Here is a 54,519-nt window from a genome sequence, read left to right on the forward strand (position 1 = left end):
CCCACCTCCACTTCGAGATCCGCACCACCCCCAACTACGGCTCCGCCATCAACCCGGCGACCTTCCTGCGCGCCAACGGCGTCAACCTCTGACCCACGCCCGGCGCAGGCCACCCCGCAGAACCCCGAGAACAGCCCGCGGCTGCCCTCGGGGTTCTGGCGTGTTCAAGCGGTATCCCGCGCCGCGGGATCCGTATGCGGACCCTGATGGGACCGGGAGCGCTCGACGACCCCACGCCCCTGGCGTATCCCCCGGTGGGCGCCGACGGCCCCGACGCGGAGGACGGTCTCCCCACCGAGATCGAACGGAAGATCCTCAAGTCCCTGTACGCGGCCGACAAGGACGAGAGCGGCGCCCGTGACCTGGGCATGACCCAGGCCCAGCTCGCTACACGCGCGGGAATGTCCCAGGCCGCCGTCTCACGCCTGGAGCACGGAGGTTCCACCCCGACCATCGCCCTGCTCGAACGCCTGGCCACGGCACTGGACTCCACTCTGCATCTGGACATCGCCCCCGACAGCGACCTCTCGGTGACCTTCACGTCCCAGGCCGCGTGATGCCGAGAACGAAGCCCAGGGTCACCCTTCGGACGCGTACGGGACGAAACGCGCCCACGTGTCGGGGGTGAAGGTGAGACGGGGGCCTGCGGTGTCCTTGGAGTCGCGGACGTGGACGGTGCCGGGGGTGAGGGCGAGTTCGACGCAGGACTCGCCGTTGGTGCCACTGCTGTGACTGCTCTTGAACCACGTCGGTTCAGGGGCAACTACAGCGGCGTTCCTGCGGCTCATGAGCCCGAGGTGAACGTGACAAAGTGCGTCCAAGCCACGGTGGTGAGGGCGAGCCTCGGTCCTTCGAGGGTCTTGGAGTCGCGGACGTGGACGGTGCCGGGGGTGAGGGCGAGTTCGACGCAGGAGTTGCCGTCATTGCCACCGCTGTAGCTGCTCTTGAACCAAGCCAGCTCAGAGGCGTCCCCGGCGGTGGTCTTGCGGATCATGTTTCTCCCAGCAGTTGTTCGATGAAGGCCAGTGACTCGCGTGGAGGAAGAGCCTGAGCCCGGATCGTGCCATACCGCAGCTCAAGAATGCGCAGTTGCCTCGGATCGGAGGTCGGCCGACCGTTGAACGCACCGTCAGAACGGCCCACCGCCGTACCGTCCGCGAACTTCAACAGCTCAATCTTGCCGTCCAGGCCGGAGTGGATGTCACAGTTCATCGGCATCACCTGAAGCACGACGTTGTGCAACCGCCCCACCTCCAACAAACGCTCAAGCTGCTGACGCCACACCATTTTCCCCCCGATGGGGCGGCGCAGAACCCCCTCCTCCAGGACGAAGCTGAGTGCCGGAGCGGGGTCGCGCTCGAAGACCGCCTGCCGATCCAGGCGAGCGGACACCATGCGTTCCACGTCATGCGGCGAGTACGGAGGTTGTGCTGCTCCGATCACCGCACGTGCGTGTTCTGGTGTCTGCAACAACCCGGCGACAATGTTGCACTCGTACACCCCGATCTCGACCGCCTTCGCTTCCAGCTTCCCCAGCGCTCGAACGGTCTTCGGATACCGGACCTTCTTCACGTCCTCCCAGGCCGCCGCGATGAGCCCGCCCGCTTCCAGGACCTCGTCCGCCTTGTCCAGGAACTCCTGCCGGGGGATCCGTTTGCCGCCCTCGATCTTGTAAACCATGTCCTCGCCGTAGCCGACGATCCTGCCGAACTCGGCGGCCCGCATTCCCGTCGCCTCGCGGCGCAGCTTCAGTTGGCGTCCGACGGTCGTGATGACCGCGACGCCCCACTCGTCGTCCGGGTCGACTTCCCAACCGGGCTCGTCCGCCTCGGTCTTGAGTCGCTCCGTCTCCGTCTCCGCTTCCGTCTCGACCGCCGTCATACCGCACCTCTCCTTCGCCCTGTTCCGTGACGCACTCGGCGTCCTGCCCGTATCAACCGTCGGAACAGCCATGACAGCACCGGACAACCACCGGACAGTGACCGTACGCATGCGCTAAGTCACCCCTCACGGTACGCAGATCCGGCCATGTTGAGTGATGTGAATCAGCAAACTGCCGAACCCGCCGCCCCCGTCCGCAACTTCAGCGTGCTTCTCTCCCCCACGCTCCGCGGGGCCCACCAAGCCCGGCGACTGGGAGCGGGCCAACTGCGTTCCTGGGGGCTGTCCGTGGACCCGGCCCGCCAGATCATCGCGGAGCTGGCCGTCAACGCGGCGACCCATGGTCGCGTCGCCGGCCGGGACTTCCGGCTCACGCTCTACGTGATCGCCGACACCCTCCGTATCGAGGTCACCGACACCCGCGGTGAACACCTTCCCGAGGTCCGACCCGCCTCCCCCGACGCCGAATCCGGCCGGGGGCTGCTGCTGGTCGAGGCGTTGGCCGACCGCTGGGGCGTATCCGAGGGGCGCTTCCCGCGCAAGACCGTCTGGGCCGAACTGCGGATTACGGCACCGGAACCCGAGTTCCGAAGCTCCGGTGCCGTCGGTGCCTTCCAGGACGAGAAACCGGGGTGAAAGAACCCCACCGAGCCCCACCCCTCCCGCCCGAGGCGCGTCATCACTCGGGCGGGTGAACATCACCGGCTCGGCTGGATTTTCGGCCCCTCGACGCCCTTACGCTCAGCGCACACACCCCGAAAAGACTTCGGCCCCCGCCGGGACTGGCATCCCGGTGCGAGGGCCTGACCACCAAGGAACTGAGGCTTCCCGATGGGTACCCAAAACCCTAGCGTCCCCGTGCTCGCCCGGTCAGCCCTTGTCGGCGATCCGGCTCGATCGCGTCGCCACACCGGCGGCGTCATCCACGACAACACCCGCCACACCAGCCGCTTCGTGGTGATCGGCAACCACCTCACCCAGCACAGCGAACTGTCGCTGGTCGCCATCGGCCTCGGCTGCCACATCCAGTCGCTGCCCACCGGCACCCCCGTGGACATCAAGTCGCTCGCCGCTCGCTTCAAAGAAGGCACCAAACGCATCAGCGACGGCCTGCGCGAGCTGGAGGCGCACGGCTACCTCCGCCGTGAACGCGTCCGCACCGCCACCGGCCGCATCGTCACCCGCACCACCTCCTGCAACCAGCCGGGACACCGACGGGAATCAGCCCCCGCCGACTGCCCCGCCCCGCGCCCCCGGCCGGCGACCGAACGCCCACGCAAGGCCCTCCCCGCCGTCCCCCGGCCCGGCTGCACCGCCCCGGAGCTCCTTCAGCAGGCCGTCGACCTCCTCGCCGGCCTGCGCCGCCACGACCCCCGCCTCCTGCTCTCCGCCACCGACACCGAGCACCTCGCCCCCGGAGTCGCCGCCTGGCTGGAACGCGAGGTCGGCCCCACCGCCGTACGCCACGCCCTGACCAGCGACCTGCCGGACGACCCCCTGCGCCGCCCAGCGGCCCTCCTCGCCCACCGCCTCACCGACCGGCTCCCACCCCTGCCCCCGTACCACGCACCGGCCGCACCCGCGCCCGTACGCCACGCCCTGCGCAACTGCGAGGGCTGCGACCACGCCTTCCGGGCCCCCGAGACCGAAACCCTCTGCCGCGACTGCCGCACGGCCGCCTCACCGACGCGCTGAGCCACCCAGTCCGGTGCACGCCCGGGAGGACTCCATGAGCACGCGGGCCGCACACGGACACGAGCTGGTGCCCCGCCCCGAGCAGACACCCGACGCCCTGCGGGCCGCACTCGCCGTCGCCGATCCCGGGCGCCTGCCCGAGATGCAGCGGACGAAGGACGAGGCCTTCGCCCTGGCCCTCGAGTGGCAGTCCCTCAGCCCGGTACGGAGCTGAGTACTGGTCTGGGCACGGGACATCGAGATCGCCCGCAAAGCCCTGCGGGAGCTGAGCGCCGTCCTGGACGAAGCCCTGACGGCGGTTCACGCGTGAGGGGCTGACCGCCCACCCGCTACGAGTGCCCCAGCTCCGCCGACGACGCGTCCTCCGTCTCCGGGACCGAGCCGGAGTCGGGGGACGGGCGGAGGGGGAAGGGGTCCACGCGGGTCTCGTCGATGACCGGCGGGGCCGGCTGCGGGGGCTTCGGGACGACCGCTGCCTCGGAGTGGCCGCCGCAGCCGAACCCCAGGGAGACGACGTGGCCGTCCGCCGGGGAGAACTCGTTGGCGCACACGCCGAAGGCCTGGCCCAGGGAGCCGCCGATGGGGGTGAGGAAACCGCAGGACATGCAGGAGGCCGGGGCCGCCTGGGCCATGGCGGTCTTCGGGCCGTACGACTCCTCCCAGCGGTCGGCGGCGGCGTGCAGGCCGTAGCGGGACAGGACCCGGGCGCGGCGCATGCCGAGTTCCTCGGCGACCGCGGCGATCGAGCCGCGGGAGGGGGTGACGGGCAGCTCGGCGGGGCTGCCCTCGGTCACCTCGGCGTCCTCGGCGTCCGCGAGGTCGGCCAGCTCGCCGGAGAGCAGGGAGTTCGGCGGCGGCTCCTCCTCGCCGGAGAAGCCCGGCTCCAGGCGGAGGTCCTCGGCGTCGGTGGGGAGGAGGTCGCCGGGTCCCATGTCACCGGGGCGCAGCCGCTCGCTCCACGGCACCCACTCCGGTGCGAGGATCGCGTCGGGGCCGGGCAGCAGGACCGCCTCGTCAACCGTGACGATCTTGGCGCGGGAGGCGCGGGCGACGGTGACGGCCCAGCGCCAGCCGCGGTAGCCGGGCTCGCGGCAGCCGAAGAAGTGCGTGACGACGCGGTCGCCCTCGGAGACGAGCCCCTCGTGCTCGCCGACGACCCCGGGCGCGGCGGCCTCCTCGGCTGCGGCGCGGGCGAGGTCGACGGCCTCGGCGCACAGGCGGTCGGGGGTGCGGCTTCGCGTTGTCGCTGCGCTCACAGGTATCGCTTCTCTCCTACGCCGTCTCACGAGTGCGCCACTCCCAGCGCGGGGGGCGGACGGAGCGGACAGGGGGACCGCGTCGACGTCCGCGCCGCAACGTGCTCGGGCGCGCCTCCATCCATTCTGCGGGATGGCTGAGATACGCACGCTACCTGTTCGCGTGCGCTGGGCCTACACCGACGGTTGTTACGGAGTCCCGCGCGCCGGTTTCCGCGGGGCCGGGGCGCCTGCCGACGGCGTGCCTTCCCGGCGGAAAGACGGCCCACGGCACGACGAACGGCGACACGCCGCCCCGCGGCACGGCGAGCGGCGGGCAGGACGAGCGGCGGCACGGCACCCCGCAGCGCAGCAGTTCCCGGGCGCTCCGGCCCACGGCAGGCACACCCCCGGGCGGCGGCCGCCGCCGGGCCGTTCCGCCGTACGCCGCACCCCGCGTGCCGTCCGTGGCGGATACGGCACTATGTACCGGCTTCTCGGGGCACTATGAACGTCGTGGCTACCGCGAGGACACCCCAGGGCGCCACCGGGACCGGTGGGCCCAAAGGGGTCAAGGGGAGCGGCCGACGCCTCGGTACGGGCCGGGCGGGCGGCCGTCTGCGTGCGTGCGGGCGCGTGCTGCGCTTCCCGGTGACCAAGACCGCCCGGGGCATCCGCCGGGCGACCCACGCGCACGGCGCCGGGGAGTCCGGGCTCGGCAAACTGATCGAACTGCACGGCGTGAACGGCGCCGGCGACGTCATGATCACGGTCGCGCTGGCGTCCACCGTCTTCTTCTCCGTCCCCACGGACGAGGCGCGCGGGCGCGTCGCCCTCTACCTCGCCATCACCATGGCGCCGTTCACCCTCCTCGCCCCCGTGGTCGGCCCGCTCCTGGACCGGCTCCCGCACGGCCGCCGCGCCGCCATGGCCGGCGCGATGCTCGCCCGGGCGCTCCTCGCGCTGGTCCTGTCCGGCGCGGTCGTCACCGGCGGGCTGGAGCTGTATCCGGCCGCGCTGGGCGTCCTGGTCGCCTCGAAGGCGTACGGCGTGGTCAGGAGCGCGGTCGTGCCGCGGCTGCTGCCACCGGCCTTCTCCCTGGTGAAGGCGAACTCCCGGGTCACCCTCGGCGGGCTGCTGGCGACCGGGATCGCCGCGCCGATCGGGGCCGGCCTCCACCAGATCGGGCCGCGCTGGCCGCTGTACGGGGCGTTCGCGCTGTTCGTGGCGGGGATGTTCCTGTCCTTCCGGCTGCCGCCGAAGGTGGACTCCGCCAAGGGGGAGGCGGTCGCGCTGCTCGCCGCCGACGAGCGGCATCTGCACGGCCCGCGCCGCAAGGCGGACAAGCGCCCCGGGCTGCGCACGGTCGGCCCGGCCGTCACCCACGCGCTGGCCGCCAACGCCTCCATCCGCTGCCTCACCGGCTTCCTGATCTTCTTCCTGGCGTTCCTGCTGCGGGAGCACCCGATGTCCGGTCAGAGCGCGGCCGTGTCGCTCGGGATAGTGGGGGTGGCGGCCGGTGCGGGCAACGCGCTCGGTACGGCGGTCGGGGCGGGGCTCAGATCACGCGCCCCGGAGATCATCATCGTGACGGTGGTCGCGTGCGTGCTGAGCGCGGCGATCGTCGCGGCGGCGTTCTTCGGCGCGGTCCTGGTGGCGTGTCTCGCCGCGATCGCCGGGTTCGCGCAGGCGCTGGCCAAGCTGTCGCTGGACGCGCTGATCCAGCGGGACGTGCCCGAACTGGTGCGGACCTCGGCGTTCGCCCGGTCGGAGACGCTGCTGCAGATGTCGTGGGTGCTGGGCGGCGCGATCGGCATCGCGATGCCGCTGATCGGGCCGCTGGGGCTGGCCGTGGGCGCGGCGATCGTCGGCACGGGCTGGCTGAGCACCGTACGGGGGCTGATCCGCTCGGCCCGGCAGGGGCACGCGGGGCGTCCGCGAGTGGCGTAACGCTGCGGCCACGCCGTACCCCACGTGGGGAGCGGGGCCGACGCGCCCGATAGCCTTCGCCCATGACATCGCTGCAATCCGCTGTGCGACGCCGCCGCGCCGTCGCCGCCGCCGGCGCCGTATCCGCCGGACTGCTCGTCCTGGCCGCCTGTGACAAGCCGACGCCGATGGCCACCATCACGGTGGGCAGCGACTCGGTGAGTTCCGAGGCGACCTGCGGCGGCGAGGGCGAGGCCATCAAGGCCGCCGACCTGAACAAGTGCCTCCAGGACAAGGGTATCGACGAGATCTCCGTCGACCCGGACGAGACCGTGCGCTTCGGTGTCGACCCGGAGGTCGCCGACGAGGGCTGGACCATCCTGATGAACGGTCAGCCGCTGACCGACTCCAGCACCAAGACCTACCGCACCATCCCGGGCAGCGTGTTCTTCAACGCCCAGTACGGCGCCCAGGGCGACTCGACCCTGGTGTCGATCAAGGAAGGCGAGGAGGAGACCACCGCTCTGTGGTCCTTCCGCCTGAAGAAGGACGCCTGATCACCTCGCCCTCACGCGTACTCGTGGCCACCGCGGTCCCCGTCGAGCGGGACGCGGTGGCCCGGGCGTTCCCGGGTCCGGTGGCGGAGCTGACGCTGCCCGGAGCGGCCGTGCACCGGGTCACCGGCGGGCCCGACCTCCTCGCCGCCGGGGTCGGCCCGGCGCTCGCCGCCGCGTCCACGGCCGCCGCGCTCACCGCCGCCGCCCTCGACGGCCTGCCCTACGGCCTGGTCGTCTCCGCCGGGATCGGCGGCGGTTTCCCGCCGCACGCGCCCCTCGGCTCGCTCGTCGTCGCCGACGAGATCACCGCGGCCGATCTGGGCGCGGAGACGGCCGACGGTTTCCTGCCGGTCACCGACCTCGGCTTCGGCACCGTCACCCACCGGCCCCCCGCCGCCCTCGCCCTAGAGGCCGCCGCCGCGGCCGGCGCGCTCACCGGGACCGTGCTCACCGTGTCGACGGTGACCGGGACCGCCGCCCGCGCCGACGCGCTCCGCGCCCGTCACCCGCGGGCCCTCGCCGAGGCCATGGAGGGCTTCGGGGTCGCCGAGGCCGCCGCCGCGCACGGCGTGCCCGTGCTGGAGGTACGGGCGGTCTCGAACCTCGTCGGCCCGCGCGACCGCGCCGCCTGGCGCATCGGCGACGCCCTGACCGCCCTCACCGAGGGCTTCGGGAAGCTCGCGCCCGTCCTGGAGAGTTGGATTCAGCATGACCACCAGTGAGCAGCAGGTGCGGATCGCCTACTCCCCCTGCCCGAACGACACCTTCGTCTTCGACGCCCTCGCCCACGGCCGCGTCCCCGGCGCGCCCGCCGTCGACGTCACCTTCGCCGACATCGACGTCACCAACGGCATGGCCGAGCGCGGCGAGCTGGACGTGCTGAAGGTGTCGTACGCGGTGCTGCCGTACGTCCTCGGCGAGTACGCCCTGCTGCCCTGCGGGGGCGCGCTGGGGCGGGGCTGCGGGCCGCTGGTGCTCACCCGGGAGGCGGGGGTGGACCTGACCGGCCGTACGGTCGCCGTGCCGAGCGAGCGGTCGACGGCGTACCTGCTGTTCCGGCTGTGGGCGGCGGACGTGGTGCCGGGCGGGGTGGGCGAGATCGTGGTGATGCCGTTCCACGAGATCATGCCCGCCGTGCGGGACGGGAAGGTCGACGCGGGACTCGTCATCCACGAGGCGCGCTTCACGTACCGGAACTACGGGCTGCACAAGCTCGCCGACATGGGCGAGCACTGGGAGCGGACCACGGGGCTGCCGATCCCGCTGGGCGCGATCATCGCCCGGCGGTCGCTGGGCGAGGAGACGCTGACGCGGCTCGCCGCCTCGATCCGTGCCTCCGTACGGGCCGCCTGGGACGACCCCGAGGCATCACGGCCGTACGTCATGGAGCACGCGCAGGAGATGGACCCGGCCGTCGCCGACCAGCACATCGGGCTGTACGTCAACGAGTTCACGGCCGACCTCGGCGAGGACGGCTACGCGGCCGTGCGCGGGCTGCTCACCCGCGCGGCGGCCGAGGGACTGGTACCGCCCCTCGGCCCGGACGCGCTGCGGTTCCCCTGAGCGGGTTACGGCCGCGGAGCTAGACGTCGAGCTGGTCGGCGACCGCGCGGAGCAGTCCGGCGATCTTCTTGCCGGCCGCGCGCTCGGGGTAGCGGCCCCGCTCCAGCGACGGGGTGATGCTCTCCAGCAGGGTCGTGAGGTCCTGCACGATGGAGGCCAGCTCGTCCGGCTTCTTGCGCTGGGCCGCCGCGACCGACGGGGTCGGGTCGAGAATGGTCAGGGAGAGGGCCTGGTCGCCGCGCTGTCCGGCGACCACGCCGAACTCCACGCGCTGGCCCGGCTTGAGGGCCTCGACTCCGGCGGGGAGGACCGAGGAATGCACGAAGACGTCGCCGCCGTCGTCACGGGAGAGAAAGCCGAAGCCCTTCTCACTGTTGAACCACTTGACCTTGCCGGTGGGCACGTCTGTCCTCGTCCTCGTACTCGTCGGGAAAGCTTCTGAAAACGGCTCGTGATAGCACTCGGGCGGGCCCGATGACCCGCCGGTACCAAGGCTAATGGTCTTCAGGCCGGTGACAAGACGTCACCCGGTTGTTCCTCCTGCGCTGGGAACTACCCTGGTGGGGTGCGTGACAAAACCCAAGCGAATTCCGCAGCGCCCGGCGACGGTCTGGTTCGTGCCGGTGCCGTTGTCTTCATCATCGGTGCCGTGGCCACTTTGGTCACGGTGGCCCCGCTGTTTCTCGGTACGACGCCCTTTCCGACGTACATGTTCGTCCTGAGCATGCTGATGGGGGTCGGATTCCTGATGGCCGGGGCGGGTGTGCTGCGCTCGGTCGCGGCGGGGCGGCGCACGGCGCGGGCCGGTCAGTTGTCGGGGCGGTAGTCGGGGCGGTAGTCGGGGCGGTAGTCGGGGCAGGGGTTCGTGCGGGGGTCCGTGCGGGGGTCCGTGCGATAGTCCGAAAACCATCGCGGGAATGCGGTCAGGGCGGTGAGGACCACGTCCGCGCCGGCCTCGCGCAGCTCCGTGGCGTCGCACGGGCCGGAGGCGACCGCGACGGACAGCGCCCCGGCGGTCCGCGCGCCGCGCACGTCGCCCACGTGGTCGCCGACGTAGACGGCGGCCTCGTGCTCGCGCAGCGCCAGCGCCTTCTGCTCGGCCCACAGCCCGCCGATCACGGCGTCCGGTTCGATGCCGAGGTGCGCCAGGTGCAGCTTGGCGTTCGGCTCGTACTTCGCCGTGACGACGATCGCGCGCCCGCCGGCCTCCCGTACGGCCGCTATCGCCTCCCGGGCGCCGGGCAGGGCGGGGGTGGGGGCGATCGCGTACACCGGGTACATCTCCCGGTACAGGTCCGCCGCCTCCTCGACCCGCTCGGCCGGGAACCAGTTGATCAGCTCGTCCCCCAGCGGCGGCCCGAGCCGGCTCACCGCGAGGTCGGCGTCGATGTACGTGCCCGTCCGCTCGGCGAGCGCCAGGTAGCAGGCGCGGATGCCGGGGCGGGAGTCGATGAGGGTCATGTCGAGGTCGAAGCCGACGGTGGGCGGGGGCGTGGGCGTGGGCGGGGTCGTGAAGGCCATGTGGGTCATTGTGGTGGATCGCCCCCGCCGCCCCTTCCCGTCCCGTCCCCGGGGGCGCTGCCCCCGGACCCCCGCTCCTCAAACGCCGGAGGGGCTGAGAGGTACCGGAGGCGCAGAGTGTGCCGAGCCGGCCGAGGGCAGCCGGACGGCTGAGCGTGCCGAGCCGGCCGAGAGGAGCCGGACGGCTGAGCGTGCCGAGCCGGCCGAGAGGAGCCGGACGGCTGAGCGTGCCGAGCCGGCCGAGGGAAGCCGGACGGCTGAGCGTGCCGAGCCGGCCGAGGGGAGCCGGACGGCTGAGCGTGCCGGGCCGGCTGAGGGGAGTCGGGCGGCTGAGTGTGTCGGGGGGGCTGAGGGGAGTTGGGCGGCTGGGTGGTGGGCCGAGTTCAGCGTTGGCGTTGGGAGCGCCAGGTGAGGAACAGGGCCGATGTGATGGCCGCGCCCCGGATGACCCATGGCCATGTCTCCGTGAGCGCCGCGTTCATGTGGCCCTCGGCGATGGGGGTGCCCCAGCGGCCCTGTGTCCTGCCCCAGAGCCACAGCACACCGCCGGTGAGCGCGAGGCCGGGGATGATGACGACCGCCCACTTCGATTCGGCCGGGGTGAGGCGCCGCGAGGCGTACGCGATGAGCCAGCCGAGGATCAGCGCGAACCAGCTGCCCAGCACCGCGCCCGCGACCAGCAGCCCTGCAGCGATGAGGAGCAGGGGGTTGCTCCAGCGGCGGGACGGCAGTCTCAGCAGGCGCCGGCGGGGCGCGGCGGCCTCCGCGTCCGCCTCCACCGCGGCGGCCGGCTCGGCGGTGTCCTGCGGCGCGGGCTCCTCCTTCGCCGCCGGCGGCCTGAGCAGTTCCGGGATCTCCACCCCGCCCACGAACCCCGGCACCTCGTCCCCGACGCCGAACGCGCTGTTGTCCACCCGCCACCAGTCGGGCTGGGCGGCGCTGTCGCCGAGTTCGTCCGTACGGGCCCGGTGCGGCGGGGACGGGACGCCGGAGGGCGCGGGGTCCGCCGGTTCGGCCGGGCGGGGCCGGGGGACGACCCGGCGCAGGACGCCCTTCGGGCGGTCGCCGGGCTCCGGCTCGCGCTGCACGGGGACGGCGGCGGGCGCCGCGGAGGTGCTCGGGCCGGTACCGGACGTGTCCTCGGCCGCCGTGACGACCTCGGTCGGTGTGCCCATGCGGGAGATGATGCGGCGCACCGCGGCCGGGGAGTCGACCACGGCCTTCGCCCGCCGCCGGTCGATCTCGTCGCGCAGCTCGGCGACCAGCCGCATGCGCGCCGCCGACGGCAGCTGCCGCTGCTGCGCGACATCGCCGACGCGGCTCAGATATTCGTAGACGACCTGGTCGCTCTCGATACCCACGAAGTCCCCTCCGGGACGGATGCGTTGGGACACCGTCGCCCGACGGTACCGCGAGCGGGCCCGGCGGGCCCAACTCCCGGCACCCCGGGGACGTACCCAACCGCTAACGTGAGGCGGATGAGCACCGAGGAGAAGCCCCCGTCGGCCCCCCGATCCCTCGCCGAGGCCCTTCGGGGGCGGGACGACGTCTCCCTGGCGGCGCTGCTGCGCGGCCGGCCGGATCTCATCACGCCCGTGCCCACCGATCTCACCCAGCTCGCCACCCGCGCCGGCACCCGCGCCTCGGTCGTGCGGGCGCTGGAGCGGCTGGACCGGTTCACGCTGCAGACCGCCCAGGCGCTGGCGGTGGCGGCGGACCCGGCGTCGTACGGCGAACTGCTCGGGCTGCTGGCGGGCGACGACGGCGACCCGGCGGTCACCGCGGCGCTGCCGCACGCGCTCGGGGTGCTGCGCGAGCAGGCCCTGGTGTGGGGCGGCGACGACCGGCTGCGGCTGGTCCGCACCGCGCGGGAGCTGCTGGCGCCATCGCCGCAGCACCCGTCGCCGACCGGTCTGGGCCCGACGGTGCGGGAGGCCACGGCGGGGATGTCGCCGGGGCGGATCCAGGAGATCGTGGCGACGGCGGGGCTGCCGTCCACGCACGACTCGGTGTCCGCCGTGACCGCGCTGACCGCCCTGTTCGACGACCCGGCGCGGATGTCCGCGCTGCTCGACGAGGCGCCGGCGGAGTCCGTGGAGGTGCTGGAGCGGCTGGTGTGGGGTCCGCCGTACGGGCAGGTCACCGCCGATCCCGCGCCCCGGCTGCGCTGGCTGCTCGACCGGGGGCTGCTGCTGCCGACGGCGCCGGGGACGGTGGTCCTGCCGCGTGAGGTGGCGCTGCGGCTGCGGGCGGGGCGGGCGCACCGGACACCGGAGCCGGTGCCGCCGCCGGTCGAGGCGGCCGCCGTCCATCGTCCACAGGTTGTGGACGCGACGGCGGCCGGGCAGGCGTACACGGCGCTGACGATGGTCGAGGAGCTGCTGAAGGACTGGCACGAGGGCGGTCCGGCGGTGCTGCGGGCCGGCGGGCTGAGCGTGCGGGACCTGAAGCGGACGGCCGTGGCCCTCGACGTGACCGAGCCGGTGGCCGCGTTCTGGGTGGAGCTGGCGTACGCGGCCGGGCTGCTGGCCTCCGACGGGGAGGCGGACGAGCGGTACGCGGCGACACCGGCGTACGACGAGTGGCTGGAGCAGCCCGACGCGCAGCGGTGGGCGCGGCTGGCGGCGGCGTGGCTGGCGGCGACGCGGACGGCGGGGCTGGTCGGCGGGCGGGACGCGAAGGACCACACCCTGTCGGCGCTGGGCCCGGGCCTGGACCGCTCGGCGGCCCCGGAGGTACGGCACAGGGTGCTGACCCTGCTGGCGGGTCTGCCGGAGGGGGCCGCGCCGGTGGAGGAGTCGGTACTGGCCCGGCTGGCCTGGGAACGGCCGCCGCGCGGGGGACGGGGCGGCGGCGCGGCGGGGCACGCGGCGGACGGCGCTCATGGCGCGGAAGGGCACGCGGGCATCGGCGGCCGTGAGGCGGGCGGCCACCCGGCCGAGCACGCGCGGGGCGGGAGCGGTGGAAACGGCGGGCGCGGTGCGGCCGGGTATGCCGGCTCCGGGTACGCCGGTGGCGGGTATGCCGGTGGCGGCGCGCGCGGCCCGGTGGCCGGCGGGGACGGCCCGGACGATCCGCGGGGGCGGCTGGCACGGTGGGCGCTGGCCGAGGCGGAGATGCTCGGGGTCACCGGGCGCGGCGCCCTGTCCGCGCACGGGCGGGCGCTGATCGGCGCGCCCGCGCCCCGGCGCGCGGAGGAGCGCGCGGAGGAGGCGGAGCCGGAAGGGCCCGGCGACAAGCTGCCCGTGCACCACCGGCCCGCCCCGGCGCACGCTCCCCTCTCCCCGGCGGAGCGGGCGGCGGCCGCCGCTGCCGCCGCCCGGCTGCTCGCGCCGCTGCTGCCCGACCCGCTGGACCACGTGCTCCTCCAGGCCGATCTGACGGCGGTCGCGCCGGGCCCGCTGGAGCGGCCGCTCGCCGACCTGCTGGGGGTCATGGCCGACGTCGAGTCGAAGGGGGGCGCGACGGTCTACCGGTTCACGCCCGGCTCGGTACGGCGCGCCCTCGACGCCGGTCAGACCGCCTCCGACCTGCACGCCTTCCTCGCGGCGCGCTCGCGTACGCCGGTGCCGCAGCCGCTGGCCTATCTGATCGACGACGTCGCGCGCCGGCACGGGCACCTCCGGGTCGGCGCCGCGTCGGCGTACGTCCGCTGTGATGACGACGCGGTGCTGGGCGAGATCCTCGCCGACAAGCGTGCCGCCGCACTGGGCCTGCGCCGGCTGGCGCCGACCGTGCTGGCCGCGCAGGCCGATCCGGCCGGTCTGCTGGAGGGGCTGCGCGCGATGGGCTTCGCCCCGGCCGCCGAGTCCGCCGAGGGCGATGTCCTGATCAGCCGCGCCGACGCCCGCCGCACACCGCCGCGCACACCTCCCGAGCCGGTCCCGGACGGGCCGCCCGTTCCCGACGACACCCTGCTCGGCGCGGCGATCCGTGCCGTCCGCGCCGGCGACCTCGCCGCCACCGCCCCCCGCAAACCGGCCGCCGGGGACCGTTCCGGCGACCGGGCCGGCGAACTGCCGCGCACGGCCGCCGCCGACACCCTCGCCACCATGCAGGCCGCCGTGCTCACCGGCGAGGCCCTGTGGATCGGCTACGTCAACGCGGAGGGCGCGGCGAGCCAGCGCGTGATCGCCCCGGTCCGGGTCGAGGGCGGGTTCGTCACGGCGTACGACCACACCGCCGACGAGGTCCGTACGTATCCGCTGCACAGGATCACGGGCGTGGCGGAGCTGGCGGACGAGGACGGCTGACCCATTCGGGTGTGCGGCGGGGTTCATGCACGCCACGCCGGGGTTTTCCACCTGATGAGCGAGTCTGCGGCCGGTTCCGCATCGCGGCGTGTGCCGTGGGGCAGCCACCGGGTGTCCTGAACGGGCGCGCCGACCATCGTGACCCGTTCGCACGCAACAGAAAGGAAGTCCCATGCGTGCCGTTCGTCGCGCCGCCGCCGTCCTGACCTCCACGGTCGCCCTGCTCGGAGCATTCGCCGCCGAGGCCGCCGCGATCGGGATCGACCTGGGTGGTGGCCTGACCTTCTGACCGATCCGTGTCCCTCACGGGCCGGTCCCTCGTCCCCGGGGCCGGCCCGGCCGGGAGAACCGGCGGTGAACAAGCTCACGCCGCCCGCGCCGAAGCGGTCCCGGCCGCTCGGGGCGCCGACCGCGCGCGATCAGGCAAACTGGACGTTTGGCCGAGCTGTGCCCGTGCCGAGCCCGTCGCAGAAAGGCAGCCGCGCGTGAATGGTCCGCTCATCGTCCAGTCCGACAAGACTCTTCTCCTTGAGGTCGATCACGAGCAGGCCGACGACTGCCGCCGGGTCATCGCGCCGTTCGCCGAGCTGGAGCGGGCGCCCGAGCACATCCACACCTACCGGGTGACCCCGCTGGGTCTGTGGAACGCGCGGGCGGCCGGACACGACGCCGAGCAGGTCGTCGACGCGCTGGTGCAGTACAGCCGCTACCCGGTACCGCACGCGCTGCTCGTCGACATCGCCGACACCATGGACCGCTACGGCCGGCTCAGCCTGGTCAAGCACCCGGCGCACGGCCTCGTCCTGACCAGCACCGACCGCCCGGTCCTGGAGGAGGTGCTGCGCTCGAAGCGGATCGCGCCGCTCGTCGGCGCCCGCATCGACCCCGACACGGTGGTCGTGCACCCTTCGGAGCGCGGGCAGATCAAGCAGACGCTGCTGAAGCTGGGCTGGCCCGCCGAGGACCTCGCCGGGTACGTGGACGGCGAGGCGCACCCCATCGAGCTGGTCGAGGACGGATGGGCGCTGCGCCCGTACCAGAAGCAGGCCGTGGAGAACTTCTGGCACGGCGGCTCCGGTGTGGTCGTCCTCCCCTGCGGGGCGGGCAAGACGCTGGTCGGCGCGGGTTCCATGGCGCAGGCCAAGTCGACCACGCTGATCCTGGTCACCAACACCGTCTCGGCCCGGCAGTGGAAGCACGAGCTGGTGAAGCGGACGTCGCTCACCGAGGACGAGATCGGCGAGTACAGCGGGACGAAGAAGGAGATCCGCCCCGTCACCATCGCCACCTACCAGGTGCTGACGACGAAGCGGAAGGGTGTCTACCCCCACCTGGAGCTGTTCGACTCCCGGGACTGGGGTCTGATCCTCTACGACGAGGTGCACCTGCTGCCCGCCCCCGTCTTCAAGTTCACCGCCGACCTCCAGGCCCGGCGCCGGCTCGGCCTGACCGCGACCCTCGTGCGGGAGGACGGCCGCGAGTCGGACGTGTTCTCGCTGATCGGCCCGAAGCGGTTCGACGCGCCGTGGAAGGAGATCGAGGCGCAGGGCTACATCGCCCCGGCCGACTGCGTCGAGGTCCGGGTCAGTCTCACCGAGTCGGAGCGGCTGGCGTACGCGACGGCGGAGCAGGAGGAGAAGTACCGGTTCTGCTCGACGACGGCCACCAAGCAGAAGGTGACGGAGGCGATCGTCCGGCGGTTCGCGGGGCAGCAGATCCTCGTCATCGGGCAGTACATCGACCAGCTCGACGAGCTGGGCGAGCATCTGAACGCGCCGGTGATCAAGGGCGAGACGTCGAACGCGCAGCGGGAGAAGCTGTTCGACGCCTTCCGGGAGGGCGAGATCAGCGTCCTGGTGGTGTCCAAGGTGGCGAACTTCTCGATCGACCTGCCGGAGGCGACGGTCGCCATCCAGGTGTCGGGCACCTTCGGCTCCCGGCAGGAGGAGGCGCAGCGGCTCGGCCGGGTGCTGCGGCCCAAGGCGGACGGGCACCAGGCGCACTTCTACTCCGTGGTCGCCCGGGACACCATCGACCAGGACTTCGCCGCGCACCGCCAGCGGTTCCTGGCGGAGCAGGGGTACGCGTACCGGATCATGGACGCGGACGAGCTGCTGACCGAGAGCTGAGCGCTCATCCCGCGGGCAGGTTGAACGTCAGCACCAGGACGGACACCGAGGGCAGCAGCGACAGGCCCGCCAGCCAGATCCGCGGGACCGCCCAGCGGCGCCGCCACGGCAGCAGCCAGGAGGCGAGCCAGGCGGCGCCCGCGAGGACGTTGCCGAAGAGCAGGGTTCCGTGGATCACGGAGAGGGCGGTCTCCAGGGCCCGCGAGCAGTCGTCGGGGCCGCAGCTGTCGGTGGCCATGACGGACATCGCGCCGAACAGGAGCGCCACGGGGAGCAGAAACGCCCCGAGGGCGGTCGCGATCGCGGGCGCCACCCAGGCCCGGGGGTCCCGCTCGGCCCGGTAGCGCCGGACCGGCGACACGGCGGCGTGGTGCTGGCTCATCCGGCCAGTGAAGCGGCCCGGCGGCGGCCGGCGCACCGGCGCGGGTACTCACCGGTGTGCGTCCCCGTACTCACACGCCGGCGGGGGCGGCGTGCGCCGACGCGGTGTCGGAGTACGCCGCCCCCGGGTCGGGGCGTGGGCCGGGTGGGGGCTACTTCGGGTCCTGGGCGAACTTGGCGGCCGACCAGAAGTAGCCGAGCACCGCCAGGCCCAGGCACCAGGCCACGGCCAGCCAGCCGTTGTGGCCGATCTCCGAGCCGAGCAGCAGTCCGCGCAGGGTCTCGATGGCGGGCGTGAACGGCTGGTACTCGGCGATGGGCTGGAACCAGCCCGGCATCCCCTCGACCGGGACGAAGGCGCTGGACAGCAGCGGCAGCAGGATCATCGGCATCGCGTTGTTGCTCGCGGCCTCGGCGTTCGGGCTGACCAGCCCCATGCCGACCGCGATCCAGGTGAGCGCCAGGGAGAACAGCACCAGCAGCCCGAACGCGGCCAGCCATTCCAGGGCCGTGGCGTCCGTCGAGCGGAAACCGATGGCCACGCCCACGGCGCCGACGAGGACCACGCTCGCCACCGACTGCAGCACGCTGCCGATCACGTGCCCGATGAGCACGGAGCCCCGGTGGATGGCCATCGTGCGGAAGCGGGCGATGATGCCCTCGGCCATGTCCATGGAGACGGAGACGGCGGTGCCGATCGTGGTGCTGCCGATGGTCATCAGCAGCACCCCCGGCACCAGGTAGGCGATGTACGCGGAGCGGTCGGCCCCGCCCATGCCCGCGCTCATCACGTCCCCGAAGATGTAGACGAAGAGCAGCAACAGCATGACCGGCGTGAGCAGCAGGTTCAGGGTGAGCGAGGGGTAGCGCCGGACGTGCAGGAGGTTGCGGCGCAGCATGGTGGACGAGTCGCGCAGGGCGAGGGCGAGGGTGCTCATCGGACGGCCTCCTTGGACTGGGCGGGGACGGTGGCGGGGCCGGTGAGGGCGAAGAACACGTCGTCGAGGTCGGGGGTGTGCACGGTCAGCTCGTCCGCCTCGACGCCGGCGGTGTCGAGCAGGTCGAGGATCGCGCGCAGTTCGCGCTGGCTGCCGCCGCTCGGGATCTGCAGGGCGAGGGACTCGTCGTCCCCGACCGCGTCGCGCAGTGCGGAGGCGGCGGACCGGTAGCCGGCCGGGTCGGTGAAGCGGAGTCTGACGTGTCCGCCGGGGACGATCCGCTTGAGCTCCTCGGCCGTCCCCTCGGCGGCGATCCTGCCGTCGTTCAGGACGGCGATGCGGTGGGCGAGTTCGTCGGCCTCCTCCAGGTACTGGGTGGTGAGGAAGACGGTGACGCCGCCCGTGACCAGTTCGCGGATGATCTGCCACATGGTGTGGCGGGAGCGCGGGTCGAGTCCGGTGGTCGGTTCGTCGAGGAAGATGATCCGCGGGTCGCCGACCAGGGTCATGGCGATGTCGAGGCGGCGCTTCATGCCGCCGGAGTAGGTGGAGGCGGGCTTCTTCGCGGCCTCCACCAGGTCGAACCGCTCCAGCAGCTCGGCGGCCACCCGCCGCCCCTCGCGCCGGGACAGATGGTGCAGGTCCGCCATCAGCAGCATGTTCTCCTCGCCGGTGATCAGCCCGTCCACGGCGGAGAACTGACCGGTGACCCCGATCGCCGCCCGTACGGCCTGCGGATCGGCGGCGAGGTCGTGGCCGCCGACCCGCAGGTCACCGGCGTCCGCGGTGACGAGGGTGGAGAGGATCTTGACGACGGTGGTCTTGCCGGCGCCGTTCGGGCCGAGCAGGGAGAAGATCGTCCCTTCCGGGACGGTGAGGTCGACGCCGTCGAGCACGACCTTGTCGCCGTAGGACTTGCGCAGCCCGTGCGCCGCGATGGCCAAGCCGGTCATGAGGGGGTTCTCCTTTTACGGGAAGCGGACGGTCACAGGCTGCGGGCGGTGATGTCGCCGTAGGTGGTGGTCGCGTGGATGGCCAGACCGGCGGCGGCGCCGTCGGCGTTGCTGAGCGAGTTGTGGACCCTGCCGTAGCCGGTGCCGGCGTCCAGGGCGGCGGAGACTCCGCGGGCGGCGCCGACGGCGATGTCACCGTGCTCGGTGCGCAGCGTGACCGTGCCGTGCACGGCCTCGGTGACGCGGATGTCGCCCTTCTGCGTGCTGATCTCGGCGGGGCCGCCCAGGCGGCCGACCGTGATGTCCCCGGCGAGGACGGCGAGGCGGGCGCTCGCGGCCTCGTCGAGCTTGACCGGACCCTGCGCGCCCTTGAAGGTGACGTCGCCGAGCCGGCCGACGCCCCGGAGCTCCGCACCGGCGGCCGTCGCCTCGACGCGCGAGCCGGCCGGCAGCCGGACGGTGACCTCGACGGATCCGGACGGGCCGAGGATCTGGTTCCTCACCGGCGGGCCTTCGATCCGCAGGACGCCGTCGCCGTACTCGACCCTGGTCTGCTCCGCCGCCTTCACGTCACGGCTCTTCGTGGCGTCCACGGGCAGGACCTCGACCACGGTGTCGGCCCGGTCGGCGGCGATGAACTGGATGCGGCCCGCCGGGACGTCGAGGACGACCGAGACCGGGGTGGGGGTGTCGAACTGCATGGTGCGCTCCTTCTGGTTGCCGTTCCCGCCGGTGTTTCCGACATGAGAAACGCTACGTTGCGTTCAAGGTTGCGGCAACTAGTTCGTTGCATAGAAGAAGGATCTGTGCAGGTCAGAGTAGGGATATCGTTGCAACGGAGCGAAACTTAACGCAACAAACGAGCGCGAGGCGTTGCAATGGATCGGCGGTGAACGCTACGCTGGGGGCATCACGCACCACGAAGGAGGCCGCGTTGCCCGGAGGCAGGCTCACCCAGCAGGAACGCCAGCAGATCGCGACGGGGCTGGCCGACGGGCTCGCCTACGCGGAGATCGCCCGGCGTCTGGACCGTCCCACCTCGACGATCACCCGCGAGGTGATGCGCAACGGCGGACCCGCCGGCTACCGCGCGGACCTCGCCCACCGCGCCACCGAACGCCGCGCCCACCGGCGCAGACAGTCCGCGCCCCGGGGGCCGAAGGCGCTCACGGAGGACTACGGGCGGGACGCGGAGGCCGTACGCGCGTACGAGGAGACGCTCACGACCGTCTTCATAGCGTCGGGCACACCCAAGATGATGGCCAGGGTCATGGCCTGCCTCACCCTCACCGACGACGGCAGCCTCACCGCGGCGGAACTCGCGCAGCGCCTCGAGGTCAGCCCGGCGTCCATCTCCAAGGCGATCACGTTCCTGGAAAGCCAGGGTCTCATCCTGCGGGAACGCGAAGAGGGCCGCCGTGAGCGCTACAGCGTCGACGACGAGATCTGGCACCAGTCGATGATCGCCAGCGCCCGGTCCACCGCCCAGGTGGCCGAGACCTCACGGCAGGGCGTCGGCATCATGGGGCCCGGTACACCGGCCGCCACACGCCTGGAGAACGTCGCCCGCTACCTCGACTTCATCTCCGAGGCGATCGCCCGCGCCGCCGAGCAGGCCCGCGAGGTCCTGCACACGAAACCCGCGACCGGCACGGACACCACCGCCGGGCCGCCTTCCGGCCAGGAGTAGCCGCGCCGGCCGCGGAGGCCGCGGCCGGGCGGGCGGGGGGCGGTGCCTACTTGCGGCGGACGCCCGCCTCCTCGCCGTACTCGCCGAGGACGACCACGTCGAAGGCGGCGCCGAGGAAGACCTTGACGGCGCGCAGGGCGTCACCGAGGCGGTGCGGATGGCTGCCCTGGACCGGGGTCGCGCCGGTCGGCCGGACCGGTGGTGCGCTGGGGTTGAGGGTCGCTGCGCTCATGTCTCCATGGTTGCTCTCCGCCCCCGGTACGGGCATCGGTCGAAAGGACCGATCCGCGCACCCCTCGCCTACGTCTCCAGGGCGACCTCTACCCCTCAGGCAGGACGGGGCGTCCCCTAGGGGGCAGGGGCGGGTAAAGGGTTTGGAGCGCACCGGCCCCGCACCCTAGAATCTCCGCTCTTGCCCGCCTCCCCCAGGGAGCGCCGCCGTCCGGACGGAAACCGGCCGGTCTTCCCGCAGCAGCCCCAGCAGCAGGCCCCCCGGAGGCACCCCCTTGTCCGCGTCCACGCCGGTAGACGAGCCCGTAGCAGAACAACCCGTAGGCGAATCCGCGGGCGGTCCCGCGAGCACGCCCGCAGACGACCCGCTCGCCCGGGAGCGCGCACACCTCTCCGCGTCCCGTTCGGCGCTGCGCGCCATGCGCGAGGACGTAGAGGCCCTCGACATCAGCGACGTCACCGCGAACTGGGTCAACGCGGCCGTCCTGGAACACCAGATCGAGGAGCGCGTCAAGGCGCTGGCCGACCTCAGCGACACCCCGCTGTTCTTCGGCAGGCTCGACTACCTGCACGCCCCCGGCGCGGAACGGGCCGAGGGGGCGGAGGGCGAATCCTTCTACATCGGGCGCCGGCATGTGCACGACGCGGACGGCGATCCGATGGTGATCGACTGGCGTGCGCCGGTGTCACAGCCGTTCTACCGGGCGTCCAGGAAGGACCCGCTGGACGTCGCGCTGCGCCGCCGCTTCGGCTACACCGGCGGCGACCTCACGGCGTACGAGGACGAGCACCTGTCCGACCCGTCCGAGGCGGCGACCACCAGCAGACTGCTCCAGCGGGAGATCGAGCGCCCGCGCGTCGGCCCGATGCGGGACATCGTCGCGACGATCCAGCCGGAACAGGACGAGATCGTACGGTCGGGACTCTCCGGCAGCGTCTGTGTGCAGGGAGGACCCGGCACCGGGAAGACCGCCGTCGGCCTGCACCGGGTCGCCTACCTGCTCTACGCGCACCGCGAGCGGCTGGCCCGCACCGGCACGCTGGTCGTCGGCCCGAACCGGTCCTTCCTGCACTACATCGAGCAGGTGCTCCCCGCCCTGGGCGAGCTGACCGTCGCGCAGGCCACGGTGGACGACCTGGTGGCGCATGTCGAGGTACGCGGTGCGGACGACGCGACGGCGGCGGTGATCAAGGGCGACGCCCGGATGGCCCAGGTGCTGCGCCGTGCCCTCTACTCCCACGTGACGATGCCCACCGAACCCGTCGTGGTCGTGCGCGGCTCGCGCCGCTGGCGGGTCCCGGCGTACGAACTGGAGGAGCTGGTCCGGCAGTTGCTCGACCGCGACATCCGGTACGGAGCCGCCCGCGACGCCCTCCCGCAGCGCATCGCGCACGCCGTGCTGGTGCGGATGGAGCAGGCGGGCGAGGCACCGGACGACAGGGTCCAGGACGCGGTGGCCCGCAACGCCGCGGTGAAGGCGGCGGTGAAGGCGCTCTGGCCGGCCGTCGACCCGGCGAAGCTGGTGCTACGGCTGCTGGGGGATGCGGAGTTCCTGGCGGAACACGCGGAAGGCGTGCTCGACGCGCGGGAACAGAAGGAGATCCTCTGGGCGAAGCCCGCCCGCTCGGTGAAGTCGGCGAAGTGGTCGTCCGCGGACGCGGTGCTGATCGACGAGGCCGCCGACCTGATCCAGCGCACGCACTCCCTCGGGCACGTGGTCCTCGACGAGGCGCAGGACCTGTCCCCCATGCAGTACAGGGCGGTGGGCCGGCGCTGCACAACCGGTTCGGCGACGGTCCTCGGCGACCTGGCCCAGGGCACCACCCCCTGGGCGACGCGCAGTTGGGAGGAGGCCCTGCTCCACCTGGGCAAACAGGACGCGGTGATCGAGGAGTTGACGGCCGGTTTCCGCGTCCCCACGGACGTCATCACCTACGCCTCACGCCTTCTCCCGCACATCGCGCCGGGCCTGACCCCGGTGGCGTCGATCCGCGAGAACCCGGGCTTCTTCGAGGTCCGCCGGTCCGGGGGAACGGACGACGTCATCTCGGCCTGCCGCGAACTGCTGCGCCACGAGGGCTCGGTGGGCCTGATCGCGGCGGACTCCCGCATCCCGGAACTGGCGCAGGCGCTGACGGCCGCCGGGCTCGCACACATCGCCCCCGGCGAGGAGACCACCCGCGCCACCCGTCTGACCCTGGTCCCCGCCTCCCTGGCGAAGGGCCTGGAATACGACTACGTACTCCTCGACGAACCCCGCACGGTGATCGACGCCGAACCGGACGAACGCACCGGCCTGCGCCGCCTCTACGTCACCCTGACCCGAGCGGTATCAGGCCTGATCGTGACCCACAGGGCCCCTCTGCCCCCGCAACTGACGTAACGCCCCCTTACCCGCGGGCAGTCGTGCCTCCCCCAGTGCCTCAAGGGCCTGGGAGGTGCCTCCAGCGGCACGGGTGGGCACGACAGCACCCCGCAAACGCCGGGCTGCGCAACACCCCCCGCTCAACCCCCCAGCACCCGCCGCCACTCCCCCACCGCCGCCGCCGAAACCGGCCCGTCCCACCCTCCGGGGCGGGCCGCCCCACCGATGTGGAACCCATCGATCCCGGCGTCCAGCAACCCCCGCACATGCTCCAGCCGCAGCCCACCGCCCACCAACAGCTGCTGCCCGTACCCCTGTTCGCCTCGCCGCCGCGCCTCCGCACAAAGGGTCGGCAGCCCCGCGTCCACCCCTTCGGCCGCCCCGGCCGTCAGGTAGGTGTCCAAGCCGGGGAAGTCCGCGAGCTGCTTGCGCAGCGCATCCCGGTCCGCGGCCCGGTCGATCGCCCGGTGGAACGTCCACCGGCACCCCTCCAGCTCACGGGCGACCCGCTCCACCGCCCCCAGATCCACCGCACCGTCCGCGTCGAGGAACCCGAGCACGAACTCCTCCGCCCCGGCCTCCCGCATCTCGCACGCCGCAGCCACCAGCCGCCCGACGTCCCCCGCGGCGAACCCGTCCGCCAGCCGCAGCATCACCCGCACCGGGATGTCCACGGCCGCCCGGATGCCCGCCACCGTAGCCGCGGCGGGCGTCAGCCCGTCGGCGGCCATGTCCGTGACCAGCTCGAGGCGGTCCGCACCTCCGGCCTGGGCGGCGACCGCGTCCTCGGCGTCGAGGGCGATCACCTCCAGGACTGCACGCTTGCTCATGGGACCTCATTCGTCGGGCTCGGTCGGCTGCTACAGGACAGGTCTATCCACTACAGGTCTAGTCCAATCCAAGCGTACGCCCGGCCGACCGCCCGGCGCTCCCCCGCCCCACCGATCCCCGCCCACCGATCCCCGCCCCACCGGTCAGTCCGCGAAGATGTTCAGCTCCCCCGCCTCCACCCCGGCCAGCTCGTACGAGGCCCCGTCCAGCGGGCGCCCCGCGTACAGCCGTACGAGCGTCGGACCGTCGCCGATGTAGCGGGCCGGGGGCCGCTCCCCGGAGACATCGCCCAGCCGCAGCGGCTCGTCGGCGTCGTCGAGGTCGGCGTGCAGGGGGAGGTGCCCCTTCAGGCAGGTCACCTGCCCCAGCAGCTCCAGCGCGTGCGGCAGGCTCGCGCCCGCGTACGCGCCCGGCTCACCGAGCGCGACCCGCACGTCCCCGGCGTGCACCCACTCGCCCAGCGCGAGGACGTCCAGCACCCCGCCCGCCTTGGCGATCAGCGGCCCGGCCTCGGTCATCCCGCGCTCCAGCTCGTCCACGACCCGGGCGTTCGTCCACTCCGCGCGCTCCGCGATGTCCCGGTCGTTGCTCCCGGGCGAGAACACGCCCTTCTCGAACCTGCTCTCCACCACCCGCGACAGCGCCGCCGAGCAGTGCGCCAGCACGTCCCGCACCGTCCACCCGGGACACGCCGCCACCGGCAGCGCGAAGTCCGCCTCGCTCCTCGCCCGCAGCAGCGGCACCAGCGCGTCCCGTTCGACGGTCAGCACCAGGCCGGGCAGCTCGGGGTCTCGTACGTCGTGCACATCCGCAGGAGTCGTCATGCCGCCCACGCTAGGGCCTGGAACGCGCCGAGGCCGAGGCCGCCGTCAGACCCGCGTGGCAAGCTCCCCCAGAAGCCGGGCCGCCGGTGCCGGGTCGACCAGCCACTTCAGGTGGCTGCCGCCGAGCGTGCGGACGTCGTACGGGTTGTCCGGGGTCAGCTCGTCGCCCTCGCGGATCAGCCGGTCCTGGAGCGCGAGCGGCATGCTCGCGTCGTCGTCCAGACGGACGTAGGTCTTCGGGATCCGGCCCCAGGTCTCGGCCCGCGCCCGGTCGTCGGAGGTGCCGACGTCCAGGTTCTCGTCGGGCTGGAAGGTGTTGAGGAAGGTCAGGAACTCCTCGTCGGTGCCGTCGGCGAGGAAGGCCGCCTTGAGCGCCGCGAGGGCGGCCGGGTCCGCGGTGCGGAAGTTGACGCGGAGCAGGCCGAGTTCGGCGGGGTTCCCGGCCATCGCGAGCCCGAGGGAGGCGGCGTCGACCGTGGCCATCTCCGGCTCGGCGTAGTAGTCGCCGACGTCGAGCGCGACCGGGCACCAGGCCGCGACGTAGACGACGCGGTCGATCAGGTCCGGCCGCGCGTTGGCCGCGGCCGTGACCGTGACGCCACCACGGCTGTGGGCGACGAGGATCACCGGACCGTTCCGCTTGGCCCGTTCCAGAACGCCGATCAGGTGCGCGGCGTTGTCCGCGAGCGTGACCCCCTTGATCGCGCCCGGCGCGGTGGCGAGCCCTTCGGGGTCCTGCGGTGCCTGGTAGGCGCGGGTGTAGGTCGCCGCGAAGCCGTGCCCCGGCAGGTCGACGGCGACCGAACGGTGCCCGAGGAGGCCGAGTTCGGCCTGGAGCGGCGCGAAGGAGAAGGAGTTCGCGAAAGCTCCGTGGACCAGTACGAAGGTCGGTTGCACCAGGTTGCTCGCTTTCTGTTCGTCGCGTACGGACGTTCGTTCGAGACTTGGCGGCTCACCCTATCCAGCCGAAGATCGTCCGCACCACCGGTCACCCCGCCGGCACGCCGGGTGAGGACAATGGGCTCATGGCCGACACCGAAGCCCTGCGAGACCGTTTCGTCCGTGCCCTGGAAGGGGCCCGCGGGCCCGGGGGCGGCCCGGACCCGCTGCCGTACGCCGACGATCTGCTCGGCCGCTGGCAGGAGCCGCAGCGGCACTACCACACGCTCACCCACCTCACGGCCGTCCTCGACCACGTCGACGAGCTGGCGGACCACGCCGCCGACCCGGACGTCGTACGGCTCGCCGCGTGGTTCCACGACGCCGTGTACCTGCCGGACCGGTCCGAGAACGAGGAGCGCTCCGCCCGCCTCGCCGAGCGGGCCCTCTCCGAGGCCGGGGTGTCCGCCGGGAAGACCGCCGAGGTGGCCCGGCTGGTCCGGCTCACCGTCACGCACGACCCGGCCGACGACGACCCCGACGGCCAGGTGCTGTGCGACGCCGACCTGGCGATCCTCGCCGCGCCGCCGTCGTCGTACGCCGCCTACACCGCCGCCGTCCGCGAGGAGTACCACTTCGTCCCGAACGACGCGTTCCGCGCCGGCCGTGCCGACGTACTGCGGCAACTCCTCGCCCTGCCCCGCCTGTTCCGCACGCCGCACGGGCGGGAGCACTGGGAGGCCACCGCCCGCTACAACATGCGCGGCGAGCTGGAAATGCTGTCGACCACGGCCGGGCCGCCCGCCTAGCCTGCCCGGCATGCATGCTGTGGGAGCGGAACAGGTGGAGGAAGCCGTCGCGCACTGCGTGGCGGCGCTGGGGGCGGTCACCGACCGGGACTGGGCGGGGGTGCGGGCCGGGCGGCTGGAGTGGAACTGCCGGGAGACGGCGGTGCACATCGCGAGCGATCTCATCGCGTACGCGGGACAGCTCGCCGGGCGGGCGCGGGACGCGTACGTGCCCTTCGAGATCAGCCTCGACGAGGACAGCGACAACGGGGGCGCCCTGCGCATGATCGAGGCGACCGGCGCCCTCCTCGCCGCCGCCGTCCGCACCACCCCGCGCGCCGTCCGCGCCTTCCACCCCTACCCCTTCCGGCACGCGAACCGGGAGGGCTTCGCCGCGATGGGCGTGGCCGAGGTGCTGCTGCACACCCACGACATCGCCGAGGGCATGGGGATCGCCCACGAACCACCGGCCGAGCTGGCCTCCTTCGTCCTCACCCGGATCTTCCCGCAGGTCGAACCGGGGCCCACCCCGTGGCAGACCCTCCTGTGGGCGACCGGGCGCGGCGACCTGCCGGGACGGGAGCCGGTCACCGCCTGGCGCTGGTGCAACAACCCGGTGCTGCGCTCGGAACGGCTCACTCTGGAGGGCGTCACCCCGGCGGCCGCCGCCGATCTGTCCCTGTCGGGCGACGGCGGCTACGCGTGGGTCGGCGGGGCGGCAGCCGACGGCACCCGCGAAGGCGCCGGGCTCCTGGCCAGGCAGTACAGCGAAGGCGTGTTCCACCCGGAGTGGGGCATGTACGCGCTGGTCCGGCGCGAGGACGACCTCGCGGTGGGCGCGATGGGCTTCCACGGAGTCCCGGACGGGGAGGGCAGGGTCGAGATCGGCTACGACCTCGTTCCGGGCGCCCGCGGCCACGGCTACGCCACCGAGGCGCTGCGCACGCTGTCACGCTGGGCGCTGGAGCAGGACGGCGTACGGGCCGTGGTCGCCGTCGTCGACCACGAGAACGAGCCCTCGCGGAAGGTCGTCGCCCGGGCCGGTTTCACGCAGGTCTCCGAGGACACCGGGCAGATCTCCTACGAACTGCGCGGCTGAGCCGCCCCCTTGCGCCGCCGCAGCCCCGCCCCGTGCAGCAGCCGCACCACCTCGCGGCTGCTCACCTCGACCGCCCCCGCGAGCACCGCGTCGGCGTACCGCTGCTGGGGGATGTCGTAGTGATCGCGTTCGAAGGCGCGGCGCGGCACCCCCAGTCCTCTCGCGAACAGGTGCAGTTCGGCGTACGAGACGTCGCTGACGAGGTGGGACCAGAGCCGGCCGTGGCCCGGCCAGGTCGGCGGGTCGATGTACACGGTCACGGGGCCACCGCACCGCCCAGGCCGCCGACCGCCGCGACCTTCACGCCCGCCTTGTGGCACACCCAGTGCGGATCGGGGCCCAGCTCCGGCTCCACCTCCAGGGCGTGCGGGTCGCCGGTGCCGCACACCGGGCAGAGCGGCCAGCGGCCGTACCGCTCCAGCAGGGCGTCCTGGACGTCCTGGGCGACCAGCCCGGCGAGGAACCCCGCGCCCTCCGGCCACTGCTCGACCCACCAGCGCCGGTGCGCCACGGAGTCCTCGACCAGGGACACCACGTCCGCCTCGGCGACCTCGCGCGCGACCAGATCGGCCAGCACGAGGGCGCGCGCCGCGTGCAACGCCTGTTCCAGGGGGCCGACGGGGCGGGTGCCGGGGTCATCGTGGTGCTGGGGGTCCATGCCCCCATTGTGCGCACTCTTGACCACAACGCCCGCGCGAAAATATCTTTCATACCGTGACCAATGACGTGAAGGAAATTTTCGCGAGCGGTGGCGGCGGTACCGCGTCCGCCCCGCCGGCGCCCGCCGCCCTCGCGGCCAAGGTGCGCACGCTGGCTCCGTCGATGACCCGTTCCATGCAGCGGGTCGCCGAGGCCGTCGCCGACGACCCGGCCGGCTGCGCGGCCCTCACGGTCACCGGACTCGCCGAACTCACCGGCACCAGCGAGGCCACCGTCGTCCGCACCGCCCGCCTGCTCGGCTACCCCGGCTACCGCGACCTGCGCCTCGCGCTGGCCGGTCTCGCCGCCCAGCAGCAGTCCGGGCGCGCGCCCGCCATCACCACCGACATCGCGGTGGACGACCCGATAGCCGACGTCGTCGCCAAACTCGCCTACGACGAGCAGCAGACCCTCGCCGACACGGCGGCCGGACTGGACACCGTGCAGCTCGCCGCCGCGGTGACCGCCCTGGCCGGCGCCCGCCGCACCGATGTGTACGGGGTCGGCGCGTCGGGGCTGGTCGCCCAGGACCTCACCCAGAAACTGCTGCGCATAGGCCTGCTGGCGCACGCCCACAGCGACCCGCACCTCGCCGTCACCAACGCGGTGCAGCTCCGTTCGGGTGATGTGGCGATCGCCATCACGCACTCCGGCTCGACCGGGGACGTCATAGAACCGCTCCGGGTGGCCTTCGAGCACGGGGCGACGACGGTGGCGGTCACCGGCCGCCCGGACAGTCCCGTCACGCAGTACGCCGACCACGTGCTCACCACGTCCACGGCCCGCGAGAGCGAACTGCGGCCGGCCGCGATGTCCTCCCGGACGGGGCAGCTGCTGGTGGTGGACTGCCTGTTCGTGGGGGTCGCCCAGCGGACCTACGAGGCGGCGGCGCCGGCGCTGGCGGCTTCGTACGAGGCGCTGGCGCATCGGCACCGGGTGCTCCGCAAGGGGCCGTAGGGGCTGACCGCTGTATCCGACCGCGGGTGGTCTGTGGCTGATCGCACCCACCCGGCGGAGCCGCACATCGACACAGCCCCGCGCCCCCAGCTGAGCCGCCCGACCCAGACTCGAAAGACACCGCCCATGACTTCCCCCTCCCACGACCGCGACCTCCGCGCCCAGTTGGAAGCGCTGACCACCGAGGCGTACCGGCCCGAGCTCGCGGACGTCGACCGGTTGCCCACGCTCGAGATCGCACGGTTGATGAACGGCGAGGACGCCGCCGTGGCCGGCGCCGTGGCCGAGCAGGCGCCGGTGATCGCCGCCGCGATCGACGCCATCGCCGAGCGGATGGCCCGCGGCGGCCGGCTGGTCTACGCGGGCGCGGGCACCGCCGGACGGCTGGGCGTCCTGGACGCCTCCGAGTGCCCGCCGACGTTCAACACCGACCCGGCGCGGGTCGTCGGCCTGATCGCGGGCGGCCCGGACGCCATGGTCACCTCCGTGGAGGGCGCCGAGGACTCGCGCGAGCTCGCCGAGGCCGACCTGGCCGCGCTGGAGCCGACCCCCGACGACACGGTGGTCGGGATCTCCGCCTCCGGCCGCACCCCGTACGCGATCGCCGCCGTCGAGTACGCCCGCGCCCGCGGCGCCCTCACCGTGGGCCTGTCCTGCAACCGGGGCAGCGCGCTGGCGGCGGCGGCCGAGCACGGCATCGAGGTGGTCGTGGGCCCGGAGTTCCTCACCGGCTCCACCCGCCTGAAGGCCGGCACGGCGCAGAAGCTGGTGCTGAACATGCTGTCGACGATCACGATGATCCGACTGGGCAAGACGTACGGGAACCTGATGGTCGACGTACGGGCCTCCAACGAGAAGCTGCGCGCCCGCTCCCGGCGTATCGTCGCGCAGGCGACGGGCGCGGCCGACGACGTCGTCGAGCGTGCCCTGACCGCCACGGACGGCGAGGTCAAGCACGCGATCCTGGTGATCCTGGCGGACGTGGACGGCCCGACGGCCGCCCGCCTGCTCGCGGAATCCGACGGCCATCTGCGCGCGGCCCTCACCAGGGCGCGGGAGTAGAAGGAATCCGTGGGCGGATACTGGAGAGCACCCGACCCGGAGACGAACCATGAACCACGCGCAGCTCACCGCCCTGGGCCGCGCCCTGCGCGTGCTCGGCGAGCACGGCGAGGCGCTGTCCGCCGACACCCCGGACGCCCGGCTGCACGAAGTGAAGAACGATCTGCGGCGGGCCCTGGACCTGCTGGAGGAGAGCGTCACCACGGCCGCGCCCAGCACCCGCTGCGCCGAGCACCCGACCGGACCGGTCGACACGAGCGCCCCCGACCTGTGCCTGCTCTGCGAGACCCGGCGCCGCGCCGCCCGCCGAGCCGAGTTCAACGGCCCCGCCCCGCAGGTCCGCCCCGCCGAGCCCGTACCGTCCCGGTACGGGGCGAGCGGGGACCGGCCGCAGCCGCAGCAGCGCTGGCTGCCGGAACTGTGGAACGGGCAGACCTGGCAGCTGTGCGGCACCCCGCGCCGGGACCGCCGCGAGGCCGAACTCTTCATCGCCGCCCAACGCCGCGGCCCCCGCCCCGCGATGGCCTACCGCCTGGTCCACGAGTTCACCGACTACGAGGTCCTCCGAGTCTGGGGCACCCCGACCAAGACCGACATCGAACCCCTGGGCAACCTCTAAGGGCCGATATGCGGCTCCGCCGCGCGGGCGCACCCGGGGGTCCGGGGGCGCAGCCCCCAGGGACGGGACGAGACGGGAAGGGGCGGCGGGGGCGAAACCCACACCCCCGACACCCCCACCGTCCCCCACCCCCCGGCAGGGCTACGCCTTGGCGGCCTCCGCCGCCTCAGCCACCCCACCAACGGCGGCCCCGGCCGCCACCGTCCGCCGCCGCGGAATGAACCCGGCGATCACGAACCCGAGCAACGCCGCCCCGGCCCCCAGCGCCAGCACCGTACGGAACGCGTTCTCGGACGGCAGCGCGAACCCACCGAACCCGGTGGTCATCTGCGCCAGCACGACACCGGCCACCGCACTGGCGACGGACGTACCGATCGACCGCATCAGGGTGTTGAGGGCGTTGGCGGCCCCCGTCTCGGACGCCGGCACGGCGCTCATGATCAGCGTCGGCATCGCGCCGTAGCAGAAGCCGATACCGGCGCCGATGACGCAGGACGCCAGCACGAAGTGCCAGACCTCGCTCATCAGCAGCACGTTCAGGCCGTAGCCGGCGGCCACGATCAGCGCGCCGATCATCAGCGTGACCTTCGGCCCCTTGGCGCGGGAGACGAGCGCGGACACCGGCGCCAGCGCCATCATCACCAGGCCGGACGGCGCCATGACCAGACCGGCCATCAGCAGCGACTGGCCCAGGCCGTAACCGGTCTCCTCCGGCAGCTGCAGCACCTGCGGGATGACCAGGGACATCGAGAACATCGCGAAACCGATGGCCACCGACGCGAGGTTGGTGATCAGCACCTGGGGGCGGGCCGTGCTGCGCAGGTCCACCAGCGGCTGGTCGGTGCGCAGCTCGAAGAAGCCCCAGGCCACCAGGATGACGGCGGCCGCCGCGAACAGGCCGAGGGTGGTGCCGCTCGTCCAGCCCCAGTCGCCGCCCTTGGAGATCGCCAGCAGCAGACTGATCAGTCCGGCCGCCATGCCGACCGAACCGGTCAGGTCGAACCGCCCACCGGTGCGCACCTTCGACTCCGGGACCAGGATCAGCACGGCGATCAGCGCGACCACGCCCAGCGCGGCGGAGATCCAGAAGAGCATGTGCCAGTCGAAGTTGTCGGCGATGAGCGCGGCGATGGGCAGGCCGAGGGCGCCGCCGACGCCGAGGGAGGCGCTGATCATCGCGGTGGCGGAGCCCAGCTTCTCCGCGGGCAGTTCGTCGCGCAGGATGCTGATGCCGAGCGGGATCACACCGGACGACAGGCCCTGGAGGGCACGGCCGACGATCATCGGGAGCAGGGAGTCGCTGAGCCCGGCGACCACGGAGCCGACGACCAGCATGCCCATGCTGATCAGCAGCATGCGGCGCTTGCCGTACATGTCGCCGAGGCGGCCCATGACCGGCGTGGCGACGGCGGCGGCGAGCAGGGTGGCGGTGATGGCCCAGGCGGTGTCCGCGGCGGAGGCGTTCAGGTACTGCGGCAGCTGTCCCACGATCGGGATCACCAGGGTCTGCATCAGCGAGACCACGATGCCGCCGAAGGCGAGTACGGGCACCACGGCACCGGTCTTGGGCGGCGCGGCGGTGCCGGTCGTGTCGGATCGGACGGGTGCGTCGGACATGAAGGGGGTTCTCCGTGATGACTCAGGTCTACTTGACTCAGGCAACTATATGGAGATTGATTGACTTAAGCAAGTTCAAACCCGAGCGACACACCCGCTCAAATCACCTGATAACCCCGCGCCCCCACCCTCGACAACACCCGAGGGCGGCATCCCCTGTCGGAACAACAGGGGATGCCGCCCTCGGTCACGCGACGGACGGATCCGATCCCGGAGGGATCAGAAGTCCATGTCACCGCCCGGCATGCCGCCGCCGGCCGGGGCCGCGGCCTTCTCCGGCTTGTCGGCGATGACGGCCTCGGTGGTGAGGAACAGCGCGGCGATGGAGGCGGCGTTCTGCAGCGCGGAACGGGTCACCTTCGCCGGGTCGATGATGCCCTCGGCGATCATGTCGACGTACTCGCCGGTCGCGGCGTTCAGGCCGTGGCCGACCTGGAGGTTGCGGACCTTCTCCACGACGACGCCGCCCTCGAGACCACCGTTGACGGCGATCTGCTTCAGCGGGGCCTCCAGGGCGAGCTTCACGGCGTTGGCGCCGGTCGCCTCGTCACCCTCGAGCTCCAGCTTCTCGAAGACCTGGGAGGCCTGGAGCAGGGCCACGCCACCACCGGCGACGATGCCCTCCTCGACGGCCGCCTTGGCGTTGCGCACGGCGTCCTCGATGCGGTGCTTGCGCTCCTTGAGCTCCACCTCGGTGGCGGCACCGGCCTTGATGACCGCGACACCGCCGGCGAGCTTCGCCAGGCGCTCCTGGAGCTTCTCGCGGTCGTAGTCCGAGTCGCTGTTCTCGATCTCGGCGCGGATCTGGTTCACGCGGCCCTGGACCTGGTCGGCCGAGCCGGCACCGTCGACGATGGTGGTCTCGTCCTTGGTGATGACGACCTTGCGGGCCTTGCCCAGCAGGTCGAGCGTCGCGTTCTCCAGCTTGAGGCCGACCTCCTCGGAGATGACCTCGCCGCCCGTGAGGATGGCGATGTCGCCGAGCATGGCCTTGCGGCGGTCGCCGAAGCCCGGGGCCTTGACCGCGACGGACTTGAAGGTGCCGCGGATCTTGTTGACGACCAGGGTCGACAGGGCCTCGCCCTCGACGTCCTCGGCGATGATCAGCAGCGGCTTGCCCGACTGCATGACCTTCTCCAGGAGCGGGAGCAGGTCCTTGACGTTGGAGATCTTGGAGTTCGCGATCAGGATGTACGGGTCGTCGAGGACGGCCTCCATACGCTCCATGTCGGTGGCGAAGTACGCCGAGATGTAGCCCTTGTCGAAGCGCATACCCTCGGTGAGCTCCAGCTCCAGACCGAAGGTCTGGGACTCCTCGACGGTGATGACGCCTTCCTTGCCGACCTTGTCCATGGCCTCGGCGATGAGCTCGCCGATCTGGGTGTCGGCGGCGGAGATGGAGGCCGTGGAGGCGATCTGCTCCTTCGTCTCGACGTCCTTCGCCTGCTCCAGCAGGGCACCGGAGACGGCCTCGACGGCCTTCTCGATACCGCGCTTGAGGGCCATCGGGTTGGCGCCGGCGGCTACGTTGCGCAGGCCCTCCTTGACCAGGGCCTGGGCGAGAACGGTCGCGGTGGTCGTACCGTCACCGGCGACGTCGTCCGTCTTCTTGGCGACTTCCTTGACCAGCTCGGCGCCGATCTTCTCGTACGGGTCCTCGAGCTCGATCTCCTTGGCGATGGACACACCGTCGTTGGTGATCGTGGGGGCGCCCCACTTCTTCTCGAGGACGACGTTGCGGCCCTTGGGGCCGAGCGTCACCTTGACGGCGTCCGCGAGCTGGTTCATGCCGCGCTCGAGGCCGCGCCGCGCCTCCTCGTCGAACGCGATGATCTTGGCCATGTGAAGTGGTCCCTCCAGGACTGGGGGTGATTCCTTCGGACCGCGCCCGCGCCCGCGACGGACGGCTCGCCGGCCCGTGGTTCCTTGCCCCACGAGGCCCGCGGGCCTCACCGACCCGGTCCTTACGTTGTCACTCTCACCTTCAGAGTGCTAACGCCAATGATTAGCACTCGACCCATGCGAGTGCAAGCGCCCAGGAGGAGTACACGGGGGCGCTCAGCCGCGCGCGAACACCGCTCGGCCGCGCACGCACGGCGAAGGGCCCGCACCCCGGGGGGTGCGGGCCCTTCGTCGGCAGAAGATGCTTGCGGCTGGTAGCGCGTTCAGGCGCTGAGCCGGACCATGTCGGCCTGCGGGCCCTTCTGACCCTGCGAGATCTCGAACTCGACCCGCTGGCCTTCTTCGAGGGTGCGGTAGCCGTCCATCTGGATCGCGCTGTAGTGGACGAAAACATCCGCACCACCGTCGACCGCGATGAAGCCGTACCCCTTCTCCGCGTTGAACCACTTGACGGTGCCCTGAGCCATGCCTAACTCCCCTATTACTGGCCCTTGCACAGATCCACACTTCGCGGATCCGGGTCAGACCTCACCCCCCAAACGGTTGGGGGCGTGCGCCGGAACGCGTCGACCGCGGCTGAATGTATCTGCCCAACTGCCGTCTGCAACAGGTCAATCGGACGAGAAATCTGGACGTCGGCGGTCCGGAATGTGGCGAGAATTCGCCTGATTTCAGGGCAAGACGGGCCGGACAAAGGTCACAAATGCCGCAGAAAGTGGCCACACTTTGGCTACATCCGGTCGGGCCGGCGGCAGAAATTCAGGGTGCTCGATCAGTGGATCGGGAGCGCGTTCCCCAACCCTACCGCGCTCAACCTCATGGAATTGCCCCCTCCGCATCTCTCACGGAGGGGGCAATGACCCGAACCTTCGGTAACCGTCGTTACCGAAGGTAACGATCAGCCGCCGGCGACCGCCGGAATGATCGACACACCGGCCCCGTCCGGGGTGGCCGTCTCGAGCCCCTGCTCGAACCGCACGTCGTCGTCATTGACGTAGACGTTCACGAACCGCCGCAGCTTGCCCTGATCGTCCAGCACCCGGGCGGCGATCCCGGTGTGGTTCTTCTCCAGGTCCTGGATGACCTCGCCGAGGGTCGCCCCCTCGGCGGCAACCTCGGCCCGCCCACCGGTGTAGGTACGCAGAATGGTCGGGATACGAACGCTCACGCTCATGAAAACCTCCGGTCAGACAAAACACACCCAGGGACGCGGCCAGCCTCCGCGGCCCCGTGGACGAACGACTCAGCCGAGCCCGGCCTCATGGAACGACTCGAGGCTGGGACGGATCGTCGCGGTCATCCCCGTCCCCGCCACCGCGTCGAGCGTCTTGAGACCATCCCCCGTGTTGAGCACGACGGTGGTCAACGACGGATCGAGCGCACCGCCCTCGAGCAGCTTCCTGGTGACCCCCACCGTCACACCCCCGGCGGTCTCCGCGAAGATCCCCTCGGTCCGCGCGAGCAGCCTGATCGCGTCGACGACCCGCACGTCGTCCACGTCCTCCACCGCCCCGCCCGTCCGCCGGGCGATGTCCAGTACGTACGGCCCGTCCGCCGGGTTCCCGATCGCCAGCGACTTGGCGATCGTGTCCGGCTTCTGCGGGCGGACGACGTCGTGCCCCGCCTTGTACGCGGTGGACACCGGCGAGCAGCCCTCCGCCTGGGCACCGAAGATCTTGTACGGCCTGTCCTCGACCAGCCCGAGCCCGATCAGCTCCTGCAGCCCCTTGTCGATCTTCGTGAGCTGCGAGCCGGAGGCGATCGGCACGACGATCTGGTCGGGCAGCCGCCATCCCAGCTGCTCGCAGATCTCGTACGCGAGGGTCTTGGAGCCCTCCGCGTAGTACGGCCGCAGGTTGACGTTGACGAAGCCCCAGCCCTCGCCGGCCGGGTCGCCGATCAGCTCGGAGCAGAAGCGGTTGACGTCGTCGTAGTTGCCCTCGATGCCGACGAGTTCGCCGCCGTAGACGGCGGCCATGACGACCTTGCCCTGCTCCAGGTCGTGCGGGATGAACACGCAGGAGCGCAGGCCCGCCCGGGCGGCGGCGGCGCCGACCGCGCCGGCCAGGTTGCCGGTGGAGGAGCAGGAGAGGGTGGTGAAGCCGAAGGCGCGGGCGGCCTCGAGGGCCTGGGCGACGACGCGGTCCTTGAAGGAGTGCGTGGGGTTGCCGGAGTCGTCCTTGACGAACAGCTTCCCGGGGTCGACGCCCAGTTCGCGGGCGAGGTTGTCGGCCTGGACGAGCTTGGTCCAGCCGGGGTTCAGGTTCGGCTTGGTCGCCACGTCCGCCGGGACGGGCAGCAGGGGCGCGTAACGCCAGATGTTCGCGGGGCCCGCTTCGATCCGGGCCCGCAGCTGCTCGGTGTCGTAGGCGGAGAAGTCGTAGGCGATCTCCAGCGGGCCGAAACACTCCTCGCAGGCGAAGACGGGTCCGAGGGGCACGCGGTGGCCGCATTCGCGGCAGGAGAGCGCGGCGGCGGGGCCCAGATCGACGGCGTTCGCGGCGGCGGAGTCGGTGGTGCTTGCAAAAGTCTGCACAGCCATGTGAGGCGAGGCCCTTTCTCCTCATCTTCCTCACGACGCATCTCGCCGTGAGACGGATTTGGCACCTTCCCTAGCCGGGAGCCTCGCCACGTCCGCGTGACAAGAACCGACTGGAGGGTTGCCGGGGCTTCATCGGGCCGTATCCCTCTGCCCCTCTGGATGAGCGGTGTTCAGTTGTCCGCGCGGCGACCCCCGGCATGCGGTGGGCCTCGGCGTTGTTCAAGACTGTAACCGAAGGCCTGGTGGGTTGAGATAGTCGTCCGAACCGCGAGATGGATCACAGGCCAGTGAGGAGCCCGGGACCGTGCTGGAAGAAGTCGAGCGCTGGCTGACCGACCGTTCCTGGTCCGTGGCCGACCGCCCGCTCCACCGGATCCTGGCGGCGAAACGTGCCACGGGACAGACGGTGAGCGTGGTGCTGCCGGCGCTGAACGAGGAGGCCACGGTCGGCGCGATCGTGTCGGTGATCCGGCACGACCTGATGCTGCGCGTGCCGCTGGTCGACGAGGTGGTGGTGGTCGACTCGGGCTCGACCGACCGCACCGCCGAGGAGGCGGCGGCGGCCGGCGCGACGGTGGTGCACCGGGACACGATCCTGCCCCGCCTGCCGGCGGTGCCCGGCAAGGGCGAGGTGCTGTGGCGGTCGCTGCTGGTCACGCGCGGCGACATCGTGTGCTTCGTCGACGCCGACCTGCGGGAGTTCTCCTCCGACTTCGTCTCCGGCATCGTCGGCCCGCTGCTCACCGATCCGGCCGTGCACCTGGTCAAGGCCATGTACGACCGCCCCCTCGGCGCCGCCGCCGGCCAGGGCGGCCGGGTCACGGAGCTGATGGCCCGCCCGCTGCTGAACATGCACTGGCCGCAGCTGGCCGGCTTCGTCCAGCCGCTGGGCGGCGAGTACGCGGCCCGCCGCTCCCTCCTGGAGCAGCTGCCGTTCCCGGTCGGGTACGGCGTCGAGCTGGGCATGCTGGTCGACGCCCTGCACCTGGTGGGCCTGGACGCGCTCGCCCAGGTCGACGTCGGGGTGCGCAAGCACCGGCACCAGGACGGCCAGGCCCTCGGCCGGATGGCCGCCGCGATCTACCGCACCGCCCAGCTGCGCCTGGCCCGCGGCCACCTGATCCGCCCGTCGCTCACCCAGTTCGAACGCACGGGCGACAACTTCGAACCCCGGACGTACTCCGTGGACACGGAGGAACGGCCGCCGATGACGGACATCGCCGAGTACCAGGCCCGCCGGGTGGCCTGATCCACCGGTGGCCCGGCCTCGGAAACGGGGGCGTGGCGCCGGGGCACGTTTGAGGTGGTGGGGGCCGGGCTAGGTTGAGGCGTATGGCTTCAAGCTTCGGTGCAGCTCAGGTGCTGGTCGCCTCCAACCGGGGGCCGGTCTCGTACGAGGTGTCGGACGACGGGTCGCTGCGGGCCAGGCGGGGCGGGGGCGGGCTGGTGTCCGGGCTGTCGGCGATCGGCCCCGAGGCCGGTGCGCTGTGGGTGTGCTCGGCCCTGTCCGACGGCGACCGCGAGGCGGTCCGGCGCGGGGCCGGCGAGGACGGCGTGCGGATGCTGGACATCCCGGCGGACGTGCACGCGGACGCGTACAACGGGATCGCCAACTCGGTGCTGTGGTTCGTGCACCACATGCTGTACCAGACGCCGCTGGAACCGGTCTTCGACGCGGAGTTCCGCCGCCGGTGGGCGTCGTACGAGAGCTACAACCGCGCGTTCGCCGAGGCGCTGGCCGAGGAGGCGGCGCAGGGGGCGGCGGTCCTGGTGCAGGACTACCACCTGACCCTCGTCCCCGGCATGCTCCGCGAGCTCCGCCCGGATCTGCGCATCGGGCACTTCTCGCACACGCCGTGGGCGCCGCCGGAGTACTTCGCGATGCTGCCCGGCGACATCGCCCGGCAGGTGCTGCGCGGGATGCTCGGCGCCGACCGGCTCGGCTTCCTCACCCGGCGCTGGGCGGACGCGTTCAGCGCCTGCTGCGAGCGGTTCGCGGGCGGGCCCGGGGACACGGAGATCGGCGTGCACGGCCTGGGCGCCGACGCCGACTTCCTGCGCGCCCGCGCCCACGAGGCGGACGTCGAGGAGCGGATCACCGCGCTGCGGGAGGAGATCGGCGAGGGGCGCCGGACGATCGTCCGGGTGGACCGCACCGAACTGTCGAAGAACATCGTGCGGGGCCTGCTGGCGTACCGGCAGCTCCTGGACGACCGTCCCGAGTGGCGCGAACGCGTGGTGCACGTCGCCTTCGCCTACCCCTCCCGGCAGGACCTCGCCGTCTACCGCGACTACACCGCCGAGGTGCGGCGGGTCGCCGAGGAGATCAACGAGCAGTACGGCACCCCGGGCTGGCGGCCGGTCGTCCTGCACGTCGAGGACGACTTCGCGCGCTCGCTCGCCGCGTACCGGCTGGCCGACGTGGCCCTGGTCAACCCCATCCGCGACGGCATGAACCTGGTCGCCAAGGAGGTCCCGGTCGTCTCCGACGCGGGCTGCGCGCTGGTCCTGTCACGGGAGGCGGGCGCCCACGAGGAGCTGGGCGAGGACGCGATCACGGTCAACCCGTACGACGTCGTCGAGACCGCCCACGCCCTGCACGAGGCCCTGACGATGGGCCCCGGCGACCGCGCCGACCGCACCAAACGCCTCGCCGCGTCGGCGACCGCGCTCCCCCCGGCCCGCTGGTTCCTGGACCAGCTGAACGCGCTGCGGGACGGTGCGGCGCCCCGCTGAACCGCCGAACCGCTGAACCGCCGACCGGTATGGCCGGTCGGGCAGGCGTGCGACGGGGTGGGCGCGGATAGGTTGGGCGTATGGCCAGCCATACGGATTCCACGGACCCGAACGCCATGCCGACCCCCGCCACGCGGGCCGGCCGGGAAGGACTTCAGGCGCTGCTCTCCTGCCCGGAGAAGGCGCTGATCGGGCTCGACTTCGACGGGACGCTCGCGCCGATCGTGTCCGACCCCGAGCAGGCCCGCGCGCACCCCGGCGCGGTGCCCGCGCTCGCCGCGCTCGCCCCGAAGGTCGCCGCGGTCGCGGTCGTCACCGGCCGGCCGGCCGGCGTCGCCGTCCGCAACGGCGGCTTCGCGGGCGTCCCCGGTCTGGAGCACCTCGTCGTTCTCGGCCACTACGGCGCCGAACGCTGGGACGCCGCGACCGGCACCGTCACCGCGCCCGCACCGCACCCCGGGGTCGCCGCCGCCCGCGCTGAGCTGCCGGGGCTGCTCGACCGGTGCGGGGCGTGGCAGGGCACCTGGATCGAGGAGAAGGGCGGCCGGGCCGTGGCCGTCCACACCCGCAGGGCCGCCGATCCGCAGGCCGCGTTCGAGGCCCTGCGCGAGCCGCTCACCGACCTCGCCGCCCGGCACGGTCTCGTCGTCGAGCCCGGCCGCATGGTCCTGGAGCTGCGCCCGCCGGGCATGGACAAGGGCGTCGCGCTGCGGGAGTACGCCCGGGAGATCGGGGCGGGGTCGGTGCTCTACGCCGGTGACGACCTGGGGGATCTCGCCGCGTACTCGGCGGTCGACGAGCTGCGCTCCGCGGGGACGCCGGGGGTGCTGGTGTGCAGCGGCAGTGAGGAGGTCGCGGAGCTGCGGGAACGGGCGGATGTGGTGACGGAGGGGCCGGAGGGCGTGGTGCGGTTGCTGCGGGGGCTGGCGGGGCGGTTGCCCTGACGGGTGTTGTCGCCCCCGCCGCCCCTTCCCCTTCCCGTCCCCCGGAGGCGCTGCCCCCGGACCCCCGCTCCTCAAACGCCGGAGGGGCTGAGGTCAGCCCCTCTGGGGGTACCCCCTCCGGGGGAGTTTGAGGAGCGGGGTCTGGGGCGGAGCCCCAGGACGGGACGGGAAGGGGCGGCGGGGGCGAGGTCACCGCTCGCCGCGGCGGGACTCGCGGATGCGGCGCAGCCGGTTGACCGTCACCGGGTCATGGGCGAGCGCCCGGGGATCGTCCAGCAAAGCGTTCAGCAACTGGTAGTACCGCACAGGCGCCAGTCCCAGCTCCTCCCGGATCGCCCGCTCCTTCACCCCGGGCCCGGCGAACCCCCGCCGTTCCAGCGCGAGAATGTCCCGCTCCCTCCGCGCCAGCCCACCGCGCGACTCGTCCCCCATGTCGTCCATGCCCCGCAGGCTACTCCGCTACTTCGCCCGCGCGGCCGTCGCCTGAAGGCTTCCCAGGACCCCCGCGGGGCTCCCGCCCGGTGCGACCGCCTTGCCGATCTGCTTCTTGATCGCCGCGTTGACCGCCGCCCAGGACGTGGTGCCGACCGGGTAGAGCTCGGAGGTCGGCAGCTGGTCGAGGAACGGCTTGAGGTCCTCGTCCTTCTCGGAGGCGGCCATCGTGCGGGACGCGGAGCCGGTGACCGGCAGCAGGTCGTACTCGCGGGAGAAGGCGAGCACGTTCTTCTCGCTGTAGACGAAGTCGAGGAAGTCGCCGACCTGGTCGCGGTGGCCGTTCTTCTCGAAGGCCATCATCCAGTCGGCGACCCCGAGCGTGGCGGAGCTCGCGCCGTCGGCACCCGGCGTCGGCACCATGCCGTACTTCACGCCCTTCTCCCGGGCCATCTTCATCAGCGAGGGATGCCCGTTGAGCATGCCGACGTCACCGGCGGCGAACGCCTCGAACGCCTTGGCCCGGTCGAGCTTGCCGGGCGCGACGGGGCCGGTGAGCCCCTCGCCGACCAGTTCGTCGCGCAGCCAGCTGAAGGTCTCGACGTTCTCCGTGGAGTCGATGCCGTAGGTGCCGGCGAGGTCGGTGTAGCCGCCGTCGCCGCTGAGCAGCCACTGCATGGTCTCCGCCTGCGCCTCCTCCGGGCCGAGCGGCAGCGCGTACGGGTACTTCACGCCCTGCGCGTCGAGCGCCTCGGCGTTCTCGGCGAGCTCGTCCCAGGTGGTGGGCGGGGTGATGCCGGCCTTGGCGAACAGGTCCTTGTTGTAGAACAGCACGCGCGTGGACGCGGCGAACGGCATGCCGTACTGCACGCCGTTGACCTGGCCCGCCTCGGTGAGCTGGTAGAGGAAGTCCGCCTGGACGGGGATGGAGAGCAGGTCGCCGGCCTTGTAGAGCATGCCCTCGGCCGCGTAGTCGGCGTACGCGCCGATCTGCGCCATGTCCGGCGGGTCACCGGCGTCGACCATCTCCTTGACCTCGCGGTCGACGTCGCTCCAGGAGTGGACGCGTACGTCGATCCTCACCCCGGGGTGGTCGGCCTCGTACCGTTCGACCAGGTCGGCCCAGTACTTCTTGGAGCTGTCGGCCGCGCTGTTGCCGTAGTCGGCGGCCACGAGGGTGAGGGTGACGTCCGACGATCCGCCGCCCGTTCCGCACCCGCCGAGGACTCCCGTCAGCCCCAGCGCGGACACCGCCGCGATCGTCCTTGTCCTGACCCGCCGCTGCACGTGCCCTGCCCCTGCCCGGGCGCGCCTCGCGCCCTCCGAAAACATTCCGATTATCGGAATAAGGTCTACACCACGTGAGTGGACTAGACCTCTTGCGGGTCCCGGGGTCACACTGTCCTCCGTGAAACATGTCATCGCCCTCGATGTGGGCGGCACCGGGATGAAGGCCGCCCTGGTCGGGGCGGACGGCGAGCTGCTGCACCGGGCCCGCCGCCCCACCGGCCGCGAACGCGGCCCGGACGCGGTCGTCGCGGAGATCCTCGACTTCGCGGCCGACCTGCGCGCCCACGGCATCCGCGAGCACGGCGAGCCGGCCTCCGCCGCCGGAGTCGCCGTCCCCGGCATCGTCGACGAGACGCGCGGCCTCGCCGTCCACGCGGTCAACCTCGGCTGGCGCGACGTCCCGCTGCGCGCGCTGCTCACCGAGCGGCTGGGCGGCGTCCCCGTCGCCCTCGGCCACGACGTGCGCACCGGCGGCCTCGCCGAGGGCCGCATCGGGGCCGGGCGGGGCACCGACCGGTTCCTGTTCGTGCCGCTGGGCACCGGGATCGCGGGCGCCATCGGCATCGGCGGCCGGGTGGAGGCGGGCGCGCACGGCTTCGCGGGCGAGATCGGCCACATCGTCGTACGGCCCGGCGGCGCTCCCTGCCCGTGCGGGCAGCGCGGCTGCCTGGAGCGGTTCGCGTCCGCGGCGGCGGTCAGCGAGGCGTGGGCGGCGGCCTCCGGCGACCCGGACGCGGACGCGGCGGACTGCGCGAAGGCCGTCGAGTCCGGGGACGTACGGGCCCGTCAGGTGTGGCAGGAGGCCGTGGACGCGCTCGCCGACGGGCTGGTCACGGCGCTCACCCTGCTGGACCCCCGCACGCTGATCATCGGTGGCGGGCTCGCGGAGGCGGGGGAAACCTTGTTCACACCCCTGCGGGAGGCCGTCCGGCGGCGGGTCACCTTCCAGCGGCTGCCGTCCCTGGTCCCCGCGGCCCTCGGGGACACCGCCGGATGCCTGGGCGCGGGACTTCTCGCCTGGGACCTCATCGACGACGACACCACTGACCCCTCGGAGGTAACCACCTGATGGCCCCCACCAAGGTTCTCACCGGCGCCCGGGTGGTACTGCCCACCGGCACCGTGGACGACGGCCGCGTGATCGTCGAGGGCACGCGGATCGCGGACACGGCCGCCGGCGACGCCGGCACCACGGACCTGAGCGGCCACTGGCTGGTCCCCGGCTTCGTCGACATCCACAACCACGGCGGCGGCGGCGCGTCCTTCGCCGGCGGCACCGCCGAGGACGTCCTCCAGGGCGTACGCACCCACCGGCTGCACGGCACCACCACCCTGGTCGCCTCCGCCGTCACCGGCGACCTGGACTTCCTCGCCCGGCACGCCGGCATGCTGGCGGAGCTGGCCCAGCAGGGCGACATCGCCGGCATCCACTTCGAGGGGCCGTTCATCTCCCCCTGCCGCAAGGGCGCCCACAACGAGCAGCTGCTGCGCGACCCCGACCCGGCCGAGGTGCGCAAACTGATCGACGCGGCGCACGGGCAGGCGCGGATGATGACGCTCGCCACCGAGCTGCCGGGCGGCCTGGACTCCGTACGGCTGCTCGCCGAGCACGGCGTGATCGCCGCCGTCGGGCACACCGACGCGACGTACGAGCAGACCCTCGCGGCCATCGACGCGGGCGCCACCGTCGCCACCCACCTGTTCAACGCGATGCCCCCGCTCGGCCACCGCGCCCCGGGCCCGATCACCGCCCTCCTCGAGGACGAGCGGGTCACCGTCGAACTGATCAACGACGGTACGCACCTGCACCCGGCCGCGCTCCAGCTGGCCTTCCACCACGCGGGCCCGCGGCGGGTCGCCTTCATCACCGACGCGATGGACGCGGCCGGCTTCGGCGACGGCCGCTACATGCTGGGCCCGATGGAGGTCGACGTCGCCGACGGGGTCGCCCGGCTGGTGGAGGGCGGCTCCATCGCCGGCTCCACGCTCACCCTGGACCGTGCCTTCAAGCGGGCGGTGACGGTGGACGGGCTGCCCGTGGAGGACGTCGTCGCGGCGATCTCCGCCAACCCGGCCCGGCTGCTCGGCCTGGACGACCGGATCGGCTCCCTGGAGCCCGGGAAGGACGCCGACCTGGTGGTGCTGGACGCCGGCTTCGACGTGGTGGGCGTGATGCGCCGGGGGGAATGGGTGGTCGATCCCCGACTGGGCTGATCCGTCCCGTCGTCGCACCGGACGGCGGCCGGTCCGAGGGCTGGGCCGACCGCCGTCCATTTGGCATGATCGTGCCCCGGGACACATGGAATCCGCAGGCAAAAGGGGAGGTCGGCCCGGTGATCCTCACGGTCACGCTGAACACCGCTCTCGACATCACCTATCGCATACCGTCCCTCAGGCCCGGTTCCTCCCACCGGGTCACCGAGGTGACGGAACGCCCCGGCGGCAAGGGCGTCAACGTGGCCCGGGTGCTCGCCGCCCTCGGGCACGAGGTGACGGTCACCGGCTTCTCGGGCGGCACGACGGGACGCGTCCTGCGCGACCGGCTCACCGAGGTCCCGCACCTCACGGACGCCCTGCTCCCCATCTCCGGCACCACCCGGCGCACCGTGGCCGTCGTCGACGGACGCTCCGGCGGCACCACACAGCTCAACGAGCCCGGCCCGGTCGTCAGCCACGCCGAGTGGTCGGCGTTCCAGGAGGTGTACGAGGACCTGCTGGCCTCCGCCTCGGCGGTGGCCCTGTGCGGCAGCCTGCCCCCGGGCGTCCCGGTGGGCGCGTACGCGGGCCTGATCCGCACCGCCCGCGCGGCCGGAGTGCCGGCCCTCCTCGACACCAGCGGCGCGGCCCTGCGCCGCGGGGTCGCGGGCCGCCCCGACATCCTCAAGCCCAACGCCGAGGAACTGGCCGAACTCACCGGCTCCCACGAGCCGCTGCGCGCCGTCCAGGACGCCCGCCGCCGCGGCGCCGGCACGGTGGTCGCCTCCCTGGGCCCGCAGGGCCTCCTCGCCGTCACCCCCGACTCCCGCTGGCGCGCGACCCCACCGGCCCGCCTGCGCGGCAACCCGACGGGCGCCGGCGACTCGGCCGTCGCGGGCCTGCTGTCCGCCCTGGTGGACCAGCAGCCGTGGCCCACCGCCCTGTCCCGCGCGATCGCCCTCTCGGCCGCCACGGTCCTCTCCCCGACCGCCGGCGAGTTCGACCACGCGACCTACGAGGACCTGCTGCCCGCGATCACGGTGCACAGGGATACCAACGCGGCTTAGCCCTCCGGGGCAAGCCAGAACTGGTCGAGGACGGCGTTGCACTTGTTGCCGTCGTTGCAAGCGAGCTCGATGGTGTTCGTACCGTCGGCCAGGTTGACGTTGGCCCAGGTCGTCTTCCAGCCCTTTTCCCAGTCGCCCTTGGGGGTGTTGCCGAAGTTCTTCATGTTCATGGGGCGGGACTCGGCCTTGCCGTTGACCACCACGGTCGCGTCGGCGTCCTCACCCGGGGTGCCGTAGGCCACGTACAACCGGTAGGTGCCTTCCTTGATGCCGTTGACGGTCCAGGTGACCTTCGCGCCCACCTGGTTGAAACCCGACACATAGACGCCGCCGTCGGCCTTCGCGCCCTTGAACTCCGAGGCCGTGGCCGCTCCCCCCTCCAAGCGGAGCGCCTTCGCGTCGATGGTCGGCAGTTCGGCCTTCTCCTCCTCGTCCCCGCCCTTGCTCGCCGAGGGGCTCGGCTCGCCCTGGTCCTGGGACTGGGTCGGGCTCGCGTCGGCCTGGTCGCCGCCCTTGTCGTCGTCGCCGCCGACCATGGCGATGCCGATGCCGATGACGACCGCGGCGACGACCGCGATCGCGCCGATGAGGAGGCCCTTGGTGTTCGGGCCGCGGCCCCGGCCGCCCCCGCCGTGCGCGGGCTGGTGCGACGACGTCGTGGTGGCGCCGCCGCCCGGCAGGGTCTCCGGCGCGGCGTAGTGGGCGTTCGCCTGGCCGTACGCGCCCTGCTGCGGCGGTGCCTGCGGGCCGGGCTGCGCCTGCTGGCCGTACTGCCGGGTTCCCACCGGCCGCACCCGGTTGACCGAGTTCGGGTAGCCGTAGCCCCCGGACGGCGGCTGTGCTCCGTTGGCCTGCCCGTCGGCGTAGAGGTAGCCGAACGGGTCGTCGTCCTCGGGCGTGCTCGCGCCGTTGTTGCCGGGCGTCATCCCTTGGTGCTCCTAGCTGCGGATCGGGTGCTGTACGTGTGCGGAGAAGGCGAGCCTACCCGGTCCCCCTGAGCCGATCGGGTGACGCCGACCGCATCAACGCACTGACCTGCGTATCATCCCGCACGTCTGTGCTGTTTGGGACGAGATCGTTTCTCGACGTACATCCGTTCGTCCGCGGACTTCAGCACTTCGTCCGCCGTCATCCCGCAATGTGCCCAGCCGATGCCGAAGCTGGCCCCGACCCGCACGGCCCGTCCCTCGGCCCGGATGGGCTGGATGATCTCGTTGCGCAGCCGTACGGCGAGGTCCTGGGCGTCGGCCCGGCCGAGTCCGTCGGCGAGGATCACGAATTCGTCGCCGCCGAGCCGGGCGACGGTGTCGCCGTCCCGTACGCCGTTGCCGAGCCGGCGGGCGACCTCGATGAGCACCGCGTCACCCGCGTTGTGCCCGAACCGGTCGTTGATCGACTTGAAGCCGTCGAGGTCGCAGAAGAGCACCGCGAGCCCCTTGGCGCCGTCGTCGAACTCCGCGGCGGGCGCGACGGTGTGCACATGACGGTCGAACCCGTCGTACCCCTCGGTGTCCGGCGGGAAGTCGAAGTCGTGCCCGCGGTCGAAGACAGGCGGGCCGTAGGCGGCGTCGTGGGAGTCGAAGGACTCGAAGGGGTCCATGGAGTCGACGTCGGCCGGCAGCGCGTGCTGCGGCTGCTGCCGGCACAGCCGCGAGGCCAGCCGGGCCCGCAGCTCGGCGGAGTTCGGCAGTCCGGTGAGCGAGTCGTGGGAGGCGCGGTGGGCGAGCTGCAGCTCGCGGCGCTTGCGCTCCTCTATGTCCTCGACGTGGGTGAGCAGGAAGCGGGGGCCGTCGGCGGCGTCGGCGACGACGGAGTTGCGCAGGGAGACCCAGACGTAGGTGCCGTCGCGGCGGCCGAGGCGCAGTTCCGCCCGCCCGCCCTCGGCGGAGGTGCGCAGCAGGGTGCCTATGTCCTCGGGGTGGACGAGGTCGGAGAAGGAGTAGCGGCGCATCGCGGAGGCGGGGCGGCCAAGGAGGCGGCACAGGGCGTCGTTGGTGCGCAGGATGCGGCCGTGCTGGTCACCGCCCATCTCGGCGATGGCCATGCCGGAGGGCGCGTACTCGAAGGCCTGGCGGAAGCTCTCCTCGCTGGCCCGCAGCGCCTGCTGGTCGCGTTCCAGCCGGACCAGGGCGCGCTGCATGTTGGCACGTAGACGCGCGTTGCTGATGGCGATGGCGGCCTGGAAGGCGTACATCTGCAGGGCCTCGCGGCCCCAGGCGCCGGGCCGCCGGCCGTTGCGCGGACGGTCCACGGAGAGCACGCCGACCAGTTCGCCGGAGGTGCCGCCGCCCTGCGGGCCGGGCGCGTACATCGGGGCGAAGAGGCGGTCGGAGGGGTGCCACTCGTCCTCGAAGCGGGGCGCGGGCCCGTCGGTGTACCACTGCGGGACGTCGTCGTCGTCGAGGACCCAGCCCTCGGTGTGCGGTATGAAGACCAGGTCGCCCCAGCGTTCGCCCATGTTCAGGCGGCGGTCCCAGGACTCGCGGGAGCCGGCCCGTCCGGTGATGAGGGCCTCGGCGGCGGAGTTCCCGGCGAGGGCGGCGACCACGAGATCGCCGTCGGAGCGTACGAGGTTGACGGCCGCCAGCTCGTACCCGAGGGAGCCCACGACGCCGTCCGCGACCGTCTGCAACGTGTCCGCCAGGCTGCGTGCCGTGTTCATGTCGGCCATGGCCCGGTGCAGCTGCCGCAGCGACGCAAGACGGACGTAGGGTTCCGACTCGGACTCCATCCTCGCCCTCCCCCCGAGACCTCGGAGCGAATCAAGGGTTCTCTTCGGCGTATCGTCATACCAGCTTCCCCGCCACTGAATCACAGCGCGCTGCTCACTCGGTACACAGGGTCAACAATTCCTGCCCCTTGTGACTCAAGTCACAGCTAAACGTGAACAATTGCGTGGTCTTTCCGCGGTTTCCCCGCGCTTTTCCCGAACACGGTTTTCGCGGTGGTTGCGCGGGGTCCGTGCCCGGGGCGGGCGCCGGTCGGGCGTTGGTCCTAGGTCCCGGCTCCTGCCAGGGTCCGATGCGGCGCCCGTGGAGCGGAGATTAGCGTTTCCGGTGTGCTGAACACTCCCGCCGCCCCGGCCACGATCACCGTCCCGCCGCCCGCCCGGCATGCTGAGGGGGTGAGCAACGACGAGTTCCGCGCCGCCATGTCCCGTCTGGCCGCCGGCGTGGTCCTGGTGACCGCGCAGGAGCCGCCGCTGGACCCGGACGACCCGGGAGCCCCGGCGGGCGAGGACGTCGGCATGACCGCCACCTCGTTCCTGTCCGTCTCCCTGGACCCGCCGCTGGTCCTGGTCAGCCTGCGCGAGGGCTCCCGCATGGACGAACTCCTCGAGGAACAGCCGGTGTGGGCGGTGTCCGTGCTCTCCGAGAGCCAGCGGCACATCGCGGGCCGCTTCGCGATGAAGGGCCGCGTCAGCGACCGCCTGCTGTTCGCGGACATCCCGTACCTGCGCGGCGAGTACAGCGGCGCCCCGCTGGTGGGCGGCGCGCTGGCGACCCTGGAGTGCCGCACCGAGCAGCGCGTACGGGCAGGGGACCACACCCTGGTGATCGGCCGCGTCATGACCGCCCGTCTCCCCAGCGCGGACGGCGGCCCCCTGACCTATTTCCGGGGCCGTTACCGCCAGTTGGGCTGAAGGCCTCGTTCCCGCGCCCTGATAATTCCTTTCACCTGACGGGACATCCGTACCTAGGCTGCCCGGGTGACGACGACCACAGCACTTCGCATCGAAGAGATCACGCCGAAGAACCTCAAGGCAGCCCTCGGCATACGGGTCCGCCCCGACCAGGAATACGCGGTCGCACCGGTGGTGAACTCACTCGCCGAGGCATACGTCCACCCCGCTTCCGCCTGGCCCCGGCTGATCATGGACGGCGACCGCGCGGTCGGCTTCCTGATGGCCTTCCTCGACATCGACTGGCACGAGGACGGCGGCAGCGTCATCCGCTCCGGTCTATGGCGGCTGAACATCGCGGCGCAGGAGCAGGGGAAGGGGTACGGCCGGTTCGCCGTGGAAGCGGTGGCCGCGGAACTGCGCCGCCGGGGCGCGACCGAGTTCTACGTCACCTGGGAACCGGGCGACAACGGCCCCGAGAACTTCTACCTGACGCTGGGCTTCCACAAGAACGGCGAGGTGTCCGAGGGCGAGACGGTAGGCGTACTCGACCTGACCTGAACACGACTCCGCCAGCCCGGCTCCGCCGAACGCGAGAGCCGGCACAGCGCACCCCGAACGGACCCAGCCCCCACGACCCCGCAGTGACCCCTCCACCGAACCCACCCCCCAGGGGCGCGGGGAACTGCGCGCCCCACCCCCACAGCCCCGCAGCAAACCACCCACCGCACCACCCCAAAGGGGCGCGGGGAACTGCGCGACCAGCCCCCACAGCCCCGCAGCAAACCACCCACCGCACCACCCCAAAGGGGCGCGGGGAACTGCGCACCCCACCCCCACAGCCCCGCAGTGGACAGGCAGGCGCGCCCCGCGCAAAGGGCCGCAAACCACCCTCAGGGAAGCTGAGACCTCACTCCCAGCCCCGCGCGGAGCGCCCCCTCTTCCTCTCCGACCGCTGCTTCTTCTCCCGCAACCGCCGCTCATTGATCCCCCGCGGAACGCGCGTCGGCCGCCGCGGCTTCGGCGGAGCCGCACTCGCCTCCGCCAGCAGCGCCGCCAGCCGCACCGCCGCCGCCTCACGGTTCCGCCACTGCGAACGGTGCTCCGAAGCGCGAACGCTGATCACACCGTCGTGCAGCCGCCCGGCCAGCCGCTCCAGCGCCCGCTGCTTCCACACCTCGGGCAGGGCCTCCGTACGCGCGAGATCGAAACGCAGCTCGACCTGGGAGTCACTGGTGTTCACATGCTGCCCACCCGGCCCGGACGACCGCGAGAAACGCCACATGAGCTCCGCCTCGGGCAGCGAGACGGAACCGCGGATGACATGGGGACCGGACATGCCCTACAGGTTCCCGCGCCCGACCGGCCCACGTCACCCGAATAACAGGCACACCCCCCACGGAACCCGGCACGCCCCGCCCGGGAACCCGCACGAAACCCGGGTAAAGAAAGTAAAGCGAGCTGGAACCTCGCGTACCCCCCTCCACGTTCAAGGTGGTAGCTGTAGCTTCTAGCCGTACGTAAACGAGGGAAGGGACTCCCAACAATGGCTGTAAGCCTGTCCAAGGGTGGCAACGTCTCGCTCACCAAGGAGGCTCCGGGCCTGACCGCCGTCACCGTGGGCCTCGGCTGGGACGTCCGCACCACCACCGGCACGGACTTCGACCTCGACGCCTCGGCGATCGCGGTCAACACGCAGGGCAAGGTCTACTCGGACGCCCACTTCGTGTTCTTCAACAACAAGCAGACCCCGGACAACACCATCGTCCACACCGGTGACAACCGCACGGGTGAGGGCGAGGGCGACGACGAGGCGATCAACGTCAACCTGGCCGCGCTCCCGGCCGACATCGACAAGATCGTCTTCCCGGTGTCGATCTACGACGCCGAGAACCGCTCGCAGAACTTCGGCCAGGTGCGCAACGCCTACATCCGCATCATCAACCAGGCCGGCGGCGCCGAGATCGCCCGCTACGACCTGTCGGAGGACGCGGCCACCGAGACCGCCATGGTCTTCGGCGAGCTGTACCGCAACGGCGCGGAGTGGAAGTTCCGCGCCGTCGGCCAGGGCTACGCCTCGGGCCTCGTGGGCATCGCCCAGGACTTCGGCGTGAACGTCTGACGGACACCGCGTCCGCAACGGAGCCCCGGCCCGGCCTTCTCCCGGACCGGGGCTCCGTCCTGCGCCGCCCCCCGCACCGGCGCCCTCACCACCGCGCCCGGCCGTCCGGCCACCCAGCCGCCCGGCCACCCGGCCCCCGCTCAGGGCCGCTCCGGCCGCCCCTCCCCGTACAGCCACTCCTCCCAGATCCCACCGAAGTCCTCGTCCGGCGCCGACTCCTCCACGTACGCCGTGAACTCACCGGTGTCCGCGTTGCCATGACGGTGCTTCCGCGCCCACCCCCTCACCAGCGCGCCGAACGCCTCGTCACCGACCGTCTGCCGCACCTTGTGCAGCACCATCGCACCGCGCCAGTACACCGGCGTGGCGGAAATGCTCGCCGCATCCGGCGGTTCCGCCGGCGGAAAGGCCCACAGCGCCTCGTTCGTCCCCGCGTCGGGGAAGTACCGACCCGCGTACAGCGCGTCGAAGGTCTGCTGCGCACTGCCGCCGCCGTGCTCCTCCTGCCACAGCCACTGCGCGTACGTCGCGAAACCCTCGTTCAGCCACATGTCCCGCCAGGACCGCGGGGAGACGGAGTTCCCGAACCACTGGTGGGCGATCTCGTGCACCAGCAGTCCCATGTCGGGCGCGCCCGGAAAGACCGGCCGGTTCTGCGTCTCCAGCGCGTACCCGACGTCCCCGGGACGGTCGACGATCGCCCCGACCGAGGAGAACGGATACGGCCCGAAGGTCCGCTCCCCCCAGGCCACCACCTCCGGGATCCGCTCCAGGACCGCCCGGCTCGCCCCCACCTGACCCGGATCGACGGCCGTGTACAGCTCCGGCCCGTCCCCGGACTCCGTGTGCTCGATCTCCCACCGGCCGACGGCCACGGTCGCGAGATAACTCGCCATCGGCTCCTGCGTACGCCACCGGTACGTCGTACGGCCCGCCTTCGTCTCCTCGCCCTCCGGCTCCCCGTTCGACACCGCCCGCAGCCCCTCCGGCACCGTCACCGCGACGCTGTACGTCGCCTTGTCGGAAGGGTGGTGGTTGCCCGGGAACCACGCCATCGAACCCACCGGCTGCCCCAGCGCCAGCGCACCGTCGGCGGTACGCAGCCAGCCCTCCTCGGAGCCGTCCGGATCGGTGACCGTCTCCGGGGTGCCGGAGTAGCGGACGACGACACGGAACCGCGCGCCCCGGTCGACCGCGTCGCGCGGCCGGAGGGTCAGCTCCTGGCCGTCACGGCTCCACCGCGCGGCCGTGCCGCCGACGGTGACCGCCTCGACGTCGAGCCCTTCGAGGTCCAGGTTCAGCGCCGGGAGGTCCCGCACCGCCCGGGCGTCGATCGTCGCGGTGCCGGTGAGACGGTGGGCGCGCGGGTCGTAGGCGAGGTCGAGCGCGTAGTGGGTGACGTCGTACCCGCCGTTGCCGGACTCCGGGAAGTACGGATCACCCGCACCGGACGCTCCGGCCCCGCCGGAACCGGCCTCCGGACCACTCCCGCACGCGGCCAGCGACACCGCGAGCAGAGCAGCGACGACACCGCGCGAACCGGCACGGAAGCGTGAAAAGGGCACTCCCGGATCCTATGAGGGCCGACGCCGCGAGCCGTGACACCATCACCCACGTGCTCGACATCGGCTACGCCCTCTCCCACCGCTTCCCCGACCCCCCGCAGACCGACTACCGCCGCGCGGACGTCCACGCCCTGCGCCACGACCTCTTCTGCGGCGACATCTACCTCGCCGACACCAAGGCGGACCGCGAACTGTCCACAGCCTGGGGATGGGTGCCGGTGCTCGACTTCGCGTGGGCGCTGTGCGACATCGTGGAACTCCTCGACCGCGACCCGGCCGGCTCCCGCGCCTCCCGCCCCCAGCACGCCGAACTGGACTTCACCGAGTCCACCGACCGCCTGCTCTTCGAGCGCCGCTTCGGCTGGGTGGACATCGAAGCCGAGTGGCTCCCCGCCTCCGAGCCCCCGCTGACCTTCTCCCACAGCGAACTCCGCCGCGAGGCCCGGGACTTCCTCCACGACCTCATCGCCGACCTCACCGACCTCCACGACGACCTCGCCGACAACCCGGCCATCTGGACCCTCCAGGCCCGCCACCCCCGCCTGAAGTAGCCGCCCCCGCTCAGCCCTCCACCCTGATCCCCAGCTCCCCCGCCAGCACCGGCGCCAGGTCCAGCAACTGGGCCGTGCTGATCACCGCCCCCGACAGCCGGTCCACCCCCCTCGCGATCTCCAGCGACGCGGCACCCCGCAGGTCCACGTCCTTCAGCGTGGCCCCAGAAAGGTCCGCGCCCTTCAGCGCGCAGTCCACGAACTCCACCCGCTCCAGCCGCGCCCCGCCGAAGTCCGGCTCGACCAGCACACAGCCCTCGAACACCACGTCCTTGAGCCGGGCCCCGCGCAGATTCAAAAAGTCGATCTTCCCGCCCCGGACCAGCACCCGCTCCAGCCCCGCCCCGTGCAACTGCGTACCCCCGAGCCGCGCGTCGGTCAGCTCGACGTCACGCAAGGTCGCCTCCGCGAAATCGGTGCCCACACCCCGCACCCCGGCCAGCACCGAGTCCAGCACCCGCGCCCGGGACAACCGCACCTCGTCCAGCACGCACTCCGTCAGCGCGCAGTCCATGAAGCGCGCCCCGCCGCCGTCCTGCCCCGCGAAGTCCGTCTCCCGGAACTCCAGCCCGTCGTAATCCCCGTCCGGCTCCAGCCCACCCCCCTCCCACCGCTCCAGCGCGGGCAGCCGCAGCTCCGGCCGCCGTGCCGCCTTCACTCCCGGACCACCCGCCGCTGTCCTCACCATGACCCCATGCTGCACCCCACCACTGACAATCCACCTGACCTGCGAAAACCCCGCGCATGTCACATCCCGGCGTCCCCGCTCCGTCTCATCACCAAAGCCCGGAAGCGACCCGACCGAGGGAGACCCCCAGCCATGCACCGCATCACCGTCATCGGCGGCGGCTTC

Annotated in this window: 58 protein-coding genes, 1 pseudogene and 1 riboswitch (1 of these 60 only partly in view); of the genes and pseudogenes, 30 read left to right on the forward strand and 29 right to left on the reverse strand. The window is 72.4% G+C overall.

All coding sequences use genetic code 11. The features are described 5' to 3' along the window. Both ACZ434_RS25950 and ACZ434_RS25955 read left to right on the forward strand, forming a co-directional pair. Positions 1-92 (forward strand): annotated as a pseudogene (locus tag ACZ434_RS25950) (M23 family metallopeptidase); the annotation flags it as partial. A 102-nt stretch (positions 93-194) separates the two neighbouring features. Beyond that, positions 195-557 (forward strand): helix-turn-helix domain-containing protein, encoded by a 363-nt coding sequence (locus ACZ434_RS25955; protein WP_468459847.1) that lies wholly within the window; start codon positions 195-197, stop codon positions 555-557. 21 nt (positions 558-578) lie between these two features. Here ACZ434_RS25955 and ACZ434_RS25960 read toward each other — a convergent pair whose 3' ends face one another. Genes ACZ434_RS25960 through ACZ434_RS25970 form a run of 3 tightly spaced genes read right to left on the reverse strand, consistent with a single transcriptional unit; the run spans position 579 to position 1,881 of the window. Next, positions 579-788, reverse strand: a complete 210-nt coding sequence (locus ACZ434_RS25960) for a DUF397 domain-containing protein (protein ID WP_468459849.1) — start codon at positions 786-788, stop codon at positions 579-581. Next, positions 785-994: a DUF397 domain-containing protein gene (locus tag ACZ434_RS25965; protein ID WP_468459851.1), complete on the reverse strand. Its 210-nt coding sequence runs from the start codon at positions 992-994 to the stop codon at positions 785-787. The genes ACZ434_RS25960 and ACZ434_RS25965 overlap by 4 nt, the downstream gene beginning before the upstream one ends. Further along, positions 991-1,881 (reverse strand): helix-turn-helix domain-containing protein, encoded by an 891-nt coding sequence (locus tag ACZ434_RS25970; RefSeq protein WP_468459854.1) that lies wholly within the window; start codon positions 1,879-1,881, stop codon positions 991-993. The genes ACZ434_RS25965 and ACZ434_RS25970 overlap by 4 nt, the downstream gene beginning before the upstream one ends. A gap of 159 nt (positions 1,882-2,040) precedes the next feature. On the opposite strand from ACZ434_RS25970, the gene ACZ434_RS25975 reads away from it, so the two are divergent. From ACZ434_RS25975 to ACZ434_RS25985, 3 genes are all read left to right on the forward strand, one after another. Then, entirely contained in the window at positions 2,041-2,517 is a 477-nt protein-coding gene (locus ACZ434_RS25975) for an ATP-binding protein (RefSeq protein WP_468459855.1), read from the forward strand. 195 nt (positions 2,518-2,712) lie between these two features. After that, positions 2,713-3,576 carry a helix-turn-helix domain-containing protein gene (locus ACZ434_RS25980; RefSeq protein ID WP_468459857.1) on the forward strand — a complete coding sequence of 288 codons (864 nt, stop codon included), beginning with the start codon at positions 2,713-2,715 and terminating at the stop codon, positions 3,574-3,576. Positions 3,577-3,610: 34 nt separating this feature from the next. Beyond that, positions 3,611-3,790 (forward strand): hypothetical protein, encoded by a 180-nt coding sequence (locus tag ACZ434_RS25985; RefSeq protein WP_468459859.1) that lies wholly within the window; start codon positions 3,611-3,613, stop codon positions 3,788-3,790. Between the two features lie 115 nt (positions 3,791-3,905). Here the strand turns inward: ACZ434_RS25985 and ACZ434_RS25990 are convergent, their stop codons facing one another. Continuing rightward, complete coding sequence (locus tag ACZ434_RS25990; RefSeq protein WP_468459861.1) at positions 3,906-4,832, reverse strand: DUF3027 domain-containing protein; 927 nt, start codon at positions 4,830-4,832, stop codon at positions 3,906-3,908. Positions 4,833-5,327: 495 nt separating this feature from the next. Here ACZ434_RS25990 and ACZ434_RS25995 point away from each other — a divergent pair, with 495 nt between their 5' ends. From ACZ434_RS25995 to ACZ434_RS26010, 4 genes are all read left to right on the forward strand, one after another. After that, positions 5,328-6,761: an MFS transporter gene (locus ACZ434_RS25995; RefSeq protein WP_468459863.1), complete on the forward strand. Its 1,434-nt coding sequence runs from the start codon at positions 5,328-5,330 to the stop codon at positions 6,759-6,761. A 62-nt stretch (positions 6,762-6,823) separates the two neighbouring features. Next, positions 6,824-7,297, forward strand: coding sequence for a DUF2771 domain-containing protein (locus ACZ434_RS26000; protein ID WP_468459865.1), 474 nt, complete (start codon positions 6,824-6,826; stop codon positions 7,295-7,297). Beyond that, positions 7,267-8,019, forward strand: coding sequence for a futalosine hydrolase (locus ACZ434_RS26005; protein WP_468459867.1), 753 nt, complete (start codon positions 7,267-7,269; stop codon positions 8,017-8,019). The genes ACZ434_RS26000 and ACZ434_RS26005 overlap by 31 nt, the downstream gene beginning before the upstream one ends. Further along, positions 8,006-8,860 (forward strand): 1,4-dihydroxy-6-naphthoate synthase, encoded by an 855-nt coding sequence (locus tag ACZ434_RS26010; protein ID WP_468459869.1) that lies wholly within the window; start codon positions 8,006-8,008, stop codon positions 8,858-8,860. The genes ACZ434_RS26005 and ACZ434_RS26010 overlap by 14 nt, the downstream gene beginning before the upstream one ends. Before the next feature lie 19 nt (positions 8,861-8,879). Here ACZ434_RS26010 and ACZ434_RS26015 read toward each other — a convergent pair whose 3' ends face one another. Continuing rightward, positions 8,880-9,263: a cold-shock protein gene (locus tag ACZ434_RS26015; RefSeq protein ID WP_468459872.1), complete on the reverse strand. Its 384-nt coding sequence runs from the start codon at positions 9,261-9,263 to the stop codon at positions 8,880-8,882. 162 nt (positions 9,264-9,425) lie between these two features. Here ACZ434_RS26015 and ACZ434_RS26020 point away from each other — a divergent pair, with 162 nt between their 5' ends. After that, positions 9,426-9,686, forward strand: a complete 261-nt coding sequence (locus ACZ434_RS26020; RefSeq protein WP_468459874.1) for a hypothetical protein — start codon at positions 9,426-9,428, stop codon at positions 9,684-9,686. On the opposite strand, the gene ACZ434_RS26025 is transcribed toward ACZ434_RS26020, so the two are convergent. Beyond that, a complete protein-coding gene (locus ACZ434_RS26025) occupies positions 9,668-10,381 on the reverse strand; it encodes an HAD family hydrolase (protein WP_468459876.1) in 714 nt (237 codons plus the stop codon). The genes ACZ434_RS26020 and ACZ434_RS26025 overlap by 19 nt on opposite strands. A gap of 383 nt (positions 10,382-10,764) precedes the next feature. Beyond that, entirely contained in the window at positions 10,765-11,742 is a 978-nt protein-coding gene (locus ACZ434_RS26030) for a hypothetical protein (RefSeq protein ID WP_468459878.1), read from the reverse strand. 117 nt (positions 11,743-11,859) lie between these two features. On the opposite strand from ACZ434_RS26030, the gene ACZ434_RS26035 reads away from it, so the two are divergent. Together ACZ434_RS26035 and ACZ434_RS26040 are read left to right on the forward strand one after the other, a co-directional pair. Next, positions 11,860-14,634 (forward strand): helicase-associated domain-containing protein, encoded by a 2,775-nt coding sequence (locus ACZ434_RS26035; RefSeq protein ID WP_468459880.1) that lies wholly within the window; start codon positions 11,860-11,862, stop codon positions 14,632-14,634. A 485-nt stretch (positions 14,635-15,119) separates the two neighbouring features. Then, positions 15,120-16,763, forward strand: a complete 1,644-nt coding sequence (locus ACZ434_RS26040; protein ID WP_468459882.1) for a DNA repair helicase XPB — start codon at positions 15,120-15,122, stop codon at positions 16,761-16,763. Positions 16,764-16,767: 4 nt separating this feature from the next. Here ACZ434_RS26040 and ACZ434_RS26045 read toward each other — a convergent pair whose 3' ends face one another. From ACZ434_RS26045 to ACZ434_RS26060, 4 genes are all read right to left on the reverse strand, one after another. Further along, positions 16,768-17,145 carry a hypothetical protein gene (locus ACZ434_RS26045; protein WP_468459884.1) on the reverse strand — a complete coding sequence of 126 codons (378 nt, stop codon included), beginning with the start codon at positions 17,143-17,145 and terminating at the stop codon, positions 16,768-16,770. A gap of 151 nt (positions 17,146-17,296) precedes the next feature. After that, on the reverse strand, positions 17,297-18,082 hold the full coding sequence (locus tag ACZ434_RS26050; protein ID WP_468459886.1) for an ABC transporter permease: 786 nt from the start codon (positions 18,080-18,082) through the stop codon (positions 17,297-17,299). Continuing rightward, entirely contained in the window at positions 18,079-19,035 is a 957-nt protein-coding gene (locus ACZ434_RS26055) for an ATP-binding cassette domain-containing protein (RefSeq protein WP_468459888.1), read from the reverse strand. The genes ACZ434_RS26050 and ACZ434_RS26055 overlap by 4 nt, the downstream gene beginning before the upstream one ends. A gap of 32 nt (positions 19,036-19,067) precedes the next feature. Further along, complete coding sequence (locus ACZ434_RS26060; RefSeq protein ID WP_468459890.1) at positions 19,068-19,736, reverse strand: DUF4097 family beta strand repeat-containing protein; 669 nt, start codon at positions 19,734-19,736, stop codon at positions 19,068-19,070. A gap of 233 nt (positions 19,737-19,969) precedes the next feature. On the opposite strand from ACZ434_RS26060, the gene ACZ434_RS26065 reads away from it, so the two are divergent. Further along, positions 19,970-20,725 (forward strand): helix-turn-helix domain-containing protein, encoded by a 756-nt coding sequence (locus ACZ434_RS26065; protein WP_468459892.1) that lies wholly within the window; start codon positions 19,970-19,972, stop codon positions 20,723-20,725. A 46-nt stretch (positions 20,726-20,771) separates the two neighbouring features. Here the strand turns inward: ACZ434_RS26065 and ACZ434_RS26070 are convergent, their stop codons facing one another. After that, the gene (locus tag ACZ434_RS26070; protein WP_468459894.1) at positions 20,772-20,957 is read right to left on the reverse strand and encodes a hypothetical protein; all 186 of its coding nucleotides are present in this window, start codon (positions 20,955-20,957) and stop codon (positions 20,772-20,774) included. Positions 20,958-21,231: 274 nt separating this feature from the next. Between ACZ434_RS26070 and ACZ434_RS26075 the strand changes: the two genes are divergently transcribed. Next, on the forward strand, positions 21,232-23,340 hold the full coding sequence (locus ACZ434_RS26075; RefSeq protein ID WP_468459896.1) for a HelD family protein: 2,109 nt from the start codon (positions 21,232-21,234) through the stop codon (positions 23,338-23,340). Positions 23,341-23,462: 122 nt separating this feature from the next. Here ACZ434_RS26075 and ACZ434_RS26080 read toward each other — a convergent pair whose 3' ends face one another. From ACZ434_RS26080 to ACZ434_RS26090, 3 genes are all read right to left on the reverse strand, one after another. Further along, on the reverse strand, positions 23,463-24,152 hold the full coding sequence (locus ACZ434_RS26080; RefSeq protein WP_468459898.1) for a copper homeostasis protein CutC: 690 nt from the start codon (positions 24,150-24,152) through the stop codon (positions 23,463-23,465). Between the two features lie 144 nt (positions 24,153-24,296). Then, positions 24,297-24,977: a maleylpyruvate isomerase family mycothiol-dependent enzyme gene (locus ACZ434_RS26085; RefSeq protein ID WP_468459900.1), complete on the reverse strand. Its 681-nt coding sequence runs from the start codon at positions 24,975-24,977 to the stop codon at positions 24,297-24,299. 45 nt (positions 24,978-25,022) lie between these two features. After that, entirely contained in the window at positions 25,023-25,874 is an 852-nt protein-coding gene (locus ACZ434_RS26090) for an alpha/beta hydrolase (RefSeq protein WP_468459902.1), read from the reverse strand. 128 nt (positions 25,875-26,002) lie between these two features. On the opposite strand from ACZ434_RS26090, the gene ACZ434_RS26095 reads away from it, so the two are divergent. Further along, positions 26,003-26,665 (forward strand): HD domain-containing protein, encoded by a 663-nt coding sequence (locus ACZ434_RS26095; RefSeq protein ID WP_468459904.1) that lies wholly within the window; start codon positions 26,003-26,005, stop codon positions 26,663-26,665. A 34-nt stretch (positions 26,666-26,699) separates the two neighbouring features. Further along, on the forward strand, positions 26,700-27,743 hold the full coding sequence (locus tag ACZ434_RS26100; RefSeq protein WP_468460166.1) for a GNAT family N-acetyltransferase: 1,044 nt from the start codon (positions 26,700-26,702) through the stop codon (positions 27,741-27,743). Here the strand turns inward: ACZ434_RS26100 and ACZ434_RS26105 are convergent. Together ACZ434_RS26105 and ACZ434_RS26110 are read right to left on the reverse strand one after the other, a co-directional pair. After that, complete coding sequence (locus ACZ434_RS26105) at positions 27,725-28,003, reverse strand: DUF4031 domain-containing protein (RefSeq protein ID WP_468459906.1); 279 nt, start codon at positions 28,001-28,003, stop codon at positions 27,725-27,727. The genes ACZ434_RS26100 and ACZ434_RS26105 overlap by 19 nt on opposite strands. After that, positions 28,000-28,401: a hypothetical protein gene (locus ACZ434_RS26110; RefSeq protein ID WP_468459908.1), complete on the reverse strand. Its 402-nt coding sequence runs from the start codon at positions 28,399-28,401 to the stop codon at positions 28,000-28,002. The genes ACZ434_RS26105 and ACZ434_RS26110 overlap by 4 nt, the downstream gene beginning before the upstream one ends. A gap of 56 nt (positions 28,402-28,457) precedes the next feature. Here ACZ434_RS26110 and ACZ434_RS26115 point away from each other — a divergent pair, with 56 nt between their 5' ends. From ACZ434_RS26115 to ACZ434_RS26125, 3 genes are all read left to right on the forward strand, one after another. Next, positions 28,458-29,399 (forward strand): MurR/RpiR family transcriptional regulator, encoded by a 942-nt coding sequence (locus ACZ434_RS26115; RefSeq protein WP_468459910.1) that lies wholly within the window; start codon positions 28,458-28,460, stop codon positions 29,397-29,399. 126 nt (positions 29,400-29,525) lie between these two features. Next, positions 29,526-30,461 carry an N-acetylmuramic acid 6-phosphate etherase gene (gene murQ / locus ACZ434_RS26120; RefSeq protein ID WP_468459912.1) on the forward strand — a complete coding sequence of 312 codons (936 nt, stop codon included), beginning with the start codon at positions 29,526-29,528 and terminating at the stop codon, positions 30,459-30,461. 49 nt (positions 30,462-30,510) lie between these two features. After that, a complete protein-coding gene (locus ACZ434_RS26125; RefSeq protein ID WP_468459914.1) occupies positions 30,511-31,080 on the forward strand; it encodes a hypothetical protein in 570 nt (189 codons plus the stop codon). 141 nt (positions 31,081-31,221) lie between these two features. Here the strand turns inward: ACZ434_RS26125 and ACZ434_RS26130 are convergent, their stop codons facing one another. The 5 genes from ACZ434_RS26130 to thrC form a co-directional block, all read right to left on the reverse strand. After that, positions 31,222-32,697 carry an MFS transporter gene (locus ACZ434_RS26130; protein ID WP_468459916.1) on the reverse strand — a complete coding sequence of 492 codons (1,476 nt, stop codon included), beginning with the start codon at positions 32,695-32,697 and terminating at the stop codon, positions 31,222-31,224. A 219-nt stretch (positions 32,698-32,916) separates the two neighbouring features. After that, positions 32,917-34,539 (reverse strand): chaperonin GroEL, encoded by a 1,623-nt coding sequence (gene groL / locus ACZ434_RS26135; RefSeq protein WP_004929930.1) that lies wholly within the window; start codon positions 34,537-34,539, stop codon positions 32,917-32,919. A gap of 323 nt (positions 34,540-34,862) precedes the next feature. Further along, on the reverse strand, positions 34,863-35,066 hold the full coding sequence (locus ACZ434_RS26140) for a cold-shock protein (RefSeq protein ID WP_004929928.1): 204 nt from the start codon (positions 35,064-35,066) through the stop codon (positions 34,863-34,865). A gap of 431 nt (positions 35,067-35,497) precedes the next feature. Further along, complete coding sequence (locus ACZ434_RS26145; protein WP_468459919.1) at positions 35,498-35,773, reverse strand: ubiquitin-like small modifier protein 1; 276 nt, start codon at positions 35,771-35,773, stop codon at positions 35,498-35,500. A gap of 69 nt (positions 35,774-35,842) precedes the next feature. Next, entirely contained in the window at positions 35,843-37,141 is a 1,299-nt protein-coding gene (gene thrC / locus ACZ434_RS26150; protein ID WP_468459921.1) for a threonine synthase, read from the reverse strand. Between the two features lie 18 nt (positions 37,142-37,159). Beyond that, positions 37,160-37,307, reverse strand: a riboswitch (SAM riboswitch). Positions 37,308-37,445: 138 nt separating this feature from the next. On the opposite strand from thrC, the gene ACZ434_RS26155 reads away from it, so the two are divergent. The 3 genes from ACZ434_RS26155 (at position 37,446) to otsB (ending at position 40,821) form a co-directional block, all read left to right on the forward strand. Then, positions 37,446-38,390 (forward strand): glucosyl-3-phosphoglycerate synthase, encoded by a 945-nt coding sequence (locus tag ACZ434_RS26155; protein ID WP_468459923.1) that lies wholly within the window; start codon positions 37,446-37,448, stop codon positions 38,388-38,390. 83 nt (positions 38,391-38,473) lie between these two features. After that, complete coding sequence (locus ACZ434_RS26160) at positions 38,474-39,877, forward strand: alpha,alpha-trehalose-phosphate synthase (UDP-forming) (protein ID WP_468459925.1); 1,404 nt, start codon at positions 38,474-38,476, stop codon at positions 39,875-39,877. Positions 39,878-39,957: 80 nt separating this feature from the next. Then, positions 39,958-40,821: a trehalose-phosphatase gene (gene otsB / locus ACZ434_RS26165; RefSeq protein ID WP_468459927.1), complete on the forward strand. Its 864-nt coding sequence runs from the start codon at positions 39,958-39,960 to the stop codon at positions 40,819-40,821. Between the two features lie 189 nt (positions 40,822-41,010). Here otsB and ACZ434_RS26170 read toward each other — a convergent pair whose 3' ends face one another. Both ACZ434_RS26170 and ACZ434_RS26175 read right to left on the reverse strand, forming a co-directional pair. Next, positions 41,011-41,262 (reverse strand): DUF3263 domain-containing protein, encoded by a 252-nt coding sequence (locus ACZ434_RS26170; protein WP_468459929.1) that lies wholly within the window; start codon positions 41,260-41,262, stop codon positions 41,011-41,013. A gap of 18 nt (positions 41,263-41,280) precedes the next feature. Further along, positions 41,281-42,540: an extracellular solute-binding protein gene (locus ACZ434_RS26175; protein ID WP_468459931.1), complete on the reverse strand. Its 1,260-nt coding sequence runs from the start codon at positions 42,538-42,540 to the stop codon at positions 41,281-41,283. 121 nt (positions 42,541-42,661) lie between these two features. On the opposite strand from ACZ434_RS26175, the gene ACZ434_RS26180 reads away from it, so the two are divergent. From ACZ434_RS26180 to ACZ434_RS26190, 3 genes are all read left to right on the forward strand, one after another. After that, entirely contained in the window at positions 42,662-43,612 is a 951-nt protein-coding gene (locus tag ACZ434_RS26180) for an ROK family protein (protein WP_468459933.1), read from the forward strand. Further along, positions 43,612-44,757: an N-acetylglucosamine-6-phosphate deacetylase gene (nagA, locus tag ACZ434_RS26185; RefSeq protein WP_468459935.1), complete on the forward strand. Its 1,146-nt coding sequence runs from the start codon at positions 43,612-43,614 to the stop codon at positions 44,755-44,757. Before ACZ434_RS26180 ends, nagA begins: the two co-directional genes overlap by 1 nt. A 119-nt stretch (positions 44,758-44,876) precedes the next feature. Next, positions 44,877-45,806 (forward strand): 1-phosphofructokinase family hexose kinase, encoded by a 930-nt coding sequence (locus ACZ434_RS26190; RefSeq protein WP_468459937.1) that lies wholly within the window; start codon positions 44,877-44,879, stop codon positions 45,804-45,806. Here ACZ434_RS26190 and ACZ434_RS26195 read toward each other — a convergent pair. Continuing rightward, entirely contained in the window at positions 45,803-46,732 is a 930-nt protein-coding gene (locus ACZ434_RS26195; protein ID WP_468459939.1) for a carbohydrate-binding protein, read from the reverse strand. The genes ACZ434_RS26190 and ACZ434_RS26195 overlap by 4 nt on opposite strands. A gap of 116 nt (positions 46,733-46,848) precedes the next feature. Continuing rightward, positions 46,849-48,537 (reverse strand): diguanylate cyclase CdgB, encoded by a 1,689-nt coding sequence (gene cdgB, locus ACZ434_RS26200; protein ID WP_468459942.1) that lies wholly within the window; start codon positions 48,535-48,537, stop codon positions 46,849-46,851. 327 nt (positions 48,538-48,864) lie between these two features. Here cdgB and ACZ434_RS26205 point away from each other — a divergent pair, with 327 nt between their 5' ends. Together ACZ434_RS26205 and ACZ434_RS26210 are read left to right on the forward strand one after the other, a co-directional pair. Continuing rightward, positions 48,865-49,449: a flavin reductase family protein gene (locus ACZ434_RS26205; RefSeq protein WP_468459944.1), complete on the forward strand. Its 585-nt coding sequence runs from the start codon at positions 48,865-48,867 to the stop codon at positions 49,447-49,449. A 66-nt stretch (positions 49,450-49,515) separates the two neighbouring features. Next, complete coding sequence (locus ACZ434_RS26210) at positions 49,516-49,989, forward strand: GNAT family N-acetyltransferase (RefSeq protein ID WP_468459946.1); 474 nt, start codon at positions 49,516-49,518, stop codon at positions 49,987-49,989. Between the two features lie 349 nt (positions 49,990-50,338). Here the strand turns inward: ACZ434_RS26210 and arfB are convergent, their stop codons facing one another. After that, positions 50,339-50,767, reverse strand: a complete 429-nt coding sequence (arfB, locus tag ACZ434_RS26215) for an alternative ribosome rescue aminoacyl-tRNA hydrolase ArfB (RefSeq protein ID WP_468459948.1) — start codon at positions 50,765-50,767, stop codon at positions 50,339-50,341. 207 nt (positions 50,768-50,974) lie between these two features. Between arfB and ACZ434_RS26220 the strand changes: the two genes are divergently transcribed. Further along, complete coding sequence (locus tag ACZ434_RS26220) at positions 50,975-51,550, forward strand: TerD family protein (RefSeq protein WP_058924618.1); 576 nt, start codon at positions 50,975-50,977, stop codon at positions 51,548-51,550. Positions 51,551-51,690: 140 nt separating this feature from the next. On the opposite strand, the gene ACZ434_RS26225 is transcribed toward ACZ434_RS26220, so the two are convergent. Then, positions 51,691-53,115, reverse strand: coding sequence for a M1 family metallopeptidase (locus ACZ434_RS26225; RefSeq protein ID WP_468459951.1), 1,425 nt, complete (start codon positions 53,113-53,115; stop codon positions 51,691-51,693). Between the two features lie 50 nt (positions 53,116-53,165). Here ACZ434_RS26225 and ACZ434_RS26230 point away from each other — a divergent pair, with 50 nt between their 5' ends. Next, on the forward strand, positions 53,166-53,666 hold the full coding sequence (locus ACZ434_RS26230) for a hypothetical protein (RefSeq protein WP_468460168.1): 501 nt from the start codon (positions 53,166-53,168) through the stop codon (positions 53,664-53,666). Positions 53,667-53,676: 10 nt separating this feature from the next. Here ACZ434_RS26230 and ACZ434_RS26235 read toward each other — a convergent pair whose 3' ends face one another. After that, positions 53,677-54,354 (reverse strand): pentapeptide repeat-containing protein, encoded by a 678-nt coding sequence (locus ACZ434_RS26235; RefSeq protein WP_468459953.1) that lies wholly within the window; start codon positions 54,352-54,354, stop codon positions 53,677-53,679. Positions 54,355-54,486: 132 nt separating this feature from the next. On the opposite strand from ACZ434_RS26235, the gene ACZ434_RS26240 reads away from it, so the two are divergent. Next, on the forward strand, positions 54,487-54,519 hold the beginning of the coding sequence (locus ACZ434_RS26240) for an NAD(P)-binding protein (RefSeq protein WP_468459955.1). It continues 1,128 nt past the right edge of the window; the window shows 33 of its 1,161 coding nt (coding positions 1-33); it begins with the start codon at positions 54,487-54,489; its stop codon lies off the right edge, out of view.

This window comes from Streptomyces sp. NPDC030893, from assembly GCF_055571535.1.

Bases quoted from the DNA above. Each gene is read 5' to 3' on its own strand.
- thrC (WP_468459921.1), bottom strand. From the start codon at position 37,141: ATGGCTGTGCAGACTTTTGCAAGCACCACCGACTCCGCCGCCGCGAAC.
- ACZ434_RS26025 (WP_468459876.1), bottom strand. From the start codon at position 10,381: ATGGCCTTCACGACCCCGCCCACGCCCACGCCCCCGCCCACCGTCGGC.
- ACZ434_RS26080 (WP_468459898.1), bottom strand. From the start codon at position 24,152: ATGAGCAAGCGTGCAGTCCTGGAGGTGATCGCCCTCGACGCCGAGGAC.
- arfB (WP_468459948.1), bottom strand. From the start codon at position 50,767: ATGTCCGGTCCCCATGTCATCCGCGGTTCCGTCTCGCTGCCCGAGGCG.
- ACZ434_RS26140 (WP_004929928.1), bottom strand. From the start codon at position 35,066: ATGGCTCAGGGCACCGTCAAGTGGTTCAACGCGGAGAAGGGGTACGGC.
- ACZ434_RS25955 (WP_468459847.1), top strand. From the start codon at position 195: ATGCGGACCCTGATGGGACCGGGAGCGCTCGACGACCCCACGCCCCTG.
- nagA (WP_468459935.1), top strand. From the start codon at position 43,612: ATGGCCCCCACCAAGGTTCTCACCGGCGCCCGGGTGGTACTGCCCACC.
- ACZ434_RS26000 (WP_468459865.1), top strand. From the start codon at position 6,824: ATGACATCGCTGCAATCCGCTGTGCGACGCCGCCGCGCCGTCGCCGCC.
- ACZ434_RS25970 (WP_468459854.1), bottom strand. From the start codon at position 1,881: ATGACGGCGGTCGAGACGGAAGCGGAGACGGAGACGGAGCGACTCAAG.
- murQ (WP_468459912.1), top strand. From the start codon at position 29,526: ATGACTTCCCCCTCCCACGACCGCGACCTCCGCGCCCAGTTGGAAGCG.
- ACZ434_RS26095 (WP_468459904.1), top strand. From the start codon at position 26,003: ATGGCCGACACCGAAGCCCTGCGAGACCGTTTCGTCCGTGCCCTGGAA.
- ACZ434_RS26145 (WP_468459919.1), bottom strand. From the start codon at position 35,773: ATGAGCGTGAGCGTTCGTATCCCGACCATTCTGCGTACCTACACCGGT.
- ACZ434_RS25960 (WP_468459849.1), bottom strand. From the start codon at position 788: ATGAGCCGCAGGAACGCCGCTGTAGTTGCCCCTGAACCGACGTGGTTC.
- ACZ434_RS25985 (WP_468459859.1), top strand. From the start codon at position 3,611: ATGAGCACGCGGGCCGCACACGGACACGAGCTGGTGCCCCGCCCCGAG.
- ACZ434_RS26070 (WP_468459894.1), bottom strand. From the start codon at position 20,957: ATGAGCGCAGCGACCCTCAACCCCAGCGCACCACCGGTCCGGCCGACC.
- otsB (WP_468459927.1), top strand. From the start codon at position 39,958: ATGGCCAGCCATACGGATTCCACGGACCCGAACGCCATGCCGACCCCC.
- ACZ434_RS26055 (WP_468459888.1), bottom strand. From the start codon at position 19,035: ATGACCGGCTTGGCCATCGCGGCGCACGGGCTGCGCAAGTCCTACGGC.
- ACZ434_RS26060 (WP_468459890.1), bottom strand. From the start codon at position 19,736: ATGCAGTTCGACACCCCCACCCCGGTCTCGGTCGTCCTCGACGTCCCG.
- ACZ434_RS26125 (WP_468459914.1), top strand. From the start codon at position 30,511: ATGAACCACGCGCAGCTCACCGCCCTGGGCCGCGCCCTGCGCGTGCTC.
- ACZ434_RS26235 (WP_468459953.1), bottom strand. From the start codon at position 54,354: ATGGTGAGGACAGCGGCGGGTGGTCCGGGAGTGAAGGCGGCACGGCGG.
- ACZ434_RS25965 (WP_468459851.1), bottom strand. From the start codon at position 994: ATGATCCGCAAGACCACCGCCGGGGACGCCTCTGAGCTGGCTTGGTTC.
- cdgB (WP_468459942.1), bottom strand. From the start codon at position 48,537: ATGGAGTCCGAGTCGGAACCCTACGTCCGTCTTGCGTCGCTGCGGCAG.
- ACZ434_RS26050 (WP_468459886.1), bottom strand. From the start codon at position 18,082: ATGAGCACCCTCGCCCTCGCCCTGCGCGACTCGTCCACCATGCTGCGC.
- ACZ434_RS26220 (WP_058924618.1), top strand. From the start codon at position 50,975: ATGGCTGTAAGCCTGTCCAAGGGTGGCAACGTCTCGCTCACCAAGGAG.
- ACZ434_RS26045 (WP_468459884.1), bottom strand. From the start codon at position 17,145: ATGAGCCAGCACCACGCCGCCGTGTCGCCGGTCCGGCGCTACCGGGCC.
- ACZ434_RS26035 (WP_468459880.1), top strand. From the start codon at position 11,860: ATGAGCACCGAGGAGAAGCCCCCGTCGGCCCCCCGATCCCTCGCCGAG.
- ACZ434_RS26110 (WP_468459908.1), bottom strand. From the start codon at position 28,401: ATGGACCCCCAGCACCACGATGACCCCGGCACCCGCCCCGTCGGCCCC.
- ACZ434_RS26130 (WP_468459916.1), bottom strand. From the start codon at position 32,697: ATGTCCGACGCACCCGTCCGATCCGACACGACCGGCACCGCCGCGCCG.
- ACZ434_RS26010 (WP_468459869.1), top strand. From the start codon at position 8,006: ATGACCACCAGTGAGCAGCAGGTGCGGATCGCCTACTCCCCCTGCCCG.
- ACZ434_RS26085 (WP_468459900.1), bottom strand. From the start codon at position 24,977: ATGACGACTCCTGCGGATGTGCACGACGTACGAGACCCCGAGCTGCCC.
- groL (WP_004929930.1), bottom strand. From the start codon at position 34,539: ATGGCCAAGATCATCGCGTTCGACGAGGAGGCGCGGCGCGGCCTCGAG.
- ACZ434_RS26170 (WP_468459929.1), bottom strand. From the start codon at position 41,262: ATGGACGACATGGGGGACGAGTCGCGCGGTGGGCTGGCGCGGAGGGAG.
- ACZ434_RS25980 (WP_468459857.1), top strand. From the start codon at position 2,713: ATGGGTACCCAAAACCCTAGCGTCCCCGTGCTCGCCCGGTCAGCCCTT.
- ACZ434_RS26160 (WP_468459925.1), top strand. From the start codon at position 38,474: ATGGCTTCAAGCTTCGGTGCAGCTCAGGTGCTGGTCGCCTCCAACCGG.
- ACZ434_RS26195 (WP_468459939.1), bottom strand. From the start codon at position 46,732: ATGACGCCCGGCAACAACGGCGCGAGCACGCCCGAGGACGACGACCCG.